We start from the raw sequence: 57,671 nt of genomic DNA, 5'->3' as shown, positions 1-57,671 counted from the left end.
GGCATCATCTTCTTTCAACTGCTGTTTCAGGTCGGACTCGATGTCCTTGATTTCATCATTGAGCTGTTGAATTTGATGATGCAGGCGCATTACCAAGCCCTTGAGACGCAATGGAACCGGGTGCTGCGGGTCGTCCAACAACGCCGGCACGCGGTGCAACGCAGCGACGCCAATGGGCAGGCTGATCCCGAACTCCAGCAGAAATCCGTGAATTTGGTTGGTCGCGACGATGCGATGGCCAATCAATGAATCGCGGACACGATGCAGGGCTGAAAGCGTTTGCTGTTCTGCGGTTTTGATCGAGCAGAAGCGCATGGCAGGGCGGCTTGCCGCCTCGCAAATCGCTTCGGCATCAATGAAGTCGTTTTTGTTGCCTTTGACGAACGGTTTGACGTACTGCGGGGCAATCAGCTTCACCTCGTGGCCCAATGCCCTGATCTGTCGAGCCAGCCAGTGAGCGCCGCCGCAAGACTCCATCACCACCGTGCAGGCGGGTAATTGGACCAGTGTGCTGAGTAATTGGCCTCGGCTGGTTTTCTTGCGCAAGACCTGATGACCTTTGGCGTCCTGGCCATGCAGGTGGAAACTGTGTTTGCCAATGTCGATACCGAGAAGCGTCATCGTGTTCATGAGAGATCCTCCGCCGAAAACGAGAAAAGCCCTGCAAGCGTAAACCTGCAGGGCTTCTCGGTCAGGCTGACCATCTCATTAAGCCCCAAGTAACCAAGGGCTCTTGCCCCTGTCGTTCGGTGCCTCGCCTAGGCTCGGCATGCCCTCGCTCCGGTCCTGCTCCGTGGGCCCGCCGCCATCGGCCATCCGTGGCCGGGGGCGGCTAACCCGGCATCCATGCCGGGTTGCCCACTGCGCAGAACCTCCACTCGGCCTCTCGAGGGCGCGGTGCATCAAGATCAAAAGCTGCAGGCGAGCTAACGCTCGGCCTGTTGAGTGGTGAGGAGCGTGCGTATCCCCCTTCCCTCGGTAGGAGCTGTCGAGTGAAACGAGGCTGCGATCTTTTGATCTTGCTGTGGCTTTGGCTTTTGACCTTGATCTGTCTGCCCCTTTCCCAGAGGCCGAACGCAGGCGTTGCGCAGGGGGCACCGCGGCAAGGATGCCGCGGTAGCCGCCCCCGGCCATGGATGGCCGATGGCGGCGGGCCCCCGGAGCAATGCCGGAGTGAGGGCATGCCGAGCCACAGCGAGGCACCGAATGGAGGGGCAAGAGCGCTTTGGTTACTTTCGCGCTTTTCGAAAGTGACTCGCTGTAAAAGCGAAACCGTAATCAGCCATCACCGCAGAAACGGATATGTACCCAGCTTTACCCGTAGGAGCAAAGCACCTTACGAGAGCATTTCCTGCATAAGCTCTTGCAGTACATCCAGATCGAACGGTTTGGCCAGGATCGGCGCCTTACGGGTGATCGGGCTGTCCGTCTCGCGGATCTCCTGCGGATAACCGCTGATAAAGATCACCTTGAGTTCCGGTCGCAGCTTCACGGCAGGTTCAGCGATCTGGACACCAGAGATTCCACCCGGCAGGCGGAAGTCGGTGATCATCATGTCCAGATGGGGTTTGCTCGACAGAATTTCGAAGGCTTGCTCGCCGTTTTCGGCCTGCAACACCCGGTAGCCCTCACCCGACAGATAGGCCGACAGCACCATCAAAATGGAGGGGTCATCTTCGACGATCAATACGACGTCTTGTGCATCTTCACTCATGGGAAGCCTTTGTTCGGTCAATAGCTGCTGATACGACCGTGGGGTCGATCAGAGGTTGCGTTTTTCTGGCTGTTTTCCTACAGCGGCAGACAAACGCGAAACAAGGCGCCTTCGCCAATCCGGCTTTCGACGGTAATGGAACCGCCATGGGCGGCCACAATCTGCTCGGAAATAAACAATCCCAGACCCAACCCCGCGACAGCGTGTTTGGCCGTGACGCGTTCGAACTGCTGGAAAATACGCTTCTGGTTCTCTTCGCCGATGCCGATCCCGAGATCGCGTACTTCCACCCGAGCCTGACCGCTCTCACTGTACACCTTAACGGTGATCGGACTCTTGGCGCCGTAGCGCAAAGCATTGGTCAGCAGGTTGGAAATCACCTGTTCAACGCGAAACTCGTCCCAGCTGCCCACCACCGGTTGCTCGGCCTCCAAGGTGACCGTGGACTCGGCAGCATCGACCTGTGGGGCAAAGTTCTGCAACAAGCCGCGAACCAGCGCCGACAGATCGAAGCGCGTCGGTCGGATCGACAGCTTGCCGGTACGAATGCGCGATACATCGAGCATGTCTTCGATCAGTCGGATCAGGCTTTTGATCTGCCGCTCATCGCGGTCGACCATCGCATGCATCTTGTCCAGGGTGAACGCCGCAGCGTTATCCCGGGCCAGGTGCATCTTGCGCAACTGGGTTTCGAGGATCAGGCCATTGAGCGGCGTGCGGACTTCGTGGGCGACGATGGACATGAAGTCATCGCGCATGCGCACCGCTTGCTCCAGTTCCAGCTGGGTACTCTGTAACTGCTTGAGCAGCGCTTCCTGCTCGCGGCGGCTTTGCTCCAGCTCTTCGACCTGCTGTTTCATCGCCTTGCTTTGGCGATACAGTTCGACGAACACGTTGACCTTGCTCTTGACCGCGTGGATATCCAGCGGCTTATAGAGGAAATCCACGGCACCGCTTTCATAGCCCTTGAACGCGTAGTTCAGCTCACGACCGGCCGCACTGACGAACACGATCGGAATGTTCTTGGTCATTTCCGTGCCGCGCATCAGCTCGGCCAGTTCGAAGCCGTTCATGCCGGGCATCTGCACGTCGAGAATGGCCATGGCGAATTCGTGTTGCAGCAACAGCGACAAGGCTTCGTCGGCGGACAAGGCTTTGTAGACGATACGGTCTTCGCGCTTGATCAGTGCCTCGAGCGCCAACAGGTTCTCCGGCAGATCGTCGACGATCAGCAATTTGGCCTGGATAGTACTTAACATGCGATTCGTTCCAGCTCGACAAGCAGACGGCCGATGCCGCGTATAGGGAGAATGTGGTCCGGCTGGTGTATATCAAGCGCCGCCTGAGGCATGGTCGCGACCTGGGCTTCATCCGGGTCCTGGACGATGGTCATGCCGCCACGGCGCTTGACCTGGGCCAGGCCGCGGGCGCCATCGCGGTTGGCGCCGGTCAACAACACCGCGGCCAGGGCTGAACCGTAGGCATCGGCGGCCGACTCGAACAGGTAATCGATGGCCGGTCGCGAATAATGCACGTGGGCTTCCAGGCTCAAGGAAAAACTGCGGTCCTGCTCCACCGACAAGTGATAACCCGGAGTCGCGAAATACAGCGTACCGGCTTCGACCTGCGTCTTGTCGCGGGCTTCCATTACAGGCATGGCGACTCGCCGTGCGAACACCTCGGCCAGTTGGCTGCGACGTTCGTCCGGCAGGTGCAAAACCACGATGATCGGCAGCTTGAAGCCTTCTCGCAGTGGGCTGAGGATATTCAGCAACGCCTCCACTCCGCCGGCCGAGGCGCCGATCACGATGGCCTCTATGGAAGGCAAAACCGCTGCACTGTTCATGATTTGCGGTAAATCCGTTCTTGTTTCACCAACGGCTCGAACTGGTTGCCGAAGGCCGAAAAATCCAGGGTTTCCTTGCTGCCCAGCACCAAAAATCCTCGATGACAAAGGGATTCATGGAACAAACCGAAAGCACGATTCTGAAGCTTTTTGTTGAAGTAAATCAGAACATTACGACACGAAATTAATTGAGTTTCTGAAAAGACACTGTCAGTCGCCAGGCTGTGATCGGCGAAGGTCACGTTTTCACACAACGTCTTGTCGAAAATCGCGTAACCGTAGGCCGCCGTGTAGTAATCGGCGAACGAACGCTGGCCACCTGCCTGCTGGTAGTTATGAGTGTAGGCGCGGACATTCTCCATGGAGAAAATCCCTTGCTTGGCCTTGTCCAGCGAGCGCGGGTTGATGTCGGTGGCGTAGATGATGGTGCGATCGAGCAAGCCTTCTTCGCGCAGCAGAATGGCCATCGAATAGACCTCTTCACCCGTGCTGCAACCGGCGATCCAGATCTTGATCGAGGGGTAAGTCTTGAGCAGCGGTACCACTTCCTGACGGATCGCCAGGAAATGCGAAGGGTCGCGGAACATTTCGCTGACCGGGATCGTCAGCAGTTGCAGCAACTGCATGAACGCCGTCGGGTCGTGCAAGACCTTTTCCTGCAACGCTGAAATGGTCGTGCACTCGAACTGGCTCAACGCGTGATTGACCCGGCGCTTGATCGAAGCGCCGGAGTAGTCGCGAAAGTCATAGCTGTATTTGAGGTAGATCGCCTCGATCAACAAGCGAATTTCGATTTCGCTATTTCGCTCCGCTGAAAAATTGCGTTCCACTAAATGCGTTCCATTTTTGGTAACCACACGCGAATCAGTGAGAACAGGCGATCCAGGTCGATGGGCTTGGCCAGGTAATCATTGGAGCCCGCTTGCAAACAGCGCTCCTGATCGTCCTTCATGGCCTTGGCCGTCACCGCAATGATCGGCAGCTTGCGCCAGCGCGGGTCCTTGCGGATCTCGATGGTGGCTTCGAAACCATCCATCTCCGGCATCATTACGTCCATCAACACCAAATCGATGTCCTCGACTTCATTCAGTCTTTCAATCGCTTCACGGCCGTTTCGGCCGATGACCACGATTGCACCCTTTTGCTCCAGGGCACTGGTCAGGGCGAAGATGTTGCGTACATCGTCGTCCACCAGCAGCACCTTGCGACCCTCGAAGACCTTGTCGCGGCTGCGCGCGGTCTTGAGCATCCTCTGGCGTTCATGGGACAACCTGGATTCGACTTTGTGCAGAAAGAGTGTGACCTCATCCAGCAAACGCTCTGGCGAGCGGGCGCCCTTGATGATGATCGAGCGCGAATACTTGCGCAGCTCGGCCTCTTCGTCCCGGGTCAGGTTGCGCCCGGTGTAGACGATCACTGGAGGGAACGAGCAGATATCTTCCGTGGACATGCGCTTGAGCAGGTCGTTGCCGAGCATGTCCGGCAGCTTCAGGTCGATGATCATGCAGTCGAAAATCGTCGTGCGCAGCAGATCCAGCGCATCCTGCGCCAGGCCAACGGCAGTGATCTCGATGTCATCGTCGCCGATTAGCCGGGCAATGCTGTCGCGCTGTACATCATCGTCTTCGACCAGCAGGACGCGTTTGACTTTCTGGGTCAGCTTGGCCTCAAGGCGGGCAAACACGTCCTTGAGCTCTTCGCGGGTAGTCGGTTTGACCGCATAACCGATAGCGCCCATGTGCATCGCGGCTTCGACGCGGTCTTCCACCGAAATCACATGCACCGGAATGTGCCGGGTTTCGGCGTGTTCCTTCAGGCGTTGCAACACAGTCAACCCGGAATGATCCGGCAGACGCATGTCCAGCAGAATGGCGTCCGGGATGAATTCCTTGGCCAGGTCGTAACCCTCGTCCGCGCCGTGCGCCACCAGGCATTGATACCCCAGCTCATGCGCCAGGTCGTAAAGGATATTGGCGAAGTTCGGCTCGTCTTCCACCACCAGAATGCAACGAGTGGCGAAGGGTGCCTTGGTGCGATCGTCGTCGAAACGCGGAATTTCAACTTCGGCGATCACTGGTACCAGCGCAGTGGGCGTCACTCTCGGTGTAAAGGCAACCGGCGTGGCTCTCATCGCCTCGACAGGATCCTCGCCCGGTTCGACGTATTGCTGCGGCAAAACCAGCGTAAACACACTGCCCTGCCCCGGCTCGCTGGTGACACTGATGGAACCGCCGAGCAAGGCGGCCAGGTCACGGGAAATCGACAAGCCCAGGCCGGTGCCACCGTAACGGCGATTGGTGGTGCCATCGGCCTGGCGGAAGGCTTCGAAAATGCTGTCCTGCTGATCCGCGGCAATGCCAATCCCTGAATCGCGAATGATAAAGGCGATACCCTCGCTGGGCTGGCTGGCGACCGTCAGGCTGACCGTGCCTTTTTCGGTGAATTTCACCGCGTTGGACAGCAGGTTCTTGATGACCTGCTCCAGACGTTGGCGGTCGGTGAAGATCATCATCGGCGCACTCGCCTGCACCTCGACCTGGAAATCCAGTTTCTTGTCGGTCGCCAGGGGCTGGAACATCCCGCGCAAGCCGTCCACCAGACGCGCGACACTGGTGTTCTCCGGTCGCATCTCAAGCTTGCCGGCCTCGACCTTGGAAATGTCGAGAATATCGTTGATCAAGTTGAGCAAATCATTGCCGGCGGAGTAGATCGACTCGGCAAACTTGACCTGCTCGGCGCTGAGGTTTTCCTGGGGGTTTTCCGCCAGCAACTTGGCCAGGATCAACGAGCTGTTCAGCGGCGTGCGCAACTCGTGGGACATGTTGGCGAGGAATTCAGACTTGTACTTGCTCGAGCGCTGCAACTCTTCGGCGCGTTCTTCGAGCTGGGTCTGGGCCTGATTGAGCTCGCTGTTCTTCAGGTCCATGGCGTCGCGCTGGTCGGCGAGGATCTGCGCTTGCTCGGCGAGTTGCTCATTGGTTTGTTCAAGCTCGACCTGCTGGGTTTCCAGGTGTGCCTGAGATTCCTTGAGAATCCGCGACTGCTCTTCCAGTTCTTCGTTGGCAGTCTTGAGTTCTTCTTGTTGAACCTGCAGCTCTTCATTGAGCTGTTGGGTTTCGGCCAGCACTTCCTGCAGACGCTGGCGATAGCGAGCGGCCTCGATGGACGTGCCGATGTTGCCGGCAATCAGTTCAAGCAATTCAACATCGCGGTCCGTCAGCGGGCGCAGGAAGCCCAGTTCGATCACACCGTTGACGCGATCGTCATCACTGGTCGGCACCACCAGCACGCTATGCGGCAGACCTTCGCCCAGGCCGGAACTGACCTTGAAGTAATCGCTCGGTACGTCATCGAGACGGATCAAGCGAGCCTGGTTCGCTACCTGGCCGACAATGCCTTCATCGCTGTAAATCTGCTGTTCGCGCGCTTCCTGCTCGCGGGAGAAACCGTAAGAGGCAATGCGCTTGAGACCGCCATGTTCTTCGCGGACATAAATGGCTGCTACGGCGGTGCCCAGGTACTGCGCGCAGAACTGCAGAATGTTGCGGCCCAGCAGGTTAAGCGACAGTTGCCCCAGCACTTGTTCGGCCAGTTCGGTCTGGCCATTGCGCAACCAGGCCTGCTGTTCCAGGCGACGAGCGCTGGCCTGTTGACCGGCGAGGTTGGCGCTATAACTTTGCGAAAGGTTGAGCAAGTCCCTACGACCAATGTAGGCCAGCAAGGCGCTGATCCCGGCGATGAACAACAGGTAAAGGCTGATGCTCCAGATCGTGGTGCGGCGCACTTCCTCGTTACGCGTGGTGCGCAACTGTTGCTCCATGTCGATCACGTCTTCGAATTGCTTGCGGATCTCATCGGTCAGCCGCTTGCCGCGCCCGGCCTTGACCGCGCTGCGGTAATCGCCGCTGGATCGCTGCAAGTCAATTATTGCCTGCGCGTAAGTGGCCCACTCATTCTGCAAGGCCTGGAGCCGGTGCAGGCGGTCGGTCTGCACCGGATTGTCCGCGGTCAGTTCGAGCAAGGTATTGAGGGCGACACCGATTCGCGGCTTGGCCGTTTCGTAGGGTTCAAGGAAGTGCTCGTCGCCAGTGAGCAGGAAGCCGCGCATACCGGTTTCCAGATCGACGGTCAGCTTGATCGATTCATTCGCGTTATTGATCACCCGGTCGGTGTGCTCGACCCACTGGATCATCGACAGCAGATAAGTAATCAGCAAAACAAAGAACACTGCACTGAGCACGCCGACACCCAACGGCAGGCTGACGTTGCGGCTCAGGAGTTTACGGAATCGTTGCTCATCAACCGAAGACGCGGATGTCATGGGGGAAACCTTGTCGAACTGTTGAAAACCAAGGAGTTTGCCCCAAAAGCGCCGGTTTGATCCAATTTTCTGACACCTTTTCGAGCAAAATCCTACATTCCACTGCTCCAGCGCAAAGGAGCGGTTATCCTTGCCAGCACTTGTGCGGCTATTCTTTTTTCTACCGCGTGGGAACTTGTCGGGTTCCGTCACTTACTCAAGCAAGAGCCCGGCGATTTCGATCGACCGACAACCACGAATTCATCCTCTGAGACCCCCCACTATGCACGTCAACGCGTCCATCATCCTTGTAGTCGAAGACGACGCCATCGTGCGCATGCTGATTGTCGATGTGCTGGAGGAGCTCGAGTTCAAGGTGCTCGAGGCCGATGGCAGTGAACAGGCGCTGGAGTTTCTCAACGATGAAGATCAGTACATCGATTTGATGATGACAGACGTTGGTTTGCCGGTGATGGACGGCCGTGAACTGGCTACCCAGGCGCGGATGCTGCGCCCTGAGTTGCCGATTTTGTTCGCCAGCGGCTATGCCGAAAGTATTGATGTGCCCGCAGGCATGTCGGTGATCGGCAAACCGTTTTCGATTGATCAGCTGCGCGACAAGGTCAAAGGCATGCTGGCCTGAGACTGTTGACTGGGCATCTTGGCCCCACCACTTTTCTGCGTAAACCGACGCAAGGCTGCATTTTTCGGCGTTTTTGGGCTCTGACCTGTCAACTCTGACAGTAGAAAAGGTCGCCCGCCTGGCGTTTGATTGGACCGGTAATTCCCACTCATAAGGAGCCGAGTCCATGCCGAGTCGAACCGAACGCTACGCACGTTATTTGAAGATCAGCGGATTATTGCTGATGCTCACCGCCGGATATGGTTGCCGATCAGCCTCTTCCGACAATCCCCAACACTGCTTTGAACAGAGCGGACAGGCGTTCAGCGAAGTATTGAGCTGCTATCGCAAAGCCGAAGCGACGCAACCGCTGCGCTACATCAGTAAGGGACAAGAGCAACAGCCCGGCGTCAACATCCGGCGCTTCGAGCTGACGTCACAGTCCTGGGGCCAGGGCGGTCAAGTCGCCCCGGCAAACTGGACCCATGGAGTCGACCTGTACATTCCCGACAACGTCAAGGGTACGCGTGCCGTGCTGGTCGCCAACGATGGCGTCAACAACCCTTTGCCCGGTGAGTCTCCGGGAGCACCCAACAACTTTTCGCCGCAAACACTGCTCAACATTGCCCGGCAAACCGGTTTGATCGTAGTGGCCGTCAGCAATGTCCCTAACCAGTATTTGACCTACAGCGATGACGGCGTGCCTCGGACAGAAGATGGCAGCGTTGCCCACAGCTGGAAGCTATTCATGCAGGCCCCGGAACAACAGCCCTTTATGTCGCTGCATGTGCCGATGATGGAAGCGCTGGTCAAGGCCATGGACCTGGCGCAAAAGGAAACGCCGCCAGGCCAGGTCGTGAGCTTTCTTGCCACCGGCGCGTCGAAACGCGGTTGGGCGGTATGGCTGTCCGCCCTTGCGGACTCGCGCGTCGATAGCATCGTGCCGTTTGTCATCGACGTCTTGAATACGGACAAAGTGTTCGACCAGACGTTTCTGGCCTACGGCGGTAACTGGCCCCTGGCGTACATCGACTACTACTTGCAAGGCGTGATCGCCCAACGCAAGAGCGAGCCGTTCAAGAAGCTGATGCAGGTCGAAGATCCGATGACCTATCGGAATCTGTCCGGCTACATCGACCGCTTGAAGATCCCGAAATACATGGTCAACGCCAGTGGCGATGACTTCTTCATCCCGGATGCTTCACGCCAGTATTTTCCAGACCTGCCGGGTGACAACACACTTCGGGTCATTCCCAATTCCGCCCACGATGTGCGGGCGTTTGTTGAAGCGAACCTGATTCCTTATATCAAGCGGCGGCAGACCGGCAATACCGCACCGAGGTTAAAGGCACAGGAACAGCGCCTGGACGCCACATCGACCAAGTTGCACCTGACCTTGTCCGAAATGCCGATCAGGATGACCCAGTGGACAGCGCTCAACCCGAAGGCCCGGGACTTCCGGTACAACTGCGGCGTGCGCTACACCGCAGCAAAGTTGCCGGCCTCAATGGACGTCCAGACGACTCTCCGTGCTCCCAAGGTGGGTTGGAGCGCCGAGTTCTTCGAAGCTGAGTACGCGGACGGTGTTGTCGAAACGACAATGGTCAAGGTGCTTCCGGATACATATCCGAATCAGGCACCACCCGCCGATGAGGCATATTGCAAAACGCTACCCGCCACCCCGGGCCAGTAAATCAAGACACGACAATTTCACTCTTTTGCTCTGTGGGGTTGTCGTGTTTCCTTGACTGTTCTCGGTCATCCACTTTCTTGCGCCTGACGCCGGAGCGTTCAGTTCAGTACCACGCCCTACCCGATTACCCGTCTCAAGGATACCGATGACCCAGCCCCGCTGGAGGAACTCGAATTCAAGGTGCTCGAGGCCGATTTCTCGCGAACGCCTGACCTGGACGGTGAACCGACTCAGGAATTCTGACGTTTACGTTTGGCTTCCTGCCGCTCCCTGAAAGCGATAATGTCATTGATGTCGACTTTTGCGGTCGTCGGTCGTGAGGCGGTCGTAGTTGTGTCTGGCGCAGCGGGCGATGTTTCGATATCAGCCACGCCTTCATTGCCAAAGTCCACACCGGCCAACTCGGAACCAACGCCTACCCCTTGACCGACTTTTTTCCCTGTATCTCGCCCAAACCCGTCCAGCGGACTGACACCGCTCGCTTTAATTGCCCGTTCGATGGCTTTTGGATTGGGAATGAATCTCCCTGTAGGGTCATAGGCGCCGAGAATCAACCCGGGTGGCAGATCGACTGCGTAGTTGATCTCCAGTGGGGGTAGCTGTTTCAACCCGGAGTTGGGACGAAATGCCAGCTCGGTATTGGCATACAAATGAAACCCCTCTAACTGGCGAGCATCAATAAAATAGGTATACCCGCCTTTTTGACCGCCATACACAAATGCGCCCGCACCGTCTTTTTTGTAGAACGCTGAAGTCGATATACCGGCACCGTCAAGGTCCAGAGCGTCATGGGCACCTCCATAACCGCCCTTGAAGCCATTGACCTGATTGATGTCCTTGATCGGGGTCCGTTGCGTGAAGCCCTTTTCGAAGACAACCAATGGGTCTCGCGTGTCGCCACGGAACACGAACCCCTGATAAACGTAACCTTTTTCCGGCCCCGAAAGCCTGATGACATGTGAGTCTGTCGCGAGTTTTTGAGCCACATTAGGGCCGCCCGTCAACTCCGACAGGTAACCGGCGACAACCAGTCCCTGACCTGCCCCGGGTATTTCTTTGCCGGTAGTGCTTGCCAGTTGATGGCTGATACTGCCTGCCGGCCTGCGTACCAATGAAGGTCTATTTGAGCGCTTGAGCGCCTCGAGCACTCTTTGGCTGATTCTTTTCTTCGCGGCGATAGACAGGGCTTTACCGAGGAGTTTTTCGCCAATCGGTCCAGCCAGTTCAGCCAAAGCACCGATCGCTGCACTGATCCTCAAACGGTCAGCCTCTGCTGGGTCGTCCGACAGCTCGGCTCGAATCAGATCGGTTGCAGAAGCCCCCAGACCCAGAAGGAAAGGAATCAACATCCTGATCGGCGCGGACGCCAATGCACCGGCTCCACCGTAGGGTAGCGAAACGGCGAACGCCACGCATTGCAGCAGATAGCCAGCCGCCTCCAGGGCTATATCGGTCACGCGTTCCGAGTGTGTCGAGACCAATGTATCGATATCCGCCAAAGCCCGTTTGATCTGTTGATCGAAGAGGTCTTTGCCGATGTCTGTACTCGACTGAAATACAACTTCCCGATAATTAGGGCGCGTTGCGAAAAGAGGAAACTCCTTCCCTCGGTACTTGAAATCCTGAACATAAGGCTTCTGTTGCGCACTCAATGGGACACGCATTAACAACAATTTCTGCAGTTGCGAGTTTTTTTCTAAAAAACGGCCTCGCTCGTCATGTCCTGCGGGAAATTCTATTGCGTAGTCCTGCGCACCAAGAAAGAACAATATCCCTCGACCAAGATTACTGCGCCCAATGAAAATCGCATTATCAACCGCTAGATCCGGATCGCTGTGCAAGTTCAGAGTCCGTGGCGGAATGATGCCTTTGAGGTACTCAAAGGCAATAATCCGATTCTCCATGGAGTTCTTATCACTCTGGATGTAGTTAACCACTAGTTTGTTGAGTGCAGTTTTTTTAACCAGGTTTCCAAAGGCATGTGCTGCCGGATGTTGCAGATTATCAGCGACGTGCTGCCGAAAGTCGGCTTGATAGTCCGCATCGGTAAACGTTTTAACGAGCTCGGCAGGATAATACGACGGCCACTTTACTTCCTTGTAACCTATATCCTTCAGGACGCGATGATGGTAATCCGTGCAGATTTCCGCCAGCGTAAATGTTTTTTCCTTCCAGTCTACAGGGGTTTTTTCAGCGCTCTGCGAGTCGCTACGCTTAACCGGCCCAGGTTCAACATATACAACCCGAATTTTCGCATCGTACGTAATCCACGAAAGAAGCTTTGGGTCCGATACAAACTCAAACACCGTCTCTTCAATGCGACGCTGAATAAAGTAGGCAGGATCGAAACTTGCGGGATCGGTAGCATTTACACATCCGTCGAGTATTTCACTGCTCAACTCTTTTATATTCACACCCTCAAACACTTCTTCGTCGGGCGCCGGCCACTGAACTGTCTTCGTTCTGGCCAAGCGTGGCACGGGCTCGATTTCCGCAAACTCGTCTAGCGGATCCAGCAACCACAGCAACGAATATTCCCCTTCAGATTTTTCATTGACACTTATAGAACTCATCATCAATACAACTCCATACTCATCATTGAGGCCAAGAGCCAATCACTCTTTCCCCTCATAAAAATAGAGAGTGCACCGTATAGAACTCAACGCAAATTTAGAACACCTTAGTTGTTAACAACCATTGCCAGAACATATAAATTACTTAAGGCAAACCGAAATAAGACGCGAGCATGACAATGTGTGGACACCTACCCTTCAAATAATGGGCTTAGTTCAGAACACGTCACAATGCTAACGGGATGAAAAATAGTGCAGTCGACTGTGGTTTAATCTCATCTTGCTTACCTTCAACCCTCTGTTCGTATCAAGGAACGTCTCTCATGACTCAGCCTCGCGCAACCAAAGTCCTGGTCATTGGCTACGTCTGGCCCGAGCCCCGCTCTTCAGCGGCCAGCGGGCACATGATGCAAATTCTCGAGACCTTCTTGCAGCGAGGCTGGGACATTACTTTCAGTAGCCCGGCCGGCACCGGTGAACACCGGGCAGACCTGACGGTCCTGGGCATTCGCGAAGTCCCGATCGAATTGAACAACAGCAGTTTCGACACGTTCATCAGCGAACTGGCCCCGGATATCGTTCTGTTCGATCAGTTCATGATGGAAGAACAGTTCGGCTGGCGCGTTGAAAAACACTGCCCCGCTGCTTTACGCGTGCTTGAGACCTCTGATCTGCGAAGCCTGCGAGATGCCCGCCATCAACGCCTCAAGGAGCGTTTGAAGGCCAGTGACGACGCCAATGATTTCACCGATTTGTTCGCGCCGGCGTTACGTGAAGAGTTCGAACTCATGGCCGAGACCGATCTGGCTAAACGGGAAATCGCAGCGATTTATCGTTGCGACTTGAATCTGATGATTTCAGAAGTAGAGATCGAGTTGCTGGTCGAGCAATTCAAGCTGCCGCGCCACTTGCTGCATTGGTGCCCGCTGATGGTCGATCTACCGAGCGTGCCACCGGTTTCGTTTGAAGACCGCGCGCACTTTCTCAGCATCGGCAACTTCCGTCATGCGCCCAACTGGGATGCGGTTCTCTGGATGAAAACCACTGTCTGGCCGCTGATCCGCCAACAACTGCCAACGGCTCAATTGCACATTTACGGTGCTTACACACCGCCCAAAGCGACTGCGTTGCATAACCCCGGCCAGGGTTTTCATGTAATGAACTGGGCGGAAGATGCGTTAAAAGTCATGTCTGGCGCACGGATTTGTCTGGCCCCCCTACGCTTCGGTGCCGGCATCAAAGGCAAAATTGTCGACGCCATGTTGTGTGGCACGCCCACGATCACAACGCCAATCGGCGCAGAAGCGATGCATGGCGAACATCTCTGGCCGGGGGCCGTGACCCGCACAGCACAGGCGTTCGCCGATTGCGCGGTTCGGCTGTACAAGGACGAGGGTCTGTGGACGGACGCCCAATTCCAAGGGAAGGCATTGCTGGCCGATCGTTATCGACAATCGGAGCATGGTCCGGCGCTGATCGAAAAGTTATTGTATTGCCAACAACACTTGGCACAACTTAGAAGCGATAACTTTACGGGAAGCATGTTGCGTCATCACCACCATAAAAGCACGCAATACATGGCGCAATGGATTGAAGCGAAGAATCGAAATCCGTTATAGCGCTTACTCCAATAACAAACATTTTGCATTATCACTGTTATTGACCAAGCCTAATGCCACCCCTATAAATACCCAGTCGAACGTTAACTTTACCAGTTAAGTTCGGCGCAACTACCCACCCTTAAAAAATCAATGCAAGGATGCATTAAATGGACAACGTCGTTCAGAATAATTACACACTTAACAACTGGATGGCCGCTACTCCGGCAATTGATACATTGTCGCTCTGCGAATTGACGCTGCCAGGCACTCATAACGCGGGCAGCGATTGGAAAGCATCCTGGCCGCTGATTCCAGGCGCCCACTGGCTGGCCTGTCAGCACCAATCGTTTTATGCCCAGATGAACCACGGATCTCGAGCGCTAGACATCCGTTTAATGTACGACGCCGACGCGCTGGGACCCGGAAAATACTGCATTCATCACAACGGTTACCGTAATGGTCGTACCGTGGGGAACCTTCTATTCGACGTTGAAAAATTTCTTCGAGAGAACCCCAACGAATTCATCATCCTGGACTTTCATGAACTGAAGGGGGACCAGTTTGATTTCGCTTACTTCAACAGCTTGATGGAGCTCCTCGTCGGCGATCGCATAATCCCCACCAAAAACCGGTCTCTGAGTCTTCGTCAACTCAAACAAATCAGCTCTATGCAAAGAATTTTGGTCGCGGCCCCTTGGAACAGTGCACTCGATCAAAACGTATTTAACGAGCAGATCGGGCACAAATGGTCAGGCAGCGGCATCACCGATGCCGCTGATTTGAAACAGCACATTATTAATGTGCTGAAATACCCGCCGGGCACATGGGCACCGTGGTCGCTTTCCGCCACCAGTTACAGTGCTCTCGGTGGCCCCGTGGATATTCATGACGAGCTTAATTCCTGGTTCGATCCGAAGAAAAGCGACTGGGCGTCAAAGTGCAACATCATCAATGTCGATTTTATTGAAGAATCCAACATTGTCTCTTATTGCCGAACTGTAAACCTGACGAAAGCGAGCAAGCGAAATTAACAATTTTCGCGCCATCAAATAGCTATTCTTGTGTAAGTGTTTCCGACGCTGGCAATACTGCCACGCACTTCTATGCTGGGTCATGAAAGCCTTTTGTCTCAGGCGAGTGATACGGATGTGGCACCCAGCCACATCCGACACATGAACTTCTTCTCCCCACGGATGGGGCGAATCAACGACAAGGAACTGTCATGACCCGCAATACAGCAACCACACTCAACAAACAGAGATGGATGAGCAACGTACTGGATATCGGCCAGTTGAAGCTGACCGATATTGTCTGGCCCGGCACGCACAACGCCGGCATGGACAAAAAAGCGCCCAACTATGAGGTGGTGGTCGGCAACTGGACAACGTGCCAGAACGACTCATTTGCCTGGCAACTGGCCAACGGCGCACGGGCGTTCGATATCCGGCTTGGCTGTACCGCCGGCCCGGTAGTACCGGTGTTCTACTTCCATCACAACGGCTATCAGTCCCACCGCATTCTTGATGAACTGATCGACGCGGTGACGATATTCCTCGACCGAAACCCGGACGAATTCATCGTCCTCGACTTCCACCAGTTAGGGGATGCAGCGAAGCCTTTCGACTACCGACAATTCAATGATTTACTGATACGCCGCCTGGGCTCGCGTTTGATCCGTCCTTCGGATGCGCGCAGTACCGTGGAACAGCTCACGCGCGCCAGTTCGCAGCGCCGCATTGTTATGGCCGCACAGACGAAGCCCGGACTCGACAGTGAGTATTTCTGGCCGCATGTGCCTCACAAATGGAACGGCAAGGTATTCACCGACACCAGCGATCTGCAATCGCATATCCAGACAACTCTCTCGGGAGCACCTTACGAAACATTTCTCTGGTCATTGCCAGCGACCTGCTATTCGCTGCTGAGTGGCCCGCAGCACATCAAAAACCAAATCAACGACTGGTTCCACACCACCCGAGATTGGGTGACCCGTTGCAGCATCATCAGCACCGATTTCTTTGATGAGGCGGATATTGTCCGCTACTGCTGGAGCGCCACCAGCATGAAGGCGGTTTACGGACACAGGCTGCATGAGCCGACATAAGCGAAAGTCGTGGCAGGCTGGCACAGCAAGCGCCAAAAGAGGCATGATCGGATAGCGATAACAAGAAAAGCGTCCTGACATGACCCGAACAGCCCGCGTAACAGACCCCTCCTACGAACTGATGGACGACCATAACGGGTTGTCCATCATCTATCGCCAGCACGGTTTTCCTTGCCCGTTGGTACGCTGGCATTTTCACAAGGAGTACGAACTGCACCTGATCGTCGCCAGCTCCGGCAAAGTGTTCATCGGTGACTACATCGGTAACTTCTATCCAGAATCGCTATTCCTCACCGGCCCCAACCTTCCCCACAACTGGATAAGCCAGGTGGCCGAAGACGAAGTGGTGCCCAAGCGCGACATGCTGGTCAATTTCACGGACGAGTTGTTCGACAGCGGCCACTTGGTGTTTACCGAGCTCAAAACGCTGGCGCCGCTGTTGGAGCGCGCCCAGTACGGCATCGAGTTTCGCTGCAAGCGCACCATTCGCCAGGCCATGACGTTGATGCAGCGCATCGCCGACACCAAAGGCGTGACACGCCTCGGGCACTTTTTCATTCTGCTGGAGTTGCTGGCGACCTCTGACGACTATCAGCTGCTGTCCGGGGCCACGACCCCGCAATTGGCCGACGAGCACAATATCGATCGCACCAACCGGGCGGTGGATTACATCTTTGCGCATTACGCCCGTGAACTGCCGCTGGAGGAAGTCGCCGAGCACTTGGGCATGAAGCCGACTTATTTCAGCCGAGTGTTCAAGCAAGCCACCGGCCGCTGCTTCATCGAATTCGTCAATCGACTGCGCATCAGCAAATCCTGTGAGCTGCTGGCCGACGGTGACAAACCGATAACCGATGTGTGTTTCGAATCGGGCTTCAACAATATTTCCAACTTCAATCGGCGTTTTCAGCAACTCAAGGGCATGACGCCGTCGCACTACCGGCGATTGGCCGTGCAGCGGTTGACCGAGCAGAACCTGGGTTAAACGCCTGAAAACCTGTACGGAATCCATAGGGTCTAACCGCTAAAAAGCCGTTCCCTGCACCTCTCCCTCCAAACACCAGTGCAAAATAGTATCAATCTAAGTGCGATGGATGATTTGTCACGTCGTCAATTGAAGGCTGTAATCAGTGCACATTCTTCCTGCCGTCGGAAGACACAAAAACAATAACTGTCCTTCTGTACCCGCCGGGTGCAGAAAAGGAGTGCACGATGCAACCTTCTGTAAAAGCTCTGCTTGCCCTCACCTGCATGACCCTCAGCAGCGTCAGCCTCGGCGCCCAGACCCTGACCATCGCCACCGTCAACAACAGCGACATGATCCGCATGCAAAAACTCTCGAAAACCTTCGAGGCCGAGCATCCGGACATCAAGCTCAATTGGGTGGTGCTGGAAGAAAATGTCCTGCGCCAACGCCTGACCACCGACATCGCCACTCAGGGCGGACAGTTCGATGTGCTGACCATTGGCATGTACGAAGCCGCACTCTGGGGCGCCAAAGGCTGGCTGGAGCCGATGAAGGACTTGCCGGCCAGTTATGCCCTCGACGACGTGTTCCCATCGGTGCGTGAAGGCCTGTCGGTCAAGGGTTCGCTGTATGCCTTGCCCTTCTACGCCGAAAGCTCCATCACCTATTACCGCACCGATCTGTTCAAGGAAGCCGGGCTGGCCATGCCCGAGCACCCGACCTGGACCCAGATCAGCGAATTCGCCAGCAAACTCACCAATAAGGATAAAGAACAGTACGGCATCTGCCTGCGCGGCAAGGCCGGTTGGGGCGAGAACATGGCGCTGATCACCACCGTCGCCAATGCCTATGGTGCGCGCTGGTTCGATGAGCAGTGGAAACCGGAATTCACCGGCCCCGAGTGGAAAAACGCGCTGAACTTCTACGTCGACACCATGAAGAAATCCGGCCCGCCGGGTGCGTCGAGCAACGGTTTCAACGAAAACCTCGCGCTGTTCAACAGCGGCAAATGTGCGATCTGGGTCGATGCCAGCGTCGCCGGCTCCTTCGTCACCGACAAAACCCAAAGCAAGGTCAGCGACCACGTCGGCTTCACCTACGCTCCGCACGAAACCACGGACAAGGGCTCGGCCTGGTTGTATTCCTGGGCGCTGGCAATTCCGACCAGTTCCAAGGCCAAGGACGCCGCGAAAACCTTCAGCGCCTGGGCCACTTCCAAGGAATACGGTGCTTTGGTTGCCGAGAAAGACGGCATTGCCAACGTGCCGCCAGGTACTCGCGCTTCGACGTACAGCGATGAGTACATGAAGGCTGCGCCGTTCGCCAAAGTGACCCTTGAATCGCTGAAAGCCGCGGACCCGAGCAAGCCGACCCTCAAGCCCGTGCCGTATATCGGCATCCAGTTGGTGACCATTCCTGAATTCCAGGCCGTGGGCACCCAGGTCGGCAAACTGTTCTCGGCGGCACTGATCGGCCAGACCACGGTCGACCAGGCCCTGACCGCCGCCCAGTCAACCACCGAACGGGAAATGAAGCGCGCCGGTTACCCCAAGTAACCCGCCATTTCAATGTGGGAGCGAGCCTGCTCGCGAAGAGGTCGGTACATCCGATGCATCTCTGGCGACTGGAACACCGCTTTCGCGAGCAGGCTCGCTCCCACAGTTGTTCTTCATTTGTCTGTTCCTTATCGGTTCTATCGCCATGAATATTTCAACTGCCAAAGCTCACATGGACATTCCCCAACCGGTGCGTAAAAGCCGGTTGGCCAACCCCGGCTGGTTCTTGGTCAGCCCCTCGGTGGCGTTGTTGCTGCTGTGGATGATCGTGCCGCTGGGCATGACCGTTTACTTCTCATTGATCCGCTACAACCTGCTCTACCCCGGTGAGAACGAGTTCGTCGGGCTGGAGAACTTCAGCTACTTCCTCAGCGACTCGGGTTTCCTGCCCGGCGCCACCAACACCTTGTTGCTGGTCGGCAGCGTGCTGCTGATCAGCGTGGTGTTTGGCGTGTTGATCAGTGCGCTGCTGGAGGCCAGTGAGTTTCTCGGTCGCGGCATCGTGCGGGTGATGCTGATCTCGCCGTTTTTCATCATGCCCACCGTCGGTGCGCTGATCTGGAAGAACCTGATTTTCCATCCGGTATCGGGGATTCTCGCCTACGTCTGGAAGCTGTTCGGCGCGCAGCCGGTGGACTGGCTGGCGCACTACCCGCTGCTGTCGATCATCATCATTGTGTCCTGGCAATGGCTGCCGTTCGCGATCCTGATCCTGATGACCGCCATGCAGTCCCTCGACCAGGAACAGAAGGAAGCCGCGCGCCTCGACGGTGCCGGGCCGATCGCGATTTTCTGGCACCTGACCTTGCCGCACCTGGCACGGCCGATTGCCGTCGTGGTGATGATCGAAACCATCTTCCTGCTCTCGGTGTTCGCCGAAATCTTCACCACCACCAACGGCGGCCCCGGCTACGCCTCGACCAATCTCGCCTACCTGATCTACAACCAGGCGCTGGTGCAGTTCGACGTCGGCATGGCGTCCGCCGGTGGCTTGATCGCGGTGGTGATCGCCAACATCGCAGCCATCGTGCTGGTGCGCATGATCGGCAAAAACCTGACAGACAAAGCCTGAGGCCTGCGCCATGACCCTTCAACAATCCCGCCGTCTGCAAAGCCTGCTGCTCGGCACCCTGGCCTGGGCCATCGCGATCCTGATCTTTTTTCCGATCTTCTGGATGGTGCTGACCAGTTTCAAAACCGAAATCGATGCCTTCGCCACGCCGCCGCAGTTCATCTTCACGCCCACGCTGGAGAACTACCTGCACATCAACGAGCGCAGCGATTACTTCAGCTTCGCCTGGAACTCAGTGGTGATTTCCTTCAGCGCTACAGCGCTGTGCCTGCTGATCGCGGTGCCGGCGGCGTACTCGATGGCGTTCTACGAAACCCAACGTACCAAAGGCACGCTGCTGTGGATGCTCTCCACCAAGATGCTGCCACCGGTGGGCGTGCTGATGCCGATCTACCTGCTGGCCAAGAGTTTCGGCCTGCTCGATACGCGGATCGCGCTGATCGTGATCTACACGCTGATCAACCTGCCGATCGTGGTCTGGATGATTTACACCTACTTCAAAGACATCCCCAAGGACATCCTCGAAGCCGCGCGCCTCGACGGCGCCACGCTGTGGCAGGAAATGGTCCGGGTGCTGTTGCCGATCGCCAAGGGCGGGCTGGCGTCCACGGTGCTGTTGTCGCTGATCCTGTGCTGGAACGAAGCGTTCTGGTCCTTGAACCTGACTTCGTCGAAAGCCGCGCCGTTGACCGCATTGATCGCCTCCTACTCAAGTCCCGAAGGTCTGTTCTGGGCCAAGTTGTCGGCGGTGTCGACCCTGGCCTGCGCGCCGATCCTGATCTTCGGCTGGATCAGCCAGAAACAATTGGTCCGCGGCCTGTCGTTCGGCGCCGTGAAATGAAGATCGCCGACTCAACGCGATCCACTGTGGGAGCGAGCCTGCTCGCGATGGCGGAGTGTCATTCAACAGTGATGTTGACTGACACGGCCTCATCGCGAGCAGGCTCACTCCCACAAAAAAGCCCGCACGGCTCAACTGAATAACAACACGTGGAGGCCCATCATCATGGCCAACCTGAAAATCAAGAATCTGCAAAAAGGCTTCGAAGGCTTTTCCATCATCAAAGGCATCGACCTGGAAGTGAACGACCGCGAGTTCGTGGTGTTCGTCGGCCCGTCGGGCTGCGGTAAATCCACGTTGCTGCGCCTGATTGCCGGCCTGGAAGAAGTCAGCGGCGGCACCATCGAACTCGATGGCCGCGACATCACCGAAGTCAGCCCGGCCAAGCGCGACCTGGCGATGGTGTTCCAGACCTACGCCCTGTACCCGCACATGAGCGTGCGCAAAAACATGTCGTTTGCCCTCGACCTGGCCGGCGTACCGAAAGCCGAAGTCGAGAAGAAAGTCGGCGAAGCGGCACGCATCCTCGAACTCGGGCCGATGCTCGAACGTAAACCGAAACAATTGTCCGGCGGTCAGCGTCAGCGCGTGGCCATCGGCCGCGCCATTGTGCGCAATCCGAAAATCTTCCTGTTCGACGAACCGCTGTCCAACCTCGACGCCGCCCTGCGCGTACAGATGCGCCTGGAACTGCTGCGCCTGCACAAAGAACTCAAAGCCACGATGATCTACGTGACCCACGACCAGGTCGAAGCCATGACCATGGCCGACAAAGTCGTGGTACTCAATGGCGGCAAAGTCGAACAAGTCGGCTCGCCCCTGGACCTGTATCACCAGCCTGCCAACCTGTTTGTCGCCGGGTTCCTGGGCACGCCGAAAATGGGCTTCCTCAAGGGCAAAGTCACCCGCGTCGAAAGCCAGAGCTGCGAAGTGCTGCTGGACGCCGGCACCCGCATCACGTTGCCGCTGAGCGGCGCCAACCTGAGCGTCGGTGGTGCGGTGACCCTGGGCATTCGCCCGGAACACCTGAATCTCGCGCAAACCGGCGACTGCACCTTGCAGGTCACGGCCGACGTCAGCGAACGCCTGGGCAGCGACACCTTCTGCCACGTGGTGACCTCGTCCGGCGAAGCCTTGACCATGCGCGTTCGCGGCGACCTGGCCAGCCGTTATGGCGAGTCGCTAAGCCTGCATCTGGACGCCGAGCACTGCCATTTATTCGATGCCGACGGTGTGGCGCTGACCCGCCCGTTGCGCGCTGCGGCCTGATTTTAGAGTGCATGTGATGAAACTGAATAAACAGAACCTCAACCGCCTCGCCCCCGAGGTGGTCCTGCCCGCCTACGCCCTGAGCGACACGCGTCAAGGCATCGCGCACATCGGCGTCGGCGGTTTCCACCGCGCCCATCAGGCGTATTACACCGACGCATTGATGAATACCGGCGAAGACCTGGACTGGGCGATTTGCGGCATCGGTCTGCGCACCGAAGACCGTCGCGCCCGGGACGATCTCAAAGAGCAGGGTTACCTCTTCACCCTGTTCGAGTTGGGGGATACCGACGACACCGAAGTTCGGGTCATCGGCGCGATTCGCGACATGCTGCTGGCCGAAGACGGCGCGCAAGCGTTGATCGACAAACTCGCCAGCCCCGAGATCCGTATCGTTTCGCTGACCATTACTGAAGGCGGCTACTGCATCGACGACAGCAACGGCGAGTTCATGGCCCAACTGCCGCAGATCCAGCACGACCTGGCACACCCGAACGCCCCGAAAACCGTGTTCGGTTTTCTCTGCGCCGCGCTGGCCAAACGCCGTGCCGCCGGCACGCCCGCGTTCACCTTGATGTCCTGCGATAACCTGCCGCACAACGGCGCGGTCACTCGCAAAGCGTTACTGGCGTTCGCCGCCCTGCGCGATGCCGAGCTGCGGGACTGGATCGCCACCCACGTGAGTTTCCCCAACGCGATGGTCGACCGCATCACGCCGATGACCAGCACCGAACACAAGCTGCAACTGCACGATAAACACGCTATCGACGATGCCTGGCCGGTGGTCTGCGAACCGTTTGTGCAATGGGTGCTGGAAGACAAGTTCGTCAATGGTCGTCCGGCTTGGGAAAAGGTCGGCGTGCAGTTCACCGACGACGTCACGCCTTATGAAGAGATGAAGATCAAACTGCTCAACGGCAGTCACCTGGCACTCACTTATCTGGGTTTTTTGAAGGGTTACCGCTTCGTTCACGAAACCATGAACGATCCGCTGTTCGTGCGCTACATGCGTGCCTACATGGACCTGGACGTGACCCCGCAACTGTCACCCGTGCCGGGTATTGACCTGACCGAGTACAAAAACACCCTGGAGGCGCGCTTCTCCAATCAGGCGATTGCCGATCAGCTGGAGCGCGTGTGTTCGGACGGTTCGTCGAAGTTTCCGAAGTTCACCGTGCCGACGATCAATCGATTGATTGCTGATGGGCAGGAAACCAAACGGGCGGCATTAGTCGTAGCCGCATGGGCACTGTATTTGAAGGGCGTGGACGAAAATGGCGAGACCTACAGTATTCCTGATCCGCGGGCGGCGTTTTGTCAGGCGTTGGTGGCGGATGATGCGTTGATCACGCAGCGGTTGCTGGCGGTTGAGGAGATTTTTGGTACGGCGATCCCGCATTCGCCGGAATTCGTGGCGGCGTTTGAGTGGTGCTGTAAGAGCTTGCGCGATGTCGGCGTGACAACAACCCTCGAACGAGTACTCGCCAACTGATCGTTCCCACGCTCTGCGTGGGAATGCATCCCGGGATGGGGCATTCATGACAAACCAACATTTATTCCTCGGCATCGACTGCGGCACCCAAGGCACCAAAGCCATCATCATCGACGCCGTCAGCGGTCAGGTGCGCGGCCAGGGCGCCGCCGCCCACACCTTGATCAGTGGCGCCAATGGCCGCCGCGAACAAGACACCTCGCAATGGCTGGAAGCCTTCGCGCTTGCCACCCGCCGTGCATTGCTCGCGGCGAAGGTCGACGGCCAGGACATCCTTGGCATCGGCGTTTCCGGCCAGCAACACGGGCTGGTGCTGCTCGACGATCAGGGCCAGGTGCTGCGGCCGGCCAAACTCTGGTGTGACACCGAATCCACCCCGGAAAACGACCGTCTGCTTGCCCATCTGGGTGGCGAAAAAGGCTCACTGGAACGTCTCGGTGTTGTGATCGCGCCCGGCTACACCGTCTCCAAACTGCTCTGGACCAAAGAACAACACCCGCAGATTTTCGCTCGCATCGCGCGCATCCTGCTTCCCCATGACTACCTCAACTATTGGCTCACCGGCCGCAGTTGCAGCGAGTACGGCGACGCCTCGGGCACCGGCTATTTCAACGTGCGCAGCCGCCAATGGGACTTGCAGCTGCTGCGTGACATCGATGCCACCGGGCGACTGCAAGCCGCGCTGCCGGAGCTGATCGACGCTCATCAAGCGGTCGGCACGGTCCTGCCGAGCATCGCCGAACACCTGGGCATCAACCCGCAGGCGCTGGTCTCCAGCGGCGGTGGCGACAACATGATGGGCGCCATCGGCACCGGCAACATCAAGCCCGGCGCTATCACCATGAGTCTCGGTTCATCGGGGACGGTGTACGCCTATGCCGACCAGCCGAAAGTCAGTCCGGACGCTTGCGTCGCAACGTTCTGCTCCTCCAGCGGTGGCTGGCTGCCGCTGATCTGCACCATGAACCTGACCAACGCGACGGGGGTGATTCGCGAGCTGTTCAAGCTGGATATCGAACAGTTCAACAACCTCGTCGCGCAAGCACCCATCGGTGCCGAAGGCGTGTGCATGCTGCCGTTCCTCAACGGCGAGCGCGTCCCCGCCCTGCCCCATGCCACCGGCAGCTTGCTGGGGTTGACGATGACCAACCTGACTCAGGCCAATCTGTGCCGCGCGGTGGTCGAAGGCACGACCTTCGGTTTGCGTTATGGACTGGACCTGCTGCGCCAGAATGGCTTACAAAGCCGCAGCATCTGCCTGATCGGCGGCGGCTCGAAAAGCCCGGTGTGGCGCCAGATGGTCGCCGACATCATGAACACCCCGGTCATCTGCACCGAACAAAGCGAAGCCGCGGCCCTTGGTGCCGCGATTCAGGCGGCGTGGTGCAAGTCCTGGGAAAACGGGCATGAAGACAGCCTGGAGGATCTATGCGAGCGTTGCGTGAAGCTCGATCCGGCCAGCGAAACCTTGCCGATCGCAGACAATGTGGCGGCCTGTCAGCAGGCCTACGAACGCTATCAACAGCATGTCGCAACCCTTTGAAGAGTGAATAACTATGTACCTGGTGTGTGGCGAAGCGCTGTTCGATTTCTTCAGTGAAGACGATGCCAGCGGCCTGGCTTCAAAAGTGAATTTCAAGGCGATTGCCGGCGGCTCGCCGTTCAACGTGGCGGTGGGTTTGCGCCGTTTGGGCGTGGACGCGGCGCTGTTTGCCGGCCTGTCCACCGACTACCTCGGTCGGCGCTTGCAGCAGGTGTTGCAGGATGAAGGCGTACGCCCGGATTACCTGGTGGATTTCGCCGCGCCTACGACCCTGGCGATGGTGGCCGTCGGTGCCAATGGTTCACCTCATTACAGCTTCCGGGGTGAAGGCTGCGCGGATCGACAACTGAAACTGGAGCATCTGCCGGAACTGGGACCTGAAGTACGCGGCCTGCACATCGGTTCGTTTTCGCTGGTGGTGCAACCGATTGCCGACACGCTGTTGGCATTGGTGCAACGGGAAAGCGGTAAACGCTTGATCAGCCTTGACCCCAACGTGCGGCTCAATCCTGAGCCGAATATCGACCTGTGGCGTTCGCGGGTTGCAACCTTGGTTGAGCTGGCCGACCTGATCAAAGTCAGCGATGAGGATTTGAGCCTGTTGTACCCCGAGCAGGATCCGCAACGGGTGATTGAAGGCTGGCTGCAACATCGTTGTCAGTTGGTGTTTCTGACCCGTGGTGGCGAGGGGGCGACGGTGTTCAGCCGTCTGCATGGCTCCTGGTCGGTGCCGGCGAGTTCAGTGAAAATTGCCGACACCGTGGGCGCTGGCGATACGTTCCAGGCGGCGTTGATTACCTGGCTGACGGAGCAGCAGCTGGATTCGGTTGAGGGCGTGCAATCGCTCGGCCGCGAGCAGATCGACGCCATGCTCAAATTTGCAGTAGAAGCGGCGGCGCTGACGTGCAGCAAGACCGGGCCGGACTTGCCATATCGCCAGCAGCTGTAAATGCGCTGAGGCTGAAGGCCTCTTCGCGAGCAGGCTCGCTCCCACATTGGTCTTGTGATCGACACAAAATTAATGTGGGAGCGAGCCTGCTCGCGAAGGCGGTGTCACTTACACCGCCAGCCTCACTGTCAGAGCACCGAAAAGTTGTAACTCACGATCAACCGGGTCTCATCCACATCCCGGGCAAACTTCTCGTAGTTGGTCCGGTACGTCGCATTGCGCAACCGCAGGCTGACATCCTTGAACGTCCCGCTCTGCACCACGTACTTGAGCTCGCTGTCGCGCTCCCACTCCTTCCCTTCCTGATCACTGCCCAGCACCTTGATATGGTCACCGTTCACATAACGGGTCAGGAAGCTAAGGCCATTAATGCCAATCGCCTTGAAGTCATAGTCATACCGCAACTGCCACGAGCGCTCCTGCGCAGCGGCGAAGTCGTTGACCTGTACATAGTTGACCAGGTACGGATTGGACCCATCCAGATACGGCATCGAATTGTCGCCGTTCATGCGCTGCCAACCTGCGCTGAAAGTGTGGCCGCTGATGGCGTAAGCGAGCATGCCGCTCAGGGCACGGTTGTCGATGGAACCTGCACGAGCGGCGCCGCTGTCGGCACTCTTGAGCAGTCGAAGGTCAGCCTTGAGCACGCCCTCGCCCAACGGTTGGTTGGCAAGCAAACCTAAGAAGTGTTGACGGTAGATGTCTTCCAGCTCGGCGTAATGATACTGGCCGGTCAGACGCTCGTTGATCTTGTAGTCGAAACCGTACATGTCGAAATGATCGGCGGTGACGTTGCAGGCATAACGCTTGTTCTTGCAGTGCACGCGGATGTCCTGGGAATCGGTGGAATCCCGGGCGGTGTACTTGTCCAGCCGCGCCGCCATAAAGGTCAGGTCCTTGACCTCTTTGGACGTGAGCATTGCGCCGTTGAACATTGTCGGCAGCAAACGACCGTCGTTGTACTTGAGCAGCGGCACGTCAGGCAGCAGTGCGCCGTACTTCAATACACTTTGCGAGACGCGCACTTTGGCGGTCAGACCCAGTTTCGCGTATTCGTCTTTCGACCCGCGTGGATCCTGCCCCGTGGACGGCAGCAAACCGCTGTTGCTGCGGTCGGCGCTGGAGTCGAGTTTGAGCCCCAGCATGCCCAAGGCATCGATACCGAAACCGACGGCGCCTTCGGTGTAGCCCGATTGCAGATTGAGAATAAAACCTTGAGCCGACTCTTCACGCTTCGAAGCGCCCTGCTCGGTGGACGTGTGCCCATCACGAAAATCGCGATTGAAATACACCGTACGCGATTCGATTTTCGCCGTGGTGTCGTCGATAAAACCGCTCGCAAAAGCCGACCCGGTAAAACCGGCGCACAGGACTAAAGCGCCGAAGCCGAGTGACTGGCGCGCGGTGATGAGAATAAAGGGGGGACGCATGAAAAAAAGCTCCAACAGTGCAGCGTTTGCGCAAGGCGCAATAAGCCAAAAAAATAGCCTTCGCTCCGGACAAGTAACTTGCCAGGATGAAGTGGACACACAGAAGTGAGCGGCGATGATGGCAGAAGGCTGTTACGGGCTACAGACGACTTTAGTCGGTAAATGACTGTTGGTTTCCTTGAACGAGGCGCTTTAATCCTGCACCATCCGCCCCAGCTTATTCAAAGGACGGAATTAAAGGCATGCTGGACGCGAACGCAACCCATATTTCCCTGACGCTGGAAGGCGTTTCGGTTGACCTTCAGGTACTCAGCTTCGTCGGTCGCGAAACCCTCAATCAGCCGTTCTGTTTCGACATCGAACTGGTCAGCGCGCGCCCCGACCTGACACTCGAAGAGTTGCTGCACAAGCCCGGCTGCCTGACCTTCGGCGCCACCGGCAAAGGCATCATCCACGGCTTGGTGTATCGCATCGAGCAAGGCGACTCCGGCAAAAGCCTGACCCGTTACAGCATCAGCCTGGTGCCGCAACTCGCCTACCTGCGCCACAACCATGACCAGCAGATTTTCCAGCATTTAAGTGTGCCGAAGATCATCGCTCAGGTCCTCGAAGCGCGCGGCATCCTGGCCGACGCCTACAGCTTCCAGCTCGGCGCGATCTACCCGGAACGCGATTACTGCGTGCAGTACGACGAATCCGACCTGCATTTCATTCAGCGCCTGTGCGAAGAAGAAGGCATTCACTTCCACTTCCAGCACAGTGCCAGCGGCCACAAACTGGTGTTCGGCGATGACCAGACGGTGTTCCGCAAACTCGCACCCGTGGCCTACCAGCAAGACTCCGGCATGGCGGCCGAGAAACCGGTGATAAAGCGCTTCAACCTGCGCCTGGAAACCCGCACCACCCGCGTCAGCCGCCGCGATTACGACTTCGAAAAACCGAGCATCCTGCCCGAGGGCTCCGCCAAAAGCGCGTTCGCCCCGGACCTGGAAGACTACGACTACCCCGGCCGCTTCACCGACCGCGAACGCGGCAAGCAACTGGCGACCCGCGCCCTGGAACGCCACCGCAGCGACTACAAACTTGCCGAAGGCAAAGGCGACGAGCCAACCCTGGTCAGCGGCCACTTCCTGGCCCTCAGCGAACACCCGCGCGCCGAGTGGAACGACCTCTGGCTGCTGCTGGAAGTGGTGCACGAAGGCAAACAGCCGCAAGTGCTCGGCGCAAACGTCACCAGCGACGTCACCCAGAACAAAGACGATTTCCACCAGGGCTACCGCAACCGCTTCCTCGCCACCCCGTGGGACGCGCACTTCCGCCCTGCCCTCGAACACCCGAAACCCAAAGTCCTGGGCAGCCAGACCGCCATCGTCACTGGCCCTGCGGGTGAAGAAATCCATTGCGACGAGTACGGCCGCGTCAAAGTCCAGTTCCACTGGGACCGCGAAGGCCAGGCCGACGACAAGACCAGCTGCTGGCTGCGTGTCGCCACCGGCTGGGCCGGAAGCGCCTACGGCGGCATCGCCATCCCGCGCATCGGCATGGAAGTGCTGGTGTCCTTTATGGAAGGCGACCCCGACCAACCACTGATCACCGGCTGCCTGTACCACAAGGAAAACGTCGTCCCGTACGACCTGCCGGCGAACAAAACCCGCAGCACGTTCAAGACCCTCAGCTCACCGGGCGGCAACGGCTACAACGAGTTTCGGATTGAAGACAAGAAAGGCGCGGAACAGATCTACCTGCACGCCCAGCGCGATTGGGATGAAAACATTGAGCATGATCAAAAGATCCGCATCGGCAATGAGCGACACGACACGGTCGAGGCCAATGTTTTAAGCGAGTTCAAGGTTGAAGAACATCGCATCACCCACCTCGACCGCAAGACTGAAACCCGGGCGGATGATCACCTCACCGTTGGCGTGACTCAGCATGTAAAGGTTGGGACGGCGCAGTTTGTTGAGGCGGGTCAGGAGATTCACTACAACGCTGGGGAAAAGGTTGTGGTTGAGGGTGGCATGGAGCTGACGGCCAAGGCTGGTGGGAGTTTTGTGAAGGTGGATGCGGGGGGCGTGACGATCAGTGGCGCCAATGTGAAGGTCAACTCCGGCGGCGGGCCAGGTTCCGGCACCGGAATCGGCATCCTCGCCCCGCTGATTCCAGGTCTCGCCGCCGCTGACATCGCCGGTCACCTGATGAAAGAAGCCAAGTCCAATCCGACCTGGCTGGAATTGAACCTGCACTATGACAACCTTGAGCCCGTGCCGGGCGCGTCCTACCGCGTTGACTTTGCGGACGGTTCGACCCGTGAGGGTGTGCTGGACGATGATGGCTTCGCCCGGTTGGAGGATGTTCCGAAAGGACCGGCCAAGGTGTATTACGGCGAGGATCCGAGGCCATACAACCGTGAAAGCGTAGCGATTGTGCAGAACTCGGACGAAAAGGTTAACGCAGATTTACGCAAGCTCGGCCTGGACCCGGACCAGGTTGATTTACAAGCATTAGTGGAGAAAGCCGCAGGGAGGCTGTCATGAGTGACGAAGCAGTTGAGAGCGCAAACGAAGGTGATGAAGACCGCAGCGCCGCTTACCAAGAGGCCGCGGTAGAACTGGCAAAAGGCATCGCGCTCGGCGCAGTGCCGTTTCTTGGCCAGGCCATCGACGCCTACGACACCATCGAATCCTCTATCGTCCTCTACAACGCAGAGTCGACGGACGGAAAGGAAGACGCACAATTTGACCTGCTGATGGCCGTCATCGGCTGGGTTCCAGGACCGGGTGACGGTCTGAAAAAGAGCCTGCGCATCGTCAACAAAGACCCGCAACGCTACGCCCCGGTGCTGTTCGACCTCCTTCGCTTCGTACTGCAAGAGTGCGGGATCAAAACCAGCCCCGAAGAACTGCTCAAGCAGATCTTCGATGCCGGCAAACTGCGCGGTGAACTCGACGAGATCATCACCGGCGTAAAAGGCTCGTCGACTTTCCAGAGCCTTCCAAACTGGGCAAAAACGTCGGTCGTCACCGTCCTCGCCGCGTCCCGCGACAACATGCCGGCCATGGTGGGGATTGTTGAGAAGCGGCTGGTTAAATGGAAAGGGATGCAGCGCAACAGCTCGGCGGCATCCTCCGGGTCAAGCCACCCGAAAAGAGTGGAAAAGCCTGCAAACAAAGATTCGGCTGTTGCGGCAAAGGGAACCGATGGTGCGAGCGGCACCCATTCCAATAAGGTCGAAGCTTCTAATGTCGGACTTCAGGCTCCTTCCGGCATTTTGAATGAAGGGTTGGGGGTTTGTGGGGAGCATATTGCCGATTACATTTGTGCGGTGGAGTTTGGTTGGGGTAAGGATTGGGATGGGCATGATAAAGGGGCGGATGGGAAGTGGCTTGAGGGGGTGCCGAGTGCGAGTAAGATGGGGAAGCTTTCCGCTGGTGGGAGCCCCAAAGCAAAACACATTCTCTACAAATTGTCTGATGGCGCCAACGGAACGGGGATAGATGCCGTTTGGCGCGCCAATCCAACTAACAATGGAGGCAAACAATTTGCCATTGTTGAGGCCAAGGCTAGCCGCAATGAAGATGCGCCAAAATTCATGCGCAAACCGAACAATACGCGAAAACCTGGAATTGCTTCAACGTTAGGAGTCAATGGTTTAAGCGACCCAAGTGAATTATTAGAACCATTGGAAAGTGATGAGCCCGACATTGCCAGCAGAAAGAAAAATAAAATAAGTACCGGTAAGAACAACCCCACCACTACCAAAAGTAAAACACGCGCACCTAAGAAAAACAAAAGAATAGTCGTTCAAATGAGTAGCCAATGGATCGACGACAACTTGGAAAAATCCGTTCTTGGAAACTCTTTATATATTCAAGTTGGCAGCTCGTATAGTCGACATTTATTTTACACCCCGCTCTATCATGCAAGCCTGAGTCCCAAAGAACATGCAGGATCACGACTAAATAATACCGATGAAAATTCCCACGAAAACCATAAAGCCTTTCATTATGCCGAGCACGAAGTTAAAGCTTTCGTCAACAAACGTAAAAAATCTTTAGCCAAAAAATATGGTGCGTTAGATTCACTTAAGCTGGAGGCATAAAGCATGATAAAAAGACAGAAATTTTACAGCGAGAATCATTACAAAAATTTCTTGAGAGGGCATGACGAAGCAGTTGAGTTCTCAAAGACAAACACTTTCCAATCAGACTCGCCTGAGGAGGAAGCGACGATTCGCACAAGATTTTTTCAACGTTTAGCACTTCGCAAGCTTACGGCTGCATATACCGCAGGAGAGGAAATATCTTCTCTCATCCCTCTACTTGAAGACTTGATTGACAAGTATGAAATCAGACAGCAAAAGCTGGCAGAGTCTGAAAATTCCCCTGGCATATCACCACTCTCGATAGACGACTGGCCACACGAATATGAAGAGTGCGTGCAGGTAATAGGTTTTTGCATTCTATTGCATCGTACAGACCTCCTTAAGCGTTTCGTAAGATTGATCGACAACGCAGGGTATGCGGGCGACGATACCCTGTACGAAGATTTACTATGCAAAGTTTTACCTGGCAGGCACGATATAGATCAATGGTATCACGATGTTTATTCACCTTTAGTACAAGCGATATATGCGAAAACTAAAGATGAGGCTACCAACTTTCTTAAAAAATATTGCAACCAATGGTACCCAGCCTTCAAGCAAGCTCCTTGGCATGACACTCATCATCAAGGAGAGGAAGGAAACTACGTAGGTTATTGGGCGGTCGAGGCAGGAGCAATTGCATTTTTATATGGCATAGACGACAGCAAAATCGATCATATGGTTTATCCAAAAGCATTGGTCGAATACGCTAGAAACTATAAGGGCGGTATTAGCTCCCAGATCAATCGTATCGTCGCTGGCGAACCCTGCAGCAAAACGGGCTATTGGTTTACCCCAGCGCAAGCCAACTCAAGACGCCACTTCCAACAAGGTGAAATCATGCCAAGTTTCAGTGACTCGAAATGGGGTGATACGATTTGGTATTGGTCAGGTGAAGAATAATAACGGCGACGGATCGACTTGACTTCAGCAAATCATTAATCGAATGGGCGAACAATCGCCCATTGCTTAGCCAAATAAATCCGCTCCCTTAACTCAAACAAAAAAAACACGGAACTCTAGACTCTCTAAAGATCAAGGCATAGATACATGATCAGAAGACAGCAATTTCTTACCGAAAAACGGTACGAAAACTTCATTAGCAATTATAAAAAATCATATGTATTCTGGAAAGACAAACTCTTTCAAGCGGACTCACCAGAGCAAGAAAAATCTGTAAGAGCCAGACATTTCCAAACGCTTCATCTAAAAAATATTTTGATGCTTTACACTGCGGGCGAAGAAATCCAGAACTTATTAGCCCCCTTGGAAACGTTGATAGAAAGCTATGAAGAGCTACAGGAACAGCTGGCCCAACACGAACAAATCACCAATGTCACACCTCTAACGATCGACGACTGGGTTGACGAATATGAGGAATGCCTGCAAGTAATAAGCTTGTGCATTCTTTTGCATCGAACAGATCTTTTAAAACGATTTGTCTTTCTTATAGATAATGCAGGCTACGCTAGCACAGATACACTATATGAAGATCTGCTGATAAAAGTCCTACCCGATCGCGAAGATGTAGATCAGTGGTATCACGACGTTTACACTTTACTGATTCAAGCTATTTACTCTGAAGAAAAAAATAATGCGTCAAGATTACTCAAAGAATACTGTGCCAGTTGGTACCCAGCCTTTGAGCAAGCACCTTGGCACGACACGCATAGTGACGGTGACGAAGGAAGTTATGTAGGGTACTGGGCGCTCGAGGCGGGAGCTATTGCCTTCCTGTATGGGATCGACGACAGCAAAATCGACCATATGGTGTATCCGAAAGCTTTGGTTGAATACGCCAGGAACCACAAACCACCCTACCGCGAAGGACGGCCATGAACAAACGCCAGTGTTTCATCGTCGGCTCCTACTATCAAAAGTCCATCCATCTGTACGATACGACCGAGTCGCGCTGGGCTGGGCTGGCAGGACGATGCAGGCAGATTCTCCAGAGCAGGAAAAGGCACTACGAACGGGGTACTTCAAGGAGGCGGCGTTCAATGCTTTGCTGATCAGTTACACGGCAGGCGAATCGATTGACAGCCTCATTCCCCGGCTGGACAAGCTGATCAGTAGCTACGAGATTTACCAACAAGCACTGGCTGCCGAGGAACGCGAACCTGACATTTCACCCCTGACCATCGACGATTCGCCTGGCCATTATGAAGAGTGCGTTCAAGTCATCAGTCTTTGCATTTTGTTGCATCGCACCGACCTGCTGATTCGCTTCGTCGCCTTGATAGATCGCGCAGGATACGCCAACGAAGACACTCTCTACGAAGACCTTCTGCGAAAGCATTTACCTGATCGTACTGATCTGGATGAGTGGTTCCACGACCTCTACACACCGCTGATCAGGGCGATGTACGCCACCGAGCCTGAAGAATCCAGCAACCTGTTAAAGCAATATTGCGAAGCGTGGTATCCCGCTTTCGCCACGCTACAAACCAACTGGCATGACAGTCATTTGGACATGGAAGGCGACGATGGCAACTACGTCGGCTACTGGGCTTTGGAAGCAGGCGCCATCGCCTTTTTATACGGCATCGACGATAGCAAAATCGATCACATGGTTTACCCCAAAGACTTGGTTGAATATGCCCGAAATCAAAAAGCCTCGAATTTATCGCCCTCGGGCATTTAGCTTTAAAACCTGCCCCACAGGAGGCAGGCTTGTTCCAGCAGGCGTCAGACCGGCGCCTTCCACCCCATCATCTGCTGCTGCGCAACCAGCAGCAAATCGGACCCATCCTGCGTCAGCAGATAAAGCGCGTGAGTAATGTGCGGAATATCTTGAACATCACCGTACTTGAAGCATTGGCAATGGAGCGTTTCAAGTAACTGGCTGGCGGCTCGGACACGCTGTAAAGCGGCTTCGAGAATGTCTTGGGGATTGGCCTCGGTGTCGATGACCATTGGGCTTGTCTCGGTAACGCTGCTTTTGATTGAGCGATAGCGATCGGGGAATGGATTTAGCGTTGGCATAGTAATTACTCGATGATTAGTAAATAACCGCCAGTACCGTGACCAAACGATGGGAGGCGGACTGTGTGCAGGCTTGGTCAACCGACACCATCAAATCGGTTCGCCCGAAGGCGTCCAGCACACAGCCGCCATTGCAACGCACTACGAGGACATAGATGTCCGCAGCGCGAATGATGGCACACATATGTGTGATGGCATCAGGTGACCAAACCTGCTCGCTGATTTTGCAGCGAGGTCAAACAGTAAACGCTGGCAGCTTGCCGGCGAAAGACGACAAAGCGTCCGACCGTGTAGGAACGGGCCGAACCTCCCTCAGTTTTTTTACCTACATGAAACCTCTGTCAGAAACCTCCTCACGACAGGCGGCATTCGGTCGGGTTAACCATCGCTTAACCCCGCGGTCCAAAACTTTACTGGACCGCACGCCCTCAGAGTTCTCTGACGCCCAGTGCGGCAGGTTCGACGCCTATACGTCGAGCTGACTTTAAGCCTGCATCGGAGATCGTTCATGAACATGCGCACCTTGCTGATCACCACCACCCTTGCCTGCACCGCGTTTGCCGGCCTGGCCCAGGCCAATGACACTTCGAGCTCTCAGGCGGTGCCGTACCACTACGGTATGCCGCTGCACGTGGGCAAGGTCATTACCTTGACCGAACCGTCGACGCTGGACTGCAAGGTGGTCACAGCCGACATGAAGTACATCGATAGCACCTCGGGCAAGCCTGCGGAAATCTCCTACCGTAAACTTTCCGACGCCTGCAGTTATCAGAACTGACGGAAAGGTCTGATTCAACACTTTGCGGTATTCCGGTGAGGGGTTCTGGCGCTATGCTCTAGCGCCTCCCCCCACTGCCGCAGGATTCGCCATGCAGTTATCGTTTCGTACCTTGTCGACCTTTACCGCCGCGCTGTGTTTTCTGTTGGCCTTGGTCTGGGGTTTGATGCCGGACAAGTTGCTGTCAATCTGGAGCATCGAATACTCGTTGGCGGTTGGCGTTGTCGCACGGCGCAGTGCAATGCTGTTTGCGGCATTGGGCGTGATGTTTTATCTGGTTCGAAACGAGGCGCCTTCGACCACCCGCCATGCACTGAGCAATGGCTTCATGGTCGGCTGCTGGGGGTTGGCAGCCCTGGGCTTCGGCGAATGGCTCAATGGCCATGCTGGCCCGGGCATTTTGCTGGCGGTGGTGGTCGAACTGGCGCTGGGCCTGGCGTTTCTCCAGACCAAGCGCGTGTCGATGGAACTCGAAACCGTGGGTTAAAGCGCTTTTCTGTCTGGATGCAGAGTCTGGGCAATGGTTTGGTGCTGCATATCAGAGCGCAGTCCAGCGATCAGGTCATTGATTTCTCGACAACCATTTAGCTGTTTGGCGTTTATGCCTGTTTTCATTAGATCGAGATGATCGGTTTGACGATCGGAATACACCTTGACGGTCATCGACAGGTCCGGCGACAGCGTGCATTGACAACGTTTCGGCAAAAAACTGCTTTCAATGATATTGCGAAGTTCCAAGGCAGAAAGAAACATGGCGACCCTCTCCTTAATGTGAGACTGCCAATCAACGATCGATACTGACGCAATGAAATCCCCGGTCAGCTTAAGACCAGCTACAGCATAAAACATGCCTTGGATTTCGCACTGCAGCTCATCGGTAAATCAACGATTTAGCGAAACCGCGCGTAAATAGCCCATGCAATATGCAAGAAAGGCGTTGTGGTGCCCCTGCAATTTGCACACATCCAGCGACAAGTTTGCATTGGCCGACCACGCCAGTGAGAATGCGGCCAATCAATTCAGTATCCGCTGACCCCACTCGCACGCAAGGAGGCATCATGGGTTCTTTGACCTGTATCACTACCGTCGGGCTGATTTTTGCCGGACTGTCGACCATCGCTCACGCCGCGAAACTCGAAGAGGTTGCGCCGTTCCCGAAACCCGAGAGCGGTTTCACCCGCCAGGTCATTCATCTTGCCCCACAGACTCAGGAAGACGGCTACCAGGTCGAAATCCTCGCCGGCAAAACCCTGACCGTTGACTGTAATCGCCAACGCCTGGGCGGCATTCTCGAGGAGAAAAACCTCGAAGGCTGGGGCTACCCGTTCTACCGACTGGAAAAAGTCATCGGCCCGATGAGCACGCAGATGGCCTGCCCGGACGGCAAAAGTAAAAAGGACTTTGTGCCGGTGGTCGGTGACGGTTTCATGCTGCGCTACAACAGCAAACTGCCGATCGTGCTCTACGTGCCTAAAGACGTCGAAGTCCGCTACCGGATATGGTCGGCGTCGAGCAAGGTCGAGAAAGCCGTCCAGGAATAACCGTTCTATCCCGTTACAGGAGCGCCATTTTGATTACCTGCCACGTCAAATATGTGATCGATCCGTATCAACTCAGCGAATTCGAAGCCTACGCCAAGGCCTGGCTCGGCATCGTCGAGCGTTTGGGCGGTACGCACCACGGGTACTTCCTGCCTTCCGAGGGCGCGAGCAACATCGCCTACTGCCTGTTCAGCTTTCCTTCGCTGGCGGACTACGAAAGCTACCGGCATATCGCGATGACTGACGCCGAAAGCACCGCGCTCGTAGCTTCGCTGGTCGAGAAGAAGTTTATCGTCAGTTATGAGCGGACCTTCCTGCGCCCGCTGCTGGCCTGATACCGCTCACGCCGGGGCGCCGCTCAACGCGGCGCGTTCGGCCACATGGCGCAAACTGTCGAAATTGATATTGGCGCCCGAGTCGATCGCTACCAGTGTCTGACCACGGGCACCGGTTTGCGCCACGTATTTTTTGATTCCGGCCACGGCCAAGGCACCCGAAGGTTCGGTGATCGAGCGGGTATCGTCGTAGATATTCTTGATGGCGGTGCAGAGTTCGTCGTTGCTGACCGTCAACACCTCATCGACACAAAACCGGCAGACTTCGAAACCGTAAGCACCGATCTGGGCGACGGCGACACCGTCGGCGAAAGTGCCTACGTTCGGCAGGACAACTCGCTCGCCGGCCTGCAATGCCGCATATAAACAGGCGGAATGCTCCGACTCGACGCCGATGATGCGGACTTCTGGTCGCAGGTATTTGACGTACGCCGCGATGCCGGCGATCAGGCCGCCACCCCCCACCGGGACGAAGATCGCGTCCAGTGGACCTTGATGTTGACGCAGGATTTCCATGGCGACAGTGCCCTGCCCGGCGATCACGTCCGGGTCGTCGAACGGCGAGACAAAGGTGCGACCGGTTTGCCGCGCCAGGTTCAGCGCATAGTCCAGGGCAAACGGAAAACTCTCACCGTGCAGCACCGCATCGGCACCCCGACTGCGCACACCGAGCACCTTCAGTTCCGGCGTCGTGCACGGCATGACAATGGTCGCCGCAATTCCCAGCTCACGGGCTGCTAATGCCACGCCTTGAGCATGATTACCTGCGGAAGCGGTGATTACCCCGCAAGCCTTTTGCTCATCGCTCAGTTGCACCAGTTTGTTGTAGGCACCGCGGATCTTGAAGGAGAAGGTCGGCTGCAGGTCTTCGCGTTTGAGCAGGATCTGATTGCCGAGCGCCTCGGACAACGCTGGCGCCGGTTGCAGCGGCGTACGCACCGCGAGCTCATACACCGGCGCGGCGAGGATCTTTTTTACGTAGTGCTCAAGCAAGGTCTGCTGGGCGGTGGTGCTGCTCATGGTCGTCTCCTGACGTTGATCGGAACCCAGGAGGCAGAAAGTAAAAACCCGCCTCGAGGGCGGGTTGGGTGCTGCAGTCGTGAGCTAGCCCGCCAAATAAGGAATGGCGGTAATAATGCTTGGCTGGCAGCGCAATACAGTGGAAGTCATGCCCGAAAATTAGCCGGACGCTGATGGCAAGTCAATGGCCAATTTTACTTGGCCTCTGTAGGCTGACGACTCTGCTCATCGTCCCAAGGAAGGAAACCATGAAGTCTGTCGCCCTGCCCCTCATTGCCCTGATCGCGTTCGCCGGCTACACCGTTTCGGTGATGCTTCAGGCCGAACAGTCATTGATCGACTTCGGCATCAGCCTGATGTCGCGCCCCGACACAGCACAGGTGGTGATTGATTTGTATCTGCTGGCGACGCTCGCAGGCATATGGATGTACACGGATGCGCGCAAGCGTGGGCAGTCGGGATGGTCGGTGGTTCCTTATCTTCTGATTACGGCGATTTTTGTATCCATCGGGCCATTGTTGTATTTGGTTGTGCGGGGATTTCAAAGCCGCAGGAAATCTGATGCTGCGATTCAACAGGTCTGATCTAGGAGTTGTTGTGCCGTTGAGATTGCCATCGCGAGCAGGCTCGCTCCCACCTTTAATCTCTGGCATTCACAAATTATGTGTTCACAGGTGATCTAAAGTAGGAGCGAGCCTGCTCGCGATGGCAGTCTCACAGCCATCGAAGTTATTTCGCCAACCGCCTCAGCCCGAGCACCATCACTCCAGCCCCCAGTATCATCGCGGTCAGAAACAGCGGATACGAAACCCACCACGGCACGCCCGCCGTCATCATGCTGAACTCGGACATGCCGCCGATACTTGCAATCAGATTCAGCGGCAGAAAAACCACATTGATCAACGTCAGTTTGCGCAGCAGGTTGTTCATGCTGTTGTTCATCAGGTTGCCCCGGGCGTCGATCAGGCCAATAGCTTCGGCGCTGAATTGTTCCTTTGCCGAGTGATTGCGCAACCGGGTCAGGACTGCGCCGTTGCTGTGAATCGCGTTGATGTAATAGCCGTTCGACCGCTTGCAGGGCGCCGTGGCTCAGTTGAAAGCGCTTGATCATCCGCCGCTCACCAGGCCTGGCCGCGGCGCTTGAGTTCCAGGCGCCGGACGAACTCTTCCAGCACCAGTGAATACAGATCGTCCTGCAAGTAAGCGTCTTCGATGCCGGCGTCCATGTTGGGATTGTCGTTGACCTCGATCACCACCACTTTGTCGCCGGACTGCTTGAGGTCGACACCGTAGAGTCCATCGCCGATCAGGTTCGCGGTCTTCACCGCCAGCTCCACCACCGCCCGCGGTGCTTCGTGAACCGCCAGAGTGCGGCATTCGCCATTGATGTCCTGGCCCTTGGCCTTGTGGTTGTAGATCTGCCAATGGCCCTTGGACATGAAGTACTGGCAGGCAAAGATGGGTTTGCGGTTGAGCACGCCGATCCGCCAGTCGTATTCGGTGTAGAAGAATTCCTGAGCCAGCAACAGCACCGAATGCTCGAACAGTTCGGCCGTGGCTTCGAGCAAGGCTTGCTGGCTTTCAACCTTGATCACACCCCGGGAGAAACAGCCGTCGGGAATCTTCAATACCAACGGAAAACCGAGGCGCTCCCCCACTCGTTCGAAGTCTTCCGGTCGCTCTTTATAGAGAATCTCGGTGGCGGGCATGCCCAGCTGATGACTCTTGAGCAGATCGGTCAAATACACCTTGTTGGTGCAACGCAGAATCGACGCCGGGTCGTCCATCACCACCAGCCCTTCGCTCTCGGCTTTCTTGGCAAACCGGTAGGTGTGGTTATCGACGCTTGTCGTCTCGCGGATCAGCAGCCCGTCGTACTCGGCGATACGCGCGTAGTCCTTGCGCTCGATCAGCTCGACGTCGATGCCCAGTGTCTTGCCAACCCTGACGAAGTTGTCCAGCGCCTTGGCATTCGAAGGCGGCAACGCTTCCTGGGGATCGTGCAGGATGGCCAGGTCATAACGGGCCAAGCGCCGGGAACGCGGTACTCGCCAGATCTTGCGACTGAAACTGTCGAGGGAGTGAGCGAACTGGTCTTCCTGGTCTTCGCGTAACTTATGTAAGGCGCCGGACTTTATGCCCTCGATGTGCCAGCCGTTAGTTCGACGAAACTCAACTAGCAATATCGGACACGGAAAAACTTCAAACAACTGTCGCGCCAGATCCTGCAACGGCTCGATATGAGTCTTGCCAAAATACAGTGTCAGGGTAAAGCCTTCGGTATCGCTGTAAAGATGATGACTGAGGGCTTTTTCCAGGGTTTTATCCAAATCATCCAGGGCCAGGCCATACAAGGATTTACGAGTCAGTTCGCTGATGGTCCGCACCGACGGAATCACCTTGTGCCCACGGGCTTCAGCCAGCAGCGAGCAGTAATAACCGTGCCCCAGGTACTTGTAGCTGCGACACAGGTTGATCACCTGAACCCGCTTGCCCTGCTCGTTGGCGCGGGGTTTCTCAAGGTATTCCTGCGCGCTGACGATGTCTTCACTGGGGAAGTAGGAGGTCCAGTCTTCCTTGCGCTCGACGATGATAATCAACTGGCTGGAAGTTCTAACACCGTCATTTAAATAAGTTGCTGCCGGCAAAGTTTGCTCGGATACTTCGCGCCAATGACCCTGTACCGCTGACATAGTGATTGATCCGTTGGAGAACAAGACCTTTCCTATTAAGCACGAACTTTTTAGAAAGTCCCGTTTCGTTACGCAACTTTTACGGTGGTCATATGAATCTGGTTTTTCGCTTGGCGGTCGTTGAAGACTTGCCGGCACTGCTGGAACTCGAACAACACTGTTTCACCACAGATCGGCTTAACCGTCGCAGTTTTCAATGGATGATCACACGGGCCCACGGGCAACTGCTGGTGGCCCAGCGTGGCGAGCACCTGGTCGGGTACGCCGTGGTGCTGTTTCACCGGGGTACTTCGCTGGCGCGCCTTTACTCGATTGCGATCGCCACCGAAGCACGCGGCAGCGGATTGGGCAGGCAGTTGCTCGAACGGATTGAGGCCTGCGCCCTTGAACACGACTGCGCCTACCTGCGGCTGGAAGTACGCATCGACAACCCGACGGCGATTGCCCTGTACGAGCGCAACGGTTACCGACGCTTTGCCCTGATTCACGACTATTACCAGGACCATGCCGACGCGCTGCGGTTGGAGAAGCGGCTACGGAATGCTACTTGAGGCCAACCTTGTACAACGCCCCGTCATCCTCATCGGTCAGCACATATAAGTACCCATCCGGCCCTTGCCGCACATCGCGAATGCGCTTGTTGAGTTCGCCCAGCAATCGCTCTTCGTGAACGACCTTGTCGCCATCGAACTGCAAGCGGATCAACTCCTGGCTCACTAACGCGCCGATAAACACGTTGTGCTGCCAGGCCTTGAAGCGGTCAGCGTCGTAGAACGCCATGCCGCTGAGGCCGGGGGACTTTTCCCAGACGTGGTGCGGGGCGACGGTGCCTTCGGCGGTCTTGCCCTTGGCTTCCGGAATCGGCTGGCCGGAATAATTGATGCCGTGGGTTGCCATCGGCCAGCCGTAGTTCTTGCCACGCTCGATGATGTTGATTTCATCGCCCCCCTGGGGACCGTGTTCGTTTTCCCAGAGGGTACCGGTCCAGGGATTGAGCGCCGCGCCTTGCGGATTGCGATGACCGTAGGACCAGATTTCCGGGCGTACGCCGGCCTGACCGACAAAGGGGTTGTCATCCGGCACCTTGCCGTCCGGGTAGATCCGCACGACCTTGCCTTGCAGCTTGTCGAGGTCTTGGGCGGTCGGCCGCTCATTATTCTCGCCAAGGGTGATGAACAGATAGCCGTCGCGGTCGAACACCAGGCGCGAACCAAAGTGGTTACCGACCGAAAGCTTGGGTTCCTGGCGGAAGATCACTTTGAAATCCTTTATGGCTGTCAGGTCGTCAGACAGACGTCCGCGACCAACCGCCGTCCCGGCCTTGTCGCCCTCACCACCGCCTTCGGCATACGACAGATAGACCGTGCGGTCTTGCTTGAAGTCTGGCGACAACACCACATCCAGCAAGCCGCCCTGCCCTTTGGCCCAAACCTTTGGCACACCACTGAGCGGAGCGGAAAGTTTACCGTCGGCGCTGACCACCCGCAGGTTGCCGGGCCGTTCGGTCACCAGCATCCCTTGGCGATCGGGAAGAAACGCCAAGGCCCAGGGATGTTCGAGCCCCTTGGTCATTGTCGTCACCTCAAGGGTGCCCTGTTCGCTTTTCAGATTCTGGGTCGGCGCCGCGAAAACGGGCGCGGTGGCGGTGATCAGTGCGCTGGCACACAGTGTGGCCAGAAGGGTTTTACGCAACATGCACGATTCCTTTTGTCGCTCGAATGGCTGGCAAGAACGCTGTCGTGCCGTTCAACGGTTGCTGGTGTCTGCGTCTCGATGAGGTGGATTGGGAATGAATGTCGGTGGGGTGGCGGGAGGCGGCCGACCTTGGGGATAGCGGTTGCCGATGCCACCATTATCAAGCGTCGGTGGCCGCGGCACGGGCACTGTGTTTGGGCCACGGATGGCCGGCGCGCTGGGTTGCGTGCCTTGCATGCTGTTGGGATTGGCCCGGCGAATCGGGCTGTTGTAAGGATTGCTGGCATTGCCTGTCGGGTTCTGGGCCAGCAGCAGTGAAGAAGGTGGCGGTGCGGTGTCGGCCTGGGCCAGATTGCTCAGCACGCCACTCAACGCCAGCGCGGTGCAGCCGAGCACAAATCTGTTCATGGGGAGCCTCTCGACATCAGCGTGGATAGGAACTTCGATATCACGCTACGCCCGGGGTTCGAATTTGTTAACTAAAACCTCCTTCACAAGATGTAACACGAATTGACCCGACCGCCGATACGCCCGCAGGACCGGGTCGCCGCCCACTGAAACTTTTGCACAGCGTCACCGGTCACCTGAACATCACTCGCGAGAAGACGACCATGGCACGGGCAATCTGGAAAGGCGCGATCAGTTTCGGTCTGGTGCATATCCCTGTGGCGCTGGTCTCGGCGACGTCCTCGCATGGGGTGGATTTCGACTGGCTCGACAGCCGCAGCATGGACCCGGTGGGCTACAAGCGTGTCAACAAGGTCACCGGCAAGGAAGTGACCAAGGAACACATCGTTAAAGGTGTGCAGTATGAAAAGGGTCGGTATGTGGTCCTCAGCGAAGAGGAAATCAAATCGGCACACCCGCTGTCCACTCAGACCATCGACATCTTTTCCTTTGTCGACAGCGAGCAGATCCCCCTGCAAAACATCGATACGCCCTACTACCTCGCGCCGGATAAGCGCGGTGGCAAGGTCTATGCGCTGTTGCGCGAAACGTTAAGCAAGACCAATAAAGTCGCCCTGGCCCATGTTGTGCTGCACACGCGTCAGCACCTCGCCGCGCTAATGCCGCTGGAATCGGCGATGGTATTGGTGATGCTGCGCTGGCCCGCCGAAGTGCGAAGTCTGGACACCCTCGAACTGGGCAGTGAAATCACCAAGCCCGAACTGGCCAAAGGTGAACTCGATATGGCCAAACGACTGGTTCAGGACATGAGCGCAGACTGGAAACCCGAGGATTATCGCGACAGTTTTGAAGACAAGATCATGGCATTGGTTGAGAAGAAGGCTAATGAAGGCGAGATCGAAGATGTCGAAACAGCGACTGGCGAAGAGGAACGCAAAACCGCAGACGTTATCGATCTGACCGAGCTGCTTAAACGCAGCCTCGGCGGTAAAAGCACGGGCAAAACGAAGCCGGCCGCGAAACCCGCCGCACACAAAAAAGCCACGAAGACTTCTCGTGGCTGATTGAGGGTTGTGCGGTGAATGTTATGGCCCCATCGCGAGCAAGCTCGCTCCCACAGGGGATCTGAGTTGTACACAAATCCCCTGTGGGAGCGAGCTTGCTCGCGATGGCTTTTTCCGCCGCGATACTACATTTAGATCAAGACGATAATCGCCAGCAAGCCACCAAAAATCGCCCACTTTTCGAGGTAATAGAGCTTGCGGTTGCGCTTCTTGAGCGCTTTGCCGCGCAGGCGAATCTTGTAGATTTTGGCGAACAAGCGGTTGATGCCGCCGGTCTTGTCACCCACATCATTCGGCGCACCCGCCGCCGACATCACGTTACGGCTGAACCAGCCATTGAACGCCGCCGCCCAGCGATACTTCATCGGCCGCTCTACGTCGCAGAACAGAATGATGCGGTTCTGCTCGGTAGTGTTTTCGGCGTAATGAATGAAGGTCTCATCAAACATGACCGCTTCACCGTCGCGCCAGTGGTAGTTCTCGCCATCGACGTTGATGTAGCAACCGGCATCGTTCGGTGTTTCCAGGCCCAGGTGATAGCGGTAGGAACCGGCATACGGATCGCGGTGACGGACCAGTTTCGAACCCGGTGGCAGCTCGGCGAACATCGCGGCCTTGATCGAGCCGATGCTTTGCACCAGTTCGGTGGTGCGCGGGCAGAGTTTCATGGCCGAAGGATGGCTGTCGCCGTACCACTTCAGGTAGAAACGTTTCCAGCCCGTCTTGAAGAACGAGTTGAAGCCGACGTCGTCGTATTGATTCGAGCGCTTGATCTCCCCGGCCCTGAGCAGGTTCTGGCCCTCGGCGCGAATTTCTTCCCAATGGTCCTGCAACGGACTTAGATCGGGAAAGTCGGCCGGGTTCAGATAAGGCTTGTTGGGGATTTTCGAGAATAGGTAAAGGAAGCAGTTGATCGGCGCCAGAAACGTCGAGTGGTCGCTCAGTTGGCGACCCAGCTTGTGGCGCACGCGTCCGCGCAAGTGAACGTACGCAATGGATACAACGTAAATAGCGGCAATGATCAATTTCACAAAAAATCGTCACACGTCAGAAATGAACAAACTGCGTCCCTTGCCGGCCAATCAGCCCAAGGGTCTTGTGCAGTGTCTGAATACGAAACAACGGTCCCGATGGCGCGTCCTTGAGCCCATGCCGACTGTCGGCATCAGGTTGATAGATGGCATTTTAGTCACAGTTTGTAACTAATAGTTAACCTTCAGATGTGAAAATCTGTCCACTGATGCTGCCAAAGTGGCCGTGCGGCCTTAACGCCCTATCGTTTAAAGAGCCAGACCAGTACAATCGCCGCCAAACATTACGCGCCCCCCTTGGTTGATGACGGGAATGAACCCCGTCTCAGCGCACTTCGACTCGGGCCAAGCGCTCCATATGCTGCTGTCCACTTATTGCCAGATGGACCTTCCGCTTCTGACCGGGATGCATTTCCTGTGGTTTGAATAACGGAAACGGGTACTGAATCGGTACTGCCGCAACCCTAGCTACTCTGAATGCTTCGCAGGAAAAACCTTTGATCTCTACAGCTAACATCACGATGCAGTTCGGCGCCAAGCCGCTATTCGAAAACGTTTCGGTCAAATTCGCCGCGGGCAACCGCTACGGCCTGATCGGCGCCAACGGTTGCGGCAAGTCGACTTTCATGAAAATCCTCGGCGACGACCTCGAGCCGTCCGGCGGCCAGGTCATGCTCGAGCCGAACGTGCGTCTGGGTAAATTGCGCCAGGACCAGTTCGCCTACGAAGAATTCACCGTGATCGATACCGTGATCATGGGTCACGAAGAGCTGTGGAAGGTCAAGGCCGAGCGCGACCGTATCTACTCGCTGCCGGAAATGACCGAAGAAGACGGCATGGCCGTGGCTGAGCTGGAAACCGAATTCGCCGAAATGGACGGCTACACCGCCGAATCCCGTGCCGGCGAATTGCTGCTGGGCCTGGGTATCGGCATCGAGCAGCACTTCGGCCCGATGAGCGAAGTGTCCCCTGGCTGGAAACTGCGCGTATTGCTGGCTCAGGCGCTGTTCTCCGATCCCGAAGTGCTGTTGCTCGACGAACCGACCAACCACCTGGACATCAACACCATCCGCTGGCTGGAAAACATCCTGACCCAGCGCTCCAGCCTGATGATCATCATCTCTCACGACCGTCACTTCCTGAACAGCGTGTGCACCCACATGGCTGACCTGGATTACGGCGAGCTGCGCCTGTTCCCGGGCAACTACGACGAGTACATGACCGTGGCGACCCAGTCCCGCGAGCAACTGCTGTCGGACAACGCCAAGAAGAAAGCGCAGATTTCCGAACTGCAATCGTTCGTCAGCCGCTTCTCGGCCAACGCCTCGAAAGCCAAGCAGGCCACGTCCCGCGCCAAGGCGATCGACAAGATCCAGCTGGCCGAGGTCAAGCCTTCGAGCCGCGTGAGCCCGTTCATCCGTTTCGAACAAACCAAGAAGCTGCACCGCCAAGCGGTCATCGTCGAGCGCATGGCCAAAGGCTTCGACGGCAAGACACTGTTCAAGGACTTCAGCTTCCAGGTTGAAGCCGGCGAGCGCGTGGCGATCATCGGCCCGAACGGTATCGGTAAAACCACCCTGCTGCGCACCCTGGTCAACGAACTGACCCCGGATGCCGGTACTGTGAAGTGGACCGACGCCGCGGAACTGGGCTACTACGCCCAGGACCACGCGCACGACTTCGAAGACGACTGCAACCTGTTCGACTGGATGGGCCAATGGACCCAGGGCGGCGAGCAAATCGTTCGCGGCACCCTCGGCCGCATGCTGTTCTCCAACGACGAGATCCTCAAGTCGGTCAAGGTCATCTCCGGTGGTGAGCAAGGTCGCATGCTGTTCGGCAAGCTGATCCTGCAAAAGCCGAACGTGCTGATCATGGACGAACCGACCAACCACTTGGACATGGAATCCATCGAGGCGCTGAACCTGGCGCTGGAGAACTACCCGGGCACGCTGATCTTCGTCAGCCACGACCGTGAGTTCGTATCGTCCCTGGCGACCCGCATTATCGAGCTGAGCCCTAGCGGCGTGATCGACTTTAGCGGCACCTATGACGATTACCTGCGTAGCCAGGGCGTTGTGTTCTAAATAGCTGCTGAAACTGAAAAGCCCCGTCCTTGCGACGGGGCTTTTTGCATTTCAAGGCCCGGGATTCGCTGGTGCTGAAACCATCGCGAGCAAGCTCGCTCCCACAGGGTAACGCGATCAAATGTGGGAGCGAGCTTGCTCGCGATGAGGCCCTCAAGGTCGATGAATATAGTTAGCCTGCTTTCTTTTATTTTGCGCCCGCGCCATGATGCAGGTCTCCTACCGCCGCCCGCGAACGAGCCCCCATGTCTGTGCAGCAACTGCCCCCACAAAGCTCCATGGCGATCACCCTGCAGATCGTCTCCATCGTCTTTTATACCTTTATTGCCTTCCTCTGCATCGGCCTGCCTATTGCGGTGTTGCCGGGCTATGTCCACGAACAGCTCGGTTTCAGCGCGATCATCGCGGGGCTGACCATCGGCTCCCAATACTTGGCCACCCTGCTCAGCCGCCCGATGGCCGGGCGTCTGTCGGACACCATCGGCACCAAGCGGGCGATTGTTTACGGGTTATCGGGGATTGTGTTGAGCGGCGTGCTGACGTTGATTTCAACGCTGCTGCAAAGTCTTCCGTTGCTGAGTCTGTTGATCCTGATCGCCGGCCGCTTGTTGCTGGGGATTGCCCAGGGATTGATCGGGGTCGGCACCATCAGTTGGTGCATGGGTCAGGTGGGCGCTGAACATACCGCGCGATCGATCTCCTGGAACGGCATCGCCTCCTACGGCGCCATCGCTATTGGTGCGCCGCTGGGCGTGGTGATGGTCGGCGAGCTGGGGTTCGCCAGTCTTGGGATCGCGCTGTCGGTGCTGGCGCTGGCGGCGTTGTTGCTGATCCGCAACAAACCCTCGGTGCCGGTGATTCGCGGCGAACGCCTGCCGTTCTGGGCAGTGTTCGGGCGCATTGCGCCGTTCGGCGCGAGCCTGAGCCTCGCCTCCATCGGTTATGGCACGCTGACCACTTTTATTACCCTGTATTACGTCAGCCGTGGCTGGGCCGGCGCGGCTTATTGCCTGACGGTGTTCGGCGTGTGTTTCATCCTGGCGCGACTGTTGTTCATCTCCAGCATCAGCCGTTTCGGTGGGTTCACCTCGGCCATTGCCTGTATGTGCATTGAAACGGTGGGCCTGGTGTTGCTGTGGCTCGCGCCTTCGACCGGTTATGCGCTGATCGGCGCAGGTCTGACCGGGTTCGGTCTGTCACTGGTGTATCCGGCGCTGGGAGTCGAAGCGATCAAGCAAGTGCCCAACTCCAGTCGCGGGGCGGGACTGAGCGCTTACGCGGTGTTTTTCGATCTGGCGCTGGCGATTGCCGGGCCGTTGATGGGCGCGGTGGCACTGAACCTGGGGTACACGTGGATTTTCTTCAGCGCGGCGTTGTTGTCGATAACAGGACTCGGTTTGACCCTGTTACTGAAACGCCGCGCAATGGACTGACACTGCAATCCACTGTGGGAGCGAGCTTGCTCGCGATAGCGGACTGTCAGCCAACATCCATGTTGAATTTAAGGGCGTCATCGCGAGCAAGCTCGCTCCCACAGGGGTTAAGTGTTGGTCACAAAATCATTGATCGGCAGTCTGCATCCCGGCCCGGGTCGGTTTGCCAAGCGCATGAGAGAAGAAACGACCCGCTTCGGAAATCATGTTGCGATGGATGTCTTTGCGGTCTACGCCATCGGCATCGGTACACAGCGCCGGCATGGCGAGGATCTGCTCTTCATTGCAAGGCGCCAGGAACACAAAGTGCCCTGCCCCCGCCAGCAACTTGAAGTCCGGTGCGATCGGCAGTTTGCGCGCCAGGGCGGCGGCATTCTTGTCGAATGCCACCAGTTTGTCGCCGTCGCCACTGTAGAGCAGCACCGGCACATGCACGTCGGCCAGGGTATGGCGACCAAACTTCAGGCTCAGCGGCGCCATGAGCAGCAAGGCGCGAACCCGCGGGTCAGCCACCGGTTGCAAGTCATCGCGGTCAGCGATCAATTCGCCTTGGGTGTTGCAGGCATCGCGGTCGTCCGGGCGTTCCTGACAATAGCGGCGCAGACGGTCCAGGTCTGGTGTCGCGCCGGACAGAATCAGCGCCGTCTCCCCACCCGCCGAATATCCGATCACACCCACCTGATCGGCATTGACGAAGGGCGCGAGCATTCGATCACCCAGCGTCGCGGTAATGGCTTCGGAAATCTGGATGGGCCGACCGTAAAGGTTACTCAAAGTACCAAGGCGGCTGTGGTCTTTGGAGTTGTCACCGGGGTGGATCACCGCCACCACCACAAACCCTTTGCGTGCCAGCGACGTGGCGAGGTCGTGCAAGGCCAGCGGGGTTCCGGTGTTGCCGTGGGACAGCATCAGCATCGGGAAACGACCGATGGCGACTCGGGTGTCTTCGCCCGCTTCGACCGTGTAGCCCTCGAGGAGGCTGGAGTGCTCCTTTTCACTGGAGGGATAGAAGGCGATGGCGCGCATCGGCTGCAAGTCCAGAGGGTCGAGAAAGCTCATCTCATGGAAACCGACGCTCCAGTGAGGATGCGGCGCAGGCGCGGCGTGCACTGAGTTCAGGCTGCTGAGCAGACAAATCAGTAAAGTTGCACAAAGACGCACCATGGGAGGCTCCACCTGGTTACTGACCGGGGACGTTAACCCTCGACTGCATAACTCGGGCCACTATTCAATGAAATTCCGCAACAGCCAGAAACAAAAAACTCCGTATCTGGCACTTGCGTGATCAGAATACAGAGTTTTTTGGGTATTGCCCGAGCTGTTTGATTTTCTTTACAGAAGCCTTACGCAGCGGCGAACAACTGCTCGCTGATTTGCGTGTGAGCGTCGCTCATGGCTTTGGTGCGGACTTCGTCACCGTAGGCAAGGCCATGGGCACGGACAAACTCGAGGTCAGTGATACCGATGAAGCCGAACAGCACTTTCAAGTACTCTTCGTGAGCCACACCTGTGGCCTGGCCGGCATGCAGACCACCGGAAGTCGATACGATGACGACTTTCTTGCCACCGCACAGGCCTTCAGGGCCGGCTTCGGTGTAACGGAAGGTCTGACCAGCAACGGCGATGCGGTCGATCCAGGCCTTGAGTTGGGTCGGGATGGTGAAGTTGTACATCGGAGCTGCAATCACCACGGCATCGGCGGCGAGGAATTCGGCCAGGGTGGTGGCGCTCAGCTCGGCTTCGTGTTGCTGCGCGGCGTTACGCAGCTCAGCGGTGGTGCCGGCGGCAACCAGGGTCGTGGCGGAGAAATGGCTGATGGCATCGGCGGCCAGGTCGCGGTAGGTCACTACGGCAGTCGGCTCTGCGGTTTGCCAGGCTTTAACGACTTCGCTGCTCAGCTGACGGGAAGCCGAGTTGTCACCAAGAATGCTCGAATCGATATGCAGCAGTTTCATGTGGGATCTCCAGGTGAGGATCGCTATGAGGCGATCTGATGGAGAGAATCCTACAGGCGAAACCAATAGCTGATTAGACGGCAACAATGCGATAGTTCGTCCTACTGATAGAACAATCGAGTTCACACCATGCAAGACCTCAATGATCTCTACTACTTCGCCAAGGTGGTTGAAGCCGGTGGCTTCGCGGCGGCCGGGCGTTTGCTCGGAATTCCCAAGTCGCGGTTGTCGCGGCGCATCGCCGAGCTGGAAGAGCGCCTCGGCGCGCGCCTGCTGCAACGCACCACCCGACAACTGAAGCTGACCGCCGTGGGTGAACGTTACCTGCGGCACTGTCAGGCGATGCTGCTGGAAGCTGAAATGGCGGATGAAGCCGTCGCCAGCATGTCCAGCGAACCTCGCGGGCGTTTGCGGGTGTCCTGCCCCGTCGGGTTGGCCCACGAAATTCTGCCGACAGTGATCAGCGATTTCCTTGAGAAATATCCTCAGGTTCAACTGGAGGTCATGCTGCTCAACCGCCGCGTCGACCTGGTGACCGAGGGCGTCGATGTGGCGCTGCGGGTGCGTGAGTTGGGGGATGAGGATCCGCTGCTGGTCACCCGACGTTTGCGCCAGGCGCAGATGGCGATGGTCGCCAGCCCCGGTTTTTTGCACGGACGTGAAATCAACCACCCCGAAGACTTGAAAACCCTGCCCGTGCTCGGCGCCCTGGAAGCCGACCGCCTGGTGCATATCCGCCTGCTCGACCAACAGGGCAAAAGCTGCGATCTCACCCTCGAAGCGCGATTGGGCATCGATGACTTTATCGTGCGCAAGGCCTGCACGCTCGCGGGCCAGGGTTTTACCATGCTGCCGATGATGTATTGCGAGCAGGAACTGGAAAACGGCTCGCTGGTGCAGTTGCTGCCCGACTGGTCGTTACCTGGCGGCTGGCTGCAAGCGGTCTACCCTCATCGACGCGGGGTGATGCCGGCCGTACGCGCCTGGCTCGACCATTTGATCGAATCATTCAATGCCTGTGGGGACCGATTGATATGAAGGCTGGACGTATGAGCGAAGAGGATGTCGCGCAATTCTGTCTCGCGCTGCCGGGTGCGCGGGAAGACTACAAGTGGGGTGGCGTGCGGGTGTTTTCGATTGCGGGGAACAAGATGTTTGCCTTGCAGAATCTGCGGGGCGAATCCCTGGCCTTCAAGGTCGACAAGGATTTGTTTCTCGGTCATTGCGACCGCCCGGGAATCCGCCCGGCGCCGTATCTGGCGCGGGCTCAGTGGATCATCATGGAAACGCCCTACCCGTTGGGCCCTGAAGAGCTGCAAGGCTTGTTGCAGCGTTCCCATCAATTGGTGGTGAGCAAGTTGCCCAAGCGCACCCAGGTTGGACTGCTGCTTTAAAACAGCGCGAACAGATGGGCCCCGAGAAACAGCTGGTCGATCCAGAACACCTGATGCATCAGCACGATGATCCAGAACACCAACTGAAACGAGAGCTTGCGCGTCTTGTGACGGAACAGCTGCTGCGCCAGCAAGGCGCCCGGCCAGCCGCCGGCGAGTTCCACCGCATGCAACACGTTCTCCGGTGTGCGCCAATGGTCGGCGCGCGCCTTGCGCTTGTCGCTCCAGTACAGCAAGAACGCCAGCAGGCTGACGACCCCGTACGCAGCCAACGGAATCACGGAAACCCCACGCAACCACAACGACATCGAGCCGTATAGCGGCAGCGCGCACAGCACCGCAAACACCAACAGTTTCAGCTGAAGATTGCGGACTTCTCCAGCGGGCTTGCGTCCAGGGTTGTTGCGCGCGCTGCCATCATTCATGGCTTGACCGCGGCCCAGTCAACCCAGCCAAACTGCCAGGTGGCCAGGATGACCAGGCCGAATGCGATGCGATACCAGGCAAACGCTGCGTAGCTGTGGCTGGCGATGAACTTGAGCAAGCCCTTGACGGCAATCATTGCAAAGATGAACGCGGTGACGAAGCCGATCGCGAACACCGGAAAATCCGACGGGACGAACAGGTGGCGGTATTTGTAGCCCGAGTAAACGGCCGCAGCGACCATGGTCGGCATCGCCAGAAAGAACGAAAACTCGGTAGCGGTCTTGCGCGACAGCCCGAACAACAAGCCACCAATGATCGTCGAGCCGGAACGCGAAGTACCGGGAATCATTGCCAGGCACTGGGCGAAGCCGACTTTCAGGGCATCTTTCCACGTGATCTCATCAACGGTGTCGGCATGCACTTCATGCTGACGCTTTTCGGCCCACAACATGATGATCCCGCCCACAACCAACGCCGTCGCGACGGTGATCGGATTGAACAGGTATTTGTGGATCAAATCGGAAAAAATCACCCCCAGTACCACGGCCGGCATGAAGGCAATCAGCAGGTTTGCGGTAAAGCGGCGAGCGCCGGGCTGCGTTGGCAAACCGGTCACCACATCGATGATCTTGCGGCGGAACTCCCACACCACCGCCAGAATCGCCCCCAGCTGAATAATAATGTTGAAAGCGATGGCTCGCTCGCCACCGAAGTTGAGCAAGTCCGCCACAATGATTTGGTGTCCGGTGCTGGAAATCGGCAAAAACTCCGTCAGCCCTTCCACAACGCCCAAAATCAATGCCTGAAAGGCCGTCCAAAGATCCATCAATCCCCCAAAGGCAATGCGCAAAAGCATGCCCCGTTAATATTTGTCAGAGCGTTCACTGCGATCAGCGTAGCTGAAGTCCCGCGCGCACAGGATCCAGACGGAACCATAAAAATTCCGTGAAAAATCAACTTGGATTCAGGTTTTTCCGTGCGGGGCCGAAATCCTATCAGACAAGTCTGATTAGCGCTGCCGCGTTATTGGACTTGGGTCGGATATGACCGATTGGCAAAGTGTGGTTGGATGCTGGCGATCATTTATTACAAGAAAAAGAAACCGGAGTGACAGCGTTATGAACAGCTTGCGCAGTATGTCGATCAGCCGACGTTTGTGGCTCATCTTGATCGTAGCCGTCCTGATGCTAATGACGTTGGGCGTCTTGATGCTCAAGCAGATTCACGATGACCTGTACCACGCCAAGGCCCAGAAAACCCAGCATGTGGTGCAAACCGCCAGTGGCATTCTGACCTATTACCACGACCTCGAAACCGCCGGCACCCTCACCCGCGACGCCGCGCAGAAGCAGGCACTGAGCGCCGTTCGCGGTCTGCGCTATGACCAGAATGACTACTTCTGGATCAATGACCTGACGCCGGTGATGATCATGCACCCGGCCAACCCGAAACTCGATGGCCAGAACCTCTCGGCGATCCGCGACCCGGACGGTTTTGCCCTGTTTAACGAAATGGTCGCCGTTGCCAAGTCCAAGGGTGCCGGCACCGTTGACTATCGCTGGCCAAAACCGGGCGCCAGCGCGCCGGTAGAAAAAACCTCCTACATCAAACTCTTCGAGCCCTGGGGTTGGGTGATCGGTTCGGGCGTGTATATCGATGACATGCAGGCCGAGTTCTATGGCCAGGTCTGGAAGGCCTCGCTCGTGGGGCTGGTGATTGCCCTGATCATGGCGCTGCTGGTCATCCTGATTGCCCGCAGCATCGTGCGTCCACTGCAGGAAACCGTGAACGCCATGGCCAACATCGCCAGCGGCGAGAGCGACCTGACCCACAGCCTCGACACCCATGGCCAGGATGAAGTCACGCAACTGGCACGCCACTTCAACGCCTTCACCGCCAAGCTGCGACTGGTGATCAGGGAACTGCAAGTGTCCGCCAGTGCCCTGGGCCAGTCTTCCAGCGAACTGGGCAACGACGCAGCCCAGGCCCAGCAACGCAGTCAGCAACAGTCCCAGCAAATGGAACTGGTGGCCACAGCCATCAATGAAGTGACATATGGCGTGCACGACGTCGCGAAAAACGCCGAGCACGCCGCCAGCGAAATGCGCGATGCCGAGTCTCAGGCGCAGCAAGGTCAGGTCAACATCGATGGCAGCCTGCAACAGATCGACAAGCTGTCGTCGACCATCGATCAGGCGGTGGAAGTGATTCGTACCCTGGCCGCCGAAAGCACGCAGATCGGCAGCGTCCTCGAGGTGATCCGCTCCATCGCCGAGCAAACCAACCTGCTGGCCCTCAACGCGGCCATCGAAGCCGCCCGGGCCGGCGAGCAAGGTCGCGGTTTTGCGGTGGTGGCCGATGAAGTGCGACTGCTGGCCCAGCGTACCCAGAAGTCCACGGCCGAGATCCAGTCGATGATCGAACGCCTGCAAAGCCACTCCGAAGCGGCGGTCAAAGTGATCGGCGACAGCAGCCGTGCATCGCAGTTGACCATCGAGCAGGCCGGCCTGGCCGGTGCAAGCCTGAATGCCATCGCCCAGGCGCTGCGCAACCTCAACGGGTTGAACGCCTCCATCGCTAGCGCAACCTTGCAACAGGCGCATGTGGTCGAGGACATCAACCAGAACGTCACCCAGGCGGCCGGTTTGTCCCACAGCACGGCGCTGGCGGCCGAACAGTCGAGCGTGGCCAGCGTTCACCTGAAGGAATTGAGTGAGCAATTGAACGGGCTGCTCAAGCAGTTCCGGGTGTAACGACATGCGCCTGTAGCAGCTGCCGAGGCTGCGAGGCTGCGTTCGGCTGCGGAGCCGTCGTCAATCCTGCCTGCAAGTTTTTTCTGACACACCGCGGTGTCTGATTTCACGACTGCTACGCAGCCGAACGCAGCCTCGCAAGCTCGGCAGCTGCTACACAGGGCGGCGCACGCCGGTTCTACTTGGCGGCGCCTGCCGTTACAATCCGCCCCCTCTTCGACTTCCCCCAAGGAACCTCCATGTCCGGGCTTGAACTGTTTGCCGCCGCCCTCGGTGTCATTGCCGTCTGGTTGACGGTCAAACAGAACCCCTGGTGCTGGCCGATCGGCCTGGTCATGGTGCTGCTTTATAGCTGGATCTTTTTTGAGGTGAAGCTCTACTCGGACATGCTCCTGCAGGTGATCTACGCCGCATTGCAGCTCTATGGCTGGTGGCAGTGGACACATGCGGGGGACGCGCAACAGGGTCGGCAGGTCAGCCAACTCGACGGTAAATCGGTCGCTTTGAGTCTGGTGATTGGAGCGGTCGGCAGTCTGTTGCTGGGCGCTGCAATGGCGAACTGGACCGATGCCGCACAACCCTGGCTCGATGCGGCACTGACTGGCTTCAGCCTGGTGGCGCAGTTATGGATGGCGCAAAAACGCGTTCAATGCTGGCCGCTGTGGTTCACCCTGGATGTGATCTTCGTCGGGCTGTTTATCTACAAAGACCTGTACCTGACCGCCGGGCTCTACGCGCTGTTCGCCTTGATTGCCGTGCAAGGCTGGCGGGAATGGCGGGCCGATCCGGCGTTGCGTACATGAAAGTTCTGGTACTCACAGGCCCCGAATCCAGCGGCAAGAGTTGGCTGGCAGCCGAGTTACAACAGCATTTCGGCGGGGTCCTGGTAGACGAATATGTACGCTGGTTCATCGAACAAAACCCACGAGACACCTGCCTGGCCGACATTCCGGAAATCGCCCGAGGGCAGCTGAAATGGGAGGATGAGGCACGCGCCCGGCAGCCACATTTGCTGATTCTCGACACTCACTTGCTGAGCAACATCCTCTGGAGCCAGACCTTGTTTGGCGCTTGCCCGACGTGGATCGAGCAAGCATTGCTGGCACGGCACTACGACCTGCATTTGCTGCTGAGCCCTGAAACCGTGGCCTGGCATGACGACGGGCAGCGTTGCCAACCGCAACTGGCGGAACGCCAGGCGTTTTTCCAGGCCAGCCGACAATGGCTTGACCTGCACCGCCAGCCTTACCAGGTGTTGCAAGGTGATTGGAAACAGCGCAAGGATGCAGCATTCGAGGCTGTGATGCGCCTGCTAAAGACCTGACAGCGGTACCCCGCCCTACCGAAAATGTCCATTCCTGAAACACCATCCCCTGCGCAAACCCGCGAATTAAAGCGGCTCAAGCACTCCTGCAAGAAAATGTTAAGCCACTGATACAACCTGCCTTCAGCGCCCTTAGCGAGCAATACCGCCAGCATGGACGGCGTTTTTGCGTGGTTCTGTCTCAGTGGCGTTACAAAACTTATTGACCACCTCGACAATTAAAGCCAACCAACTGTTTTCAAAAGAAAAACGAAAACCGGCACACCTTCTGCTCTCTTCCTCGCAACGCTGATAAGGGCCAGCGTTCCACTTACAGAAGGAATTGCCGCCGTGGGGAAACTTGTAAACAACGTCTATAGCCTCCTGCTGATCGGATGCGCACTGGGCTCAAGTGTCTGCCTGCCTGTACACGCTGACAACGGCATCATCATTATCAAACGTGATGTCCAACCACGCATGGCAACGCGTGCGCCGATGATTCCCGACCCTAGCCCCACGACCGCCAATGCCAACCCGTCCAAAGAAATCCTCGCGCAAACGAGCGAATTGAGCGACGGCGACTTTGCCGGTGTCGCCAGTGGTGCAGGTATCTCCCGCCTGATCACTCAAAACACCAACAACCTGGGCGGCAATATCAGCAACCAGACCCAGCTTTCCAACCTCCCCGCTGGACGTTCGGGAAATGCCGGCAACGGTATTGCCAACATGGTCAATTCAAGCGTCCAGCAAGGCCTGGGTGCTCTGAAAGTCATAACGGGAGACCGTTAAGATGAATCGTACGCTGCTGATAATCGCCATGTTTTGCAGTGCATCGACCTTCGCCCAATCCCCCGTCATCGATAACGCCAACATCGACGGTTCGGGCGCCCAGTACCAGGGCAACCTCGGGGTCAACCAGGCTGCCGGCGACCTGCAGCAGCAGGCGAACGCCCGGGCCATCGCCGTTGGCCATGGGGCCAGCGCGACCACACAGATTCGCCAACGGCTGCGTACGGTGGTCGACCCCAGGATCGATGCTCGATCCAGCATTCAAGGC

At 57.0% G+C, this 57,671-nt stretch carries 51 protein-coding genes and 3 pseudogenes (2 of these 54 cut by a window edge); 34 read left to right on the top strand and 20 right to left on the bottom strand.

All coding sequences use genetic code 11. The features are described from left to right. The 6 genes from AC3IUE_RS15880 to AC3IUE_RS15855 all read right to left on the bottom strand — a co-directional run. Positions 1-630, bottom strand: partial view of an IS110 family RNA-guided transposase gene (locus AC3IUE_RS15880; protein ID WP_489268654.1) — the 5' portion only. Its footprint begins 393 nt before the window's first position; only the first 630 of its 1,023 coding nucleotides appear in the window; the start codon lies at positions 628-630; the stop codon falls past the left edge of the window. 706 nt (positions 631-1,336) lie between these two features. After that, positions 1,337-1,714 carry a response regulator gene (locus AC3IUE_RS15875; RefSeq protein ID WP_008146959.1) on the bottom strand — a complete coding sequence of 126 codons (378 nt, stop codon included), beginning with the start codon at positions 1,712-1,714 and terminating at the stop codon, positions 1,337-1,339. Positions 1,715-1,791: 77 nt separating this feature from the next. Next, positions 1,792-2,973, bottom strand: coding sequence for a hybrid sensor histidine kinase/response regulator (locus AC3IUE_RS15870; RefSeq protein WP_489268652.1), 1,182 nt, complete (start codon positions 2,971-2,973; stop codon positions 1,792-1,794). Then, entirely contained in the window at positions 2,967-3,560 is a 594-nt protein-coding gene (locus tag AC3IUE_RS15865; protein WP_056740080.1) for a chemotaxis protein CheB, read from the bottom strand. The genes AC3IUE_RS15870 and AC3IUE_RS15865 overlap by 7 nt, the downstream gene beginning before the upstream one ends. Further along, a complete protein-coding gene (locus tag AC3IUE_RS15860; RefSeq protein WP_056740078.1) occupies positions 3,557-4,390 on the bottom strand; it encodes a CheR family methyltransferase in 834 nt (277 codons plus the stop codon). The genes AC3IUE_RS15865 and AC3IUE_RS15860 overlap by 4 nt, the downstream gene beginning before the upstream one ends. Next, positions 4,390-7,881, bottom strand: coding sequence for a response regulator (locus AC3IUE_RS15855; RefSeq protein WP_489268649.1), 3,492 nt, complete (start codon positions 7,879-7,881; stop codon positions 4,390-4,392). Before AC3IUE_RS15855 ends, AC3IUE_RS15860 begins: the two co-directional genes overlap by 1 nt. 262 nt (positions 7,882-8,143) lie before the next feature. Between AC3IUE_RS15855 and AC3IUE_RS15850 the strand changes: the two genes are divergently transcribed. Then, a complete protein-coding gene (locus AC3IUE_RS15850) occupies positions 8,144-8,503 on the top strand; it encodes a response regulator (RefSeq protein ID WP_489268647.1) in 360 nt (119 codons plus the stop codon). Positions 8,504-8,669: 166 nt separating this feature from the next. Next, positions 8,670-10,175 carry a PhoPQ-activated protein PqaA family protein gene (locus AC3IUE_RS15845; protein ID WP_489268645.1) on the top strand — a complete coding sequence of 502 codons (1,506 nt, stop codon included), beginning with the start codon at positions 8,670-8,672 and terminating at the stop codon, positions 10,173-10,175. 230 nt (positions 10,176-10,405) lie between these two features. Here the strand turns inward: AC3IUE_RS15845 and AC3IUE_RS15840 are convergent, their stop codons facing one another. Continuing rightward, positions 10,406-12,751, bottom strand: a complete 2,346-nt coding sequence (locus AC3IUE_RS15840) for a hypothetical protein (RefSeq protein WP_489268643.1) — start codon at positions 12,749-12,751, stop codon at positions 10,406-10,408. A 320-nt stretch (positions 12,752-13,071) separates the two neighbouring features. On the opposite strand from AC3IUE_RS15840, the gene AC3IUE_RS15835 reads away from it, so the two are divergent. The 11 genes from AC3IUE_RS15835 to AC3IUE_RS15785 all read left to right on the top strand — a co-directional run bounded on the left by AC3IUE_RS15835 (position 13,072) and on the right by AC3IUE_RS15785 (position 26,142). Beyond that, positions 13,072-14,367 carry a glycosyltransferase gene (locus AC3IUE_RS15835; RefSeq protein ID WP_489268642.1) on the top strand — a complete coding sequence of 432 codons (1,296 nt, stop codon included), beginning with the start codon at positions 13,072-13,074 and terminating at the stop codon, positions 14,365-14,367. A 149-nt stretch (positions 14,368-14,516) separates the two neighbouring features. Continuing rightward, the gene (locus AC3IUE_RS15830; protein ID WP_489268641.1) at positions 14,517-15,380 is read left to right on the top strand and encodes a phosphatidylinositol-specific phospholipase C domain-containing protein; all 864 of its coding nucleotides are present in this window, start codon (positions 14,517-14,519) and stop codon (positions 15,378-15,380) included. 191 nt (positions 15,381-15,571) lie between these two features. Continuing rightward, complete coding sequence (locus AC3IUE_RS15825; protein WP_489268640.1) at positions 15,572-16,453, top strand: phosphatidylinositol-specific phospholipase C domain-containing protein; 882 nt, start codon at positions 15,572-15,574, stop codon at positions 16,451-16,453. A 79-nt stretch (positions 16,454-16,532) separates the two neighbouring features. After that, positions 16,533-17,438, top strand: a complete 906-nt coding sequence (locus AC3IUE_RS15820) for a helix-turn-helix domain-containing protein (RefSeq protein ID WP_489268638.1) — start codon at positions 16,533-16,535, stop codon at positions 17,436-17,438. Positions 17,439-17,665: 227 nt separating this feature from the next. After that, entirely contained in the window at positions 17,666-18,976 is a 1,311-nt protein-coding gene (locus AC3IUE_RS15815; protein ID WP_489268637.1) for an ABC transporter substrate-binding protein, read from the top strand. A 145-nt stretch (positions 18,977-19,121) separates the two neighbouring features. Beyond that, a complete protein-coding gene (locus AC3IUE_RS15810) occupies positions 19,122-20,048 on the top strand; it encodes a carbohydrate ABC transporter permease (RefSeq protein WP_046055095.1) in 927 nt (308 codons plus the stop codon). A gap of 10 nt (positions 20,049-20,058) precedes the next feature. Continuing rightward, positions 20,059-20,889 carry a carbohydrate ABC transporter permease gene (locus tag AC3IUE_RS15805; protein WP_007936731.1) on the top strand — a complete coding sequence of 277 codons (831 nt, stop codon included), beginning with the start codon at positions 20,059-20,061 and terminating at the stop codon, positions 20,887-20,889. 165 nt (positions 20,890-21,054) lie between these two features. Next, entirely contained in the window at positions 21,055-22,158 is a 1,104-nt protein-coding gene (locus tag AC3IUE_RS15800; protein ID WP_140678725.1) for an ABC transporter ATP-binding protein, read from the top strand. A 16-nt stretch (positions 22,159-22,174) separates the two neighbouring features. Next, entirely contained in the window at positions 22,175-23,650 is a 1,476-nt protein-coding gene (locus AC3IUE_RS15795) for a mannitol dehydrogenase family protein (RefSeq protein ID WP_489268636.1), read from the top strand. Positions 23,651-23,696: 46 nt separating this feature from the next. Beyond that, the gene (gene xylB / locus AC3IUE_RS15790) at positions 23,697-25,193 is read left to right on the top strand and encodes a xylulokinase (RefSeq protein WP_489268635.1); all 1,497 of its coding nucleotides are present in this window, start codon (positions 23,697-23,699) and stop codon (positions 25,191-25,193) included. Between the two features lie 13 nt (positions 25,194-25,206). Next, a complete protein-coding gene (locus AC3IUE_RS15785) occupies positions 25,207-26,142 on the top strand; it encodes a carbohydrate kinase family protein (RefSeq protein ID WP_489268634.1) in 936 nt (311 codons plus the stop codon). 128 nt (positions 26,143-26,270) lie between these two features. On the opposite strand, the gene AC3IUE_RS15780 is transcribed toward AC3IUE_RS15785, so the two are convergent. Further along, positions 26,271-27,572, bottom strand: a complete 1,302-nt coding sequence (locus AC3IUE_RS15780) for an OprD family porin (RefSeq protein ID WP_489268633.1) — start codon at positions 27,570-27,572, stop codon at positions 26,271-26,273. Positions 27,573-27,814: 242 nt separating this feature from the next. On the opposite strand from AC3IUE_RS15780, the gene AC3IUE_RS15775 reads away from it, so the two are divergent. The 5 genes from AC3IUE_RS15775 to AC3IUE_RS15755 all read left to right on the top strand — a co-directional run bounded on the left by AC3IUE_RS15775 (position 27,815) and on the right by AC3IUE_RS15755 (position 34,357). Further along, a complete protein-coding gene (locus AC3IUE_RS15775) occupies positions 27,815-30,106 on the top strand; it encodes a type VI secretion system Vgr family protein (RefSeq protein ID WP_489268631.1) in 2,292 nt (763 codons plus the stop codon). Then, positions 30,103-31,671 (top strand): hypothetical protein, encoded by a 1,569-nt coding sequence (locus AC3IUE_RS15770; RefSeq protein WP_489268630.1) that lies wholly within the window; start codon positions 30,103-30,105, stop codon positions 31,669-31,671. Before AC3IUE_RS15775 ends, AC3IUE_RS15770 begins: the two co-directional genes overlap by 4 nt. A gap of 3 nt (positions 31,672-31,674) precedes the next feature. Beyond that, positions 31,675-32,616 carry a PoNe immunity protein domain-containing protein gene (locus tag AC3IUE_RS15765; RefSeq protein ID WP_489268629.1) on the top strand — a complete coding sequence of 314 codons (942 nt, stop codon included), beginning with the start codon at positions 31,675-31,677 and terminating at the stop codon, positions 32,614-32,616. Between the two features lie 147 nt (positions 32,617-32,763). Next, positions 32,764-33,552, top strand: a complete 789-nt coding sequence (locus AC3IUE_RS15760; RefSeq protein WP_489268628.1) for a PoNe immunity protein domain-containing protein — start codon at positions 32,764-32,766, stop codon at positions 33,550-33,552. Between the two features lie 94 nt (positions 33,553-33,646). Beyond that, entirely contained in the window at positions 33,647-34,357 is a 711-nt protein-coding gene (locus AC3IUE_RS15755) for a PoNe immunity protein domain-containing protein (RefSeq protein ID WP_489268627.1), read from the top strand. Positions 34,358-34,401: 44 nt separating this feature from the next. Here AC3IUE_RS15755 and AC3IUE_RS15750 read toward each other — a convergent pair whose 3' ends face one another. After that, entirely contained in the window at positions 34,402-34,698 is a 297-nt protein-coding gene (locus AC3IUE_RS15750) for a hypothetical protein (RefSeq protein ID WP_140678707.1), read from the bottom strand. A 508-nt stretch (positions 34,699-35,206) separates the two neighbouring features. On the opposite strand from AC3IUE_RS15750, the gene AC3IUE_RS15745 reads away from it, so the two are divergent. Both AC3IUE_RS15745 and AC3IUE_RS15740 read left to right on the top strand, forming a co-directional pair. Further along, complete coding sequence (locus tag AC3IUE_RS15745; RefSeq protein WP_489268626.1) at positions 35,207-35,476, top strand: DUF2790 domain-containing protein; 270 nt, start codon at positions 35,207-35,209, stop codon at positions 35,474-35,476. A gap of 91 nt (positions 35,477-35,567) precedes the next feature. Further along, on the top strand, positions 35,568-35,963 hold the full coding sequence (locus AC3IUE_RS15740; RefSeq protein ID WP_489268625.1) for a hypothetical protein: 396 nt from the start codon (positions 35,568-35,570) through the stop codon (positions 35,961-35,963). Here the strand turns inward: AC3IUE_RS15740 and AC3IUE_RS15735 are convergent. Next, entirely contained in the window at positions 35,960-36,229 is a 270-nt protein-coding gene (locus AC3IUE_RS15735) for a DUF1652 domain-containing protein (RefSeq protein WP_056740112.1), read from the bottom strand. The genes AC3IUE_RS15740 and AC3IUE_RS15735 overlap by 4 nt on opposite strands. 305 nt (positions 36,230-36,534) lie before the next feature. Here AC3IUE_RS15735 and eco point away from each other — a divergent pair, with 305 nt between their 5' ends. Together eco and AC3IUE_RS15725 are read left to right on the top strand one after the other, a co-directional pair. Further along, the gene (eco, locus tag AC3IUE_RS15730; protein WP_489268624.1) at positions 36,535-37,017 is read left to right on the top strand and encodes a serine protease inhibitor ecotin; all 483 of its coding nucleotides are present in this window, start codon (positions 36,535-36,537) and stop codon (positions 37,015-37,017) included. A 29-nt stretch (positions 37,018-37,046) separates the two neighbouring features. Continuing rightward, complete coding sequence (locus tag AC3IUE_RS15725) at positions 37,047-37,352, top strand: NIPSNAP family protein (RefSeq protein WP_033055038.1); 306 nt, start codon at positions 37,047-37,049, stop codon at positions 37,350-37,352. Positions 37,353-37,376: 24 nt separating this feature from the next. On the opposite strand, the pseudogene ilvA reads toward AC3IUE_RS15725, so the two are convergent. Further along, positions 37,377-38,372: pseudogene (gene ilvA, locus AC3IUE_RS15720) on the bottom strand (threonine ammonia-lyase, biosynthetic); the annotation flags it as partial. Between the two features lie 248 nt (positions 38,373-38,620). Here ilvA and AC3IUE_RS15715 point away from each other — a divergent pair. Next, positions 38,621-38,956 carry a DUF2834 domain-containing protein gene (locus AC3IUE_RS15715; protein WP_489268622.1) on the top strand — a complete coding sequence of 112 codons (336 nt, stop codon included), beginning with the start codon at positions 38,621-38,623 and terminating at the stop codon, positions 38,954-38,956. A 145-nt stretch (positions 38,957-39,101) separates the two neighbouring features. On the opposite strand, the pseudogene AC3IUE_RS15710 reads toward AC3IUE_RS15715, so the two are convergent. Then, positions 39,102-39,431: pseudogene (locus AC3IUE_RS15710) on the bottom strand (CorA family divalent cation transporter); the annotation flags it as partial. A gap of 59 nt (positions 39,432-39,490) precedes the next feature. Continuing rightward, complete coding sequence (locus AC3IUE_RS15705) at positions 39,491-41,065, bottom strand: RimK family ATP-grasp domain-containing protein (RefSeq protein WP_489268620.1); 1,575 nt, start codon at positions 41,063-41,065, stop codon at positions 39,491-39,493. Between the two features lie 92 nt (positions 41,066-41,157). On the opposite strand from AC3IUE_RS15705, the pseudogene rimI reads away from it, so the two are divergent. Continuing rightward, a pseudogene (gene rimI, locus AC3IUE_RS15700) lies at positions 41,158-41,601 on the top strand (ribosomal protein S18-alanine N-acetyltransferase); the annotation flags it as partial. Positions 41,602-41,608: 7 nt separating this feature from the next. Here rimI and AC3IUE_RS15695 read toward each other — a convergent pair. Beyond that, complete coding sequence (locus tag AC3IUE_RS15695; RefSeq protein ID WP_489268618.1) at positions 41,609-42,760, bottom strand: PQQ-dependent sugar dehydrogenase; 1,152 nt, start codon at positions 42,758-42,760, stop codon at positions 41,609-41,611. A 51-nt stretch (positions 42,761-42,811) separates the two neighbouring features. Next, positions 42,812-43,168, bottom strand: a complete 357-nt coding sequence (locus AC3IUE_RS15690) for a hypothetical protein (RefSeq protein WP_489268616.1) — start codon at positions 43,166-43,168, stop codon at positions 42,812-42,814. 203 nt (positions 43,169-43,371) lie between these two features. On the opposite strand from AC3IUE_RS15690, the gene ku reads away from it, so the two are divergent. Continuing rightward, entirely contained in the window at positions 43,372-44,232 is an 861-nt protein-coding gene (ku, locus tag AC3IUE_RS15685; RefSeq protein ID WP_489268615.1) for a non-homologous end joining protein Ku, read from the top strand. A 131-nt stretch (positions 44,233-44,363) separates the two neighbouring features. On the opposite strand, the gene lpxO is transcribed toward ku, so the two are convergent. After that, on the bottom strand, positions 44,364-45,263 hold the full coding sequence (gene lpxO / locus AC3IUE_RS15680; RefSeq protein WP_489268613.1) for a lipid A hydroxylase LpxO: 900 nt from the start codon (positions 45,261-45,263) through the stop codon (positions 44,364-44,366). Positions 45,264-45,760: 497 nt separating this feature from the next. On the opposite strand from lpxO, the gene AC3IUE_RS15675 reads away from it, so the two are divergent. Together AC3IUE_RS15675 and AC3IUE_RS15670 are read left to right on the top strand one after the other, a co-directional pair. Further along, positions 45,761-47,350, top strand: a complete 1,590-nt coding sequence (locus tag AC3IUE_RS15675; protein WP_008149954.1) for an ABC-F family ATPase — start codon at positions 45,761-45,763, stop codon at positions 47,348-47,350. A 245-nt stretch (positions 47,351-47,595) separates the two neighbouring features. Further along, a complete protein-coding gene (locus AC3IUE_RS15670) occupies positions 47,596-48,783 on the top strand; it encodes an MFS transporter (protein ID WP_489268611.1) in 1,188 nt (395 codons plus the stop codon). Between the two features lie 126 nt (positions 48,784-48,909). Here AC3IUE_RS15670 and AC3IUE_RS15665 read toward each other — a convergent pair whose 3' ends face one another. Together AC3IUE_RS15665 and AC3IUE_RS15660 are read right to left on the bottom strand one after the other, a co-directional pair. Further along, positions 48,910-49,947, bottom strand: a complete 1,038-nt coding sequence (locus AC3IUE_RS15665) for an alpha/beta hydrolase family protein (RefSeq protein ID WP_489268609.1) — start codon at positions 49,945-49,947, stop codon at positions 48,910-48,912. Positions 49,948-50,126: 179 nt separating this feature from the next. Beyond that, positions 50,127-50,738, bottom strand: a complete 612-nt coding sequence (locus AC3IUE_RS15660; RefSeq protein ID WP_056740026.1) for an FMN-dependent NADH-azoreductase — start codon at positions 50,736-50,738, stop codon at positions 50,127-50,129. Between the two features lie 129 nt (positions 50,739-50,867). Here AC3IUE_RS15660 and AC3IUE_RS15655 point away from each other — a divergent pair, with 129 nt between their 5' ends. Together AC3IUE_RS15655 and AC3IUE_RS15650 are read left to right on the top strand one after the other, a co-directional pair. Further along, entirely contained in the window at positions 50,868-51,776 is a 909-nt protein-coding gene (locus tag AC3IUE_RS15655; protein ID WP_489268606.1) for a LysR substrate-binding domain-containing protein, read from the top strand. Next, on the top strand, positions 51,773-52,132 hold the full coding sequence (locus AC3IUE_RS15650; protein ID WP_008149946.1) for an MmcQ/YjbR family DNA-binding protein: 360 nt from the start codon (positions 51,773-51,775) through the stop codon (positions 52,130-52,132). Before AC3IUE_RS15655 ends, AC3IUE_RS15650 begins: the two co-directional genes overlap by 4 nt. On the opposite strand, the gene AC3IUE_RS15645 is transcribed toward AC3IUE_RS15650, so the two are convergent. After that, positions 52,129-52,557: a DUF1294 domain-containing protein gene (locus AC3IUE_RS15645; protein WP_489268604.1), complete on the bottom strand. Its 429-nt coding sequence runs from the start codon at positions 52,555-52,557 to the stop codon at positions 52,129-52,131. The genes AC3IUE_RS15650 and AC3IUE_RS15645 overlap by 4 nt on opposite strands. Then, the gene (locus tag AC3IUE_RS15640; RefSeq protein ID WP_489268602.1) at positions 52,554-53,384 is read right to left on the bottom strand and encodes an undecaprenyl-diphosphate phosphatase; all 831 of its coding nucleotides are present in this window, start codon (positions 53,382-53,384) and stop codon (positions 52,554-52,556) included. The genes AC3IUE_RS15645 and AC3IUE_RS15640 overlap by 4 nt, the downstream gene beginning before the upstream one ends. Before the next feature lie 292 nt (positions 53,385-53,676). Between AC3IUE_RS15640 and AC3IUE_RS15635 the strand changes: the two genes are divergently transcribed. The 5 genes from AC3IUE_RS15635 to fapB form a co-directional block, all read left to right on the top strand. After that, positions 53,677-55,311 (top strand): methyl-accepting chemotaxis protein, encoded by a 1,635-nt coding sequence (locus AC3IUE_RS15635; RefSeq protein WP_046047155.1) that lies wholly within the window; start codon positions 53,677-53,679, stop codon positions 55,309-55,311. 239 nt (positions 55,312-55,550) lie between these two features. Further along, positions 55,551-56,114, top strand: coding sequence for a nicotinamide riboside transporter PnuC (pnuC, locus tag AC3IUE_RS15630; RefSeq protein ID WP_489268600.1), 564 nt, complete (start codon positions 55,551-55,553; stop codon positions 56,112-56,114). Continuing rightward, positions 56,111-56,635 (top strand): AAA family ATPase, encoded by a 525-nt coding sequence (locus AC3IUE_RS15625; RefSeq protein ID WP_489268598.1) that lies wholly within the window; start codon positions 56,111-56,113, stop codon positions 56,633-56,635. The genes pnuC and AC3IUE_RS15625 overlap by 4 nt, the downstream gene beginning before the upstream one ends. Before the next feature lie 330 nt (positions 56,636-56,965). Continuing rightward, positions 56,966-57,403 carry a fibril amyloid chaperone protein FapA gene (gene fapA, locus AC3IUE_RS15620; protein WP_489268596.1) on the top strand — a complete coding sequence of 146 codons (438 nt, stop codon included), beginning with the start codon at positions 56,966-56,968 and terminating at the stop codon, positions 57,401-57,403. Position 57,404: 1 nt separating this feature from the next. Continuing rightward, positions 57,405-57,671 carry the beginning of a fibril amyloid subunit FapB gene (gene fapB, locus AC3IUE_RS15615; RefSeq protein ID WP_461998359.1) on the top strand. It continues 306 nt past the right edge of the window, so the window shows 267 of its 573 coding nt (coding positions 1-267); it begins with the start codon at positions 57,405-57,407; its stop codon lies off the right edge, out of view.

Source organism: Pseudomonas sp. GL_093, assembly GCF_057837605.1.
This window is presented reverse-complemented; position numbering and strand designations above follow the sequence as displayed.

Excerpts from the sequence above, each read along its gene's own strand:
- eco (WP_489268624.1), top strand. The coding sequence starts at position 36,535 with ATGGGTTCTTTGACCTGTATCACTACCGTCGGGCTGATTTTTGCCGGA.
- AC3IUE_RS15625 (WP_489268598.1), top strand. The coding sequence starts at position 56,111 with ATGAAAGTTCTGGTACTCACAGGCCCCGAATCCAGCGGCAAGAGTTGG.
- AC3IUE_RS15805 (WP_007936731.1), top strand. The coding sequence starts at position 20,059 with ATGACCCTTCAACAATCCCGCCGTCTGCAAAGCCTGCTGCTCGGCACC.
- AC3IUE_RS15820 (WP_489268638.1), top strand. The coding sequence starts at position 16,533 with ATGACCCGAACAGCCCGCGTAACAGACCCCTCCTACGAACTGATGGAC.
- AC3IUE_RS15855 (WP_489268649.1), bottom strand. The coding sequence starts at position 7,881 with ATGACATCCGCGTCTTCGGTTGATGAGCAACGATTCCGTAAACTCCTG.
- AC3IUE_RS15775 (WP_489268631.1), top strand. The coding sequence starts at position 27,815 with ATGCTGGACGCGAACGCAACCCATATTTCCCTGACGCTGGAAGGCGTT.
- AC3IUE_RS15870 (WP_489268652.1), bottom strand. The coding sequence starts at position 2,973 with ATGTTAAGTACTATCCAGGCCAAATTGCTGATCGTCGACGATCTGCCG.
- AC3IUE_RS15670 (WP_489268611.1), top strand. The coding sequence starts at position 47,596 with ATGTCTGTGCAGCAACTGCCCCCACAAAGCTCCATGGCGATCACCCTG.
- AC3IUE_RS15810 (WP_046055095.1), top strand. The coding sequence starts at position 19,122 with ATGAATATTTCAACTGCCAAAGCTCACATGGACATTCCCCAACCGGTG.
- pnuC (WP_489268600.1), top strand. The coding sequence starts at position 55,551 with ATGTCCGGGCTTGAACTGTTTGCCGCCGCCCTCGGTGTCATTGCCGTC.
- AC3IUE_RS15800 (WP_140678725.1), top strand. The coding sequence starts at position 21,055 with ATGGCCAACCTGAAAATCAAGAATCTGCAAAAAGGCTTCGAAGGCTTT.
- AC3IUE_RS15850 (WP_489268647.1), top strand. The coding sequence starts at position 8,144 with ATGCACGTCAACGCGTCCATCATCCTTGTAGTCGAAGACGACGCCATC.
- AC3IUE_RS15665 (WP_489268609.1), bottom strand. The coding sequence starts at position 49,947 with ATGGTGCGTCTTTGTGCAACTTTACTGATTTGTCTGCTCAGCAGCCTG.
- AC3IUE_RS15690 (WP_489268616.1), bottom strand. The coding sequence starts at position 43,168 with ATGAACAGATTTGTGCTCGGCTGCACCGCGCTGGCGTTGAGTGGCGTG.
- AC3IUE_RS15715 (WP_489268622.1), top strand. The coding sequence starts at position 38,621 with ATGAAGTCTGTCGCCCTGCCCCTCATTGCCCTGATCGCGTTCGCCGGC.
- AC3IUE_RS15825 (WP_489268640.1), top strand. The coding sequence starts at position 15,572 with ATGACCCGCAATACAGCAACCACACTCAACAAACAGAGATGGATGAGC.
- AC3IUE_RS15745 (WP_489268626.1), top strand. The coding sequence starts at position 35,207 with ATGAACATGCGCACCTTGCTGATCACCACCACCCTTGCCTGCACCGCG.
- AC3IUE_RS15770 (WP_489268630.1), top strand. The coding sequence starts at position 30,103 with ATGAGTGACGAAGCAGTTGAGAGCGCAAACGAAGGTGATGAAGACCGC.
- AC3IUE_RS15785 (WP_489268634.1), top strand. The coding sequence starts at position 25,207 with ATGTACCTGGTGTGTGGCGAAGCGCTGTTCGATTTCTTCAGTGAAGAC.
- xylB (WP_489268635.1), top strand. The coding sequence starts at position 23,697 with ATGACAAACCAACATTTATTCCTCGGCATCGACTGCGGCACCCAAGGC.
- AC3IUE_RS15695 (WP_489268618.1), bottom strand. The coding sequence starts at position 42,760 with ATGTTGCGTAAAACCCTTCTGGCCACACTGTGTGCCAGCGCACTGATC.
- AC3IUE_RS15875 (WP_008146959.1), bottom strand. The coding sequence starts at position 1,714 with ATGAGTGAAGATGCACAAGACGTCGTATTGATCGTCGAAGATGACCCC.
- AC3IUE_RS15835 (WP_489268642.1), top strand. The coding sequence starts at position 13,072 with ATGACTCAGCCTCGCGCAACCAAAGTCCTGGTCATTGGCTACGTCTGG.
- AC3IUE_RS15740 (WP_489268625.1), top strand. The coding sequence starts at position 35,568 with ATGCAGTTATCGTTTCGTACCTTGTCGACCTTTACCGCCGCGCTGTGT.
- AC3IUE_RS15755 (WP_489268627.1), top strand. The coding sequence starts at position 33,647 with ATGCAGGCAGATTCTCCAGAGCAGGAAAAGGCACTACGAACGGGGTAC.
- AC3IUE_RS15735 (WP_056740112.1), bottom strand. The coding sequence starts at position 36,229 with ATGTTTCTTTCTGCCTTGGAACTTCGCAATATCATTGAAAGCAGTTTT.
- AC3IUE_RS15815 (WP_489268637.1), top strand. The coding sequence starts at position 17,666 with ATGCAACCTTCTGTAAAAGCTCTGCTTGCCCTCACCTGCATGACCCTC.
- AC3IUE_RS15640 (WP_489268602.1), bottom strand. The coding sequence starts at position 53,384 with ATGGATCTTTGGACGGCCTTTCAGGCATTGATTTTGGGCGTTGTGGAA.
- AC3IUE_RS15655 (WP_489268606.1), top strand. The coding sequence starts at position 50,868 with ATGCAAGACCTCAATGATCTCTACTACTTCGCCAAGGTGGTTGAAGCC.
- AC3IUE_RS15650 (WP_008149946.1), top strand. The coding sequence starts at position 51,773 with ATGAAGGCTGGACGTATGAGCGAAGAGGATGTCGCGCAATTCTGTCTC.
- AC3IUE_RS15705 (WP_489268620.1), bottom strand. The coding sequence starts at position 41,065 with ATGTCAGCGGTACAGGGTCATTGGCGCGAAGTATCCGAGCAAACTTTG.
- AC3IUE_RS15760 (WP_489268628.1), top strand. The coding sequence starts at position 32,764 with ATGATCAGAAGACAGCAATTTCTTACCGAAAAACGGTACGAAAACTTC.
- AC3IUE_RS15635 (WP_046047155.1), top strand. The coding sequence starts at position 53,677 with ATGAACAGCTTGCGCAGTATGTCGATCAGCCGACGTTTGTGGCTCATC.
- ku (WP_489268615.1), top strand. The coding sequence starts at position 43,372 with ATGGCACGGGCAATCTGGAAAGGCGCGATCAGTTTCGGTCTGGTGCAT.
- AC3IUE_RS15645 (WP_489268604.1), bottom strand. The coding sequence starts at position 52,557 with ATGAATGATGGCAGCGCGCGCAACAACCCTGGACGCAAGCCCGCTGGA.
- AC3IUE_RS15830 (WP_489268641.1), top strand. The coding sequence starts at position 14,517 with ATGGACAACGTCGTTCAGAATAATTACACACTTAACAACTGGATGGCC.
- AC3IUE_RS15660 (WP_056740026.1), bottom strand. The coding sequence starts at position 50,738 with ATGAAACTGCTGCATATCGATTCGAGCATTCTTGGTGACAACTCGGCT.
- AC3IUE_RS15795 (WP_489268636.1), top strand. The coding sequence starts at position 22,175 with ATGAAACTGAATAAACAGAACCTCAACCGCCTCGCCCCCGAGGTGGTC.
- AC3IUE_RS15840 (WP_489268643.1), bottom strand. The coding sequence starts at position 12,751 with ATGATGAGTTCTATAAGTGTCAATGAAAAATCTGAAGGGGAATATTCG.
- AC3IUE_RS15845 (WP_489268645.1), top strand. The coding sequence starts at position 8,670 with ATGCCGAGTCGAACCGAACGCTACGCACGTTATTTGAAGATCAGCGGA.
- AC3IUE_RS15780 (WP_489268633.1), bottom strand. The coding sequence starts at position 27,572 with ATGCGTCCCCCCTTTATTCTCATCACCGCGCGCCAGTCACTCGGCTTC.
- AC3IUE_RS15765 (WP_489268629.1), top strand. The coding sequence starts at position 31,675 with ATGATAAAAAGACAGAAATTTTACAGCGAGAATCATTACAAAAATTTC.
- AC3IUE_RS15865 (WP_056740080.1), bottom strand. The coding sequence starts at position 3,560 with ATGAACAGTGCAGCGGTTTTGCCTTCCATAGAGGCCATCGTGATCGGC.
- AC3IUE_RS15750 (WP_140678707.1), bottom strand. The coding sequence starts at position 34,698 with ATGCCAACGCTAAATCCATTCCCCGATCGCTATCGCTCAATCAAAAGC.